The sequence below is a fragment of the Embleya sp. NBC_00888 genome (genome assembly GCF_045207655.1).
Taxonomy (GTDB): Bacteria; Actinomycetota; Actinomycetes; order Streptomycetales; family Streptomycetaceae; genus Embleya.
The window spans coordinates 2,014,766-2,072,436 of record NZ_CP108784.1; the positions used below are offsets into that span (position 1 = coordinate 2,014,766).

At 71.5% G+C, this 57,671-nt stretch carries 45 protein-coding genes (2 of these 45 running past the window's edge); 28 read left to right on the forward strand and 17 right to left on the reverse strand.

What is annotated here, in order from left to right:
- The 3 genes from OG948_RS07895 to OG948_RS07905 form a co-directional block, all read left to right on the forward strand.
- On the forward strand, window positions 1-719 hold the 3' portion of the coding sequence (locus OG948_RS07895) for an IclR family transcriptional regulator (RefSeq protein ID WP_406294959.1). 97 nt of this gene lie to the left of the window's left edge; 719 of the gene's 816 nt are visible here — the last part of the coding sequence; its start codon lies off the left edge, out of view; its stop codon occupies window positions 717-719.
- Window positions 720-896: 177 nt separating this feature from the next.
- Window positions 897-1,910: a GTP 3',8-cyclase MoaA gene (gene moaA, locus OG948_RS07900; protein ID WP_406294961.1), complete on the forward strand. Its 1,014-nt coding sequence runs from the start codon at window positions 897-899 to the stop codon at window positions 1,908-1,910.
- Between the two features lie 4 nt (window positions 1,911-1,914).
- On the forward strand, window positions 1,915-2,388 hold the full coding sequence (locus tag OG948_RS07905; RefSeq protein WP_406294963.1) for a molybdenum cofactor biosynthesis protein MoaE: 474 nt from the start codon (window positions 1,915-1,917) through the stop codon (window positions 2,386-2,388).
- Between the two features lie 13 nt (window positions 2,389-2,401).
- Here OG948_RS07905 and OG948_RS07910 read toward each other — a convergent pair whose 3' ends face one another.
- Complete coding sequence (locus tag OG948_RS07910) at window positions 2,402-3,610, reverse strand: TetR/AcrR family transcriptional regulator (RefSeq protein WP_406294964.1); 1,209 nt, start codon at window positions 3,608-3,610, stop codon at window positions 2,402-2,404.
- Window positions 3,611-3,829: 219 nt separating this feature from the next.
- Here OG948_RS07910 and OG948_RS07915 point away from each other — a divergent pair, with 219 nt between their 5' ends.
- Window positions 3,830-4,609 (forward strand): SDR family NAD(P)-dependent oxidoreductase, encoded by a 780-nt coding sequence (locus OG948_RS07915; protein ID WP_406294966.1) that lies wholly within the window; start codon window positions 3,830-3,832, stop codon window positions 4,607-4,609.
- A 197-nt stretch (window positions 4,610-4,806) separates the two neighbouring features.
- On the opposite strand, the gene OG948_RS07920 is transcribed toward OG948_RS07915, so the two are convergent.
- Window positions 4,807-4,980: a hypothetical protein gene (locus tag OG948_RS07920; RefSeq protein ID WP_406294968.1), complete on the reverse strand. Its 174-nt coding sequence runs from the start codon at window positions 4,978-4,980 to the stop codon at window positions 4,807-4,809.
- Between the two features lie 161 nt (window positions 4,981-5,141).
- Between OG948_RS07920 and OG948_RS07925 the strand changes: the two genes are divergently transcribed.
- From OG948_RS07925 to OG948_RS07955, 7 genes are all read left to right on the forward strand, one after another.
- Complete coding sequence (locus tag OG948_RS07925) at window positions 5,142-6,176, forward strand: glycerophosphodiester phosphodiesterase (protein ID WP_406294970.1); 1,035 nt, start codon at window positions 5,142-5,144, stop codon at window positions 6,174-6,176.
- A gap of 286 nt (window positions 6,177-6,462) precedes the next feature.
- On the forward strand, window positions 6,463-7,620 hold the full coding sequence (locus OG948_RS07930; protein ID WP_406294972.1) for an NAD(P)/FAD-dependent oxidoreductase: 1,158 nt from the start codon (window positions 6,463-6,465) through the stop codon (window positions 7,618-7,620).
- Complete coding sequence (locus OG948_RS07935) at window positions 7,617-7,904, forward strand: (2Fe-2S)-binding protein (protein ID WP_406294974.1); 288 nt, start codon at window positions 7,617-7,619, stop codon at window positions 7,902-7,904. Before OG948_RS07930 ends, OG948_RS07935 begins: the two co-directional genes overlap by 4 nt.
- Window positions 7,901-9,202, forward strand: a complete 1,302-nt coding sequence (locus OG948_RS07940; protein ID WP_406294976.1) for an FAD-dependent oxidoreductase — start codon at window positions 7,901-7,903, stop codon at window positions 9,200-9,202. The genes OG948_RS07935 and OG948_RS07940 overlap by 4 nt, the downstream gene beginning before the upstream one ends.
- Before the next feature lie 8 nt (window positions 9,203-9,210).
- Window positions 9,211-10,143 (forward strand): dihydrodipicolinate synthase family protein, encoded by a 933-nt coding sequence (locus OG948_RS07945; RefSeq protein WP_406294978.1) that lies wholly within the window; start codon window positions 9,211-9,213, stop codon window positions 10,141-10,143.
- On the forward strand, window positions 10,143-11,144 hold the full coding sequence (locus OG948_RS07950; RefSeq protein WP_406294980.1) for a proline racemase family protein: 1,002 nt from the start codon (window positions 10,143-10,145) through the stop codon (window positions 11,142-11,144). Before OG948_RS07945 ends, OG948_RS07950 begins: the two co-directional genes overlap by 1 nt.
- 158 nt (window positions 11,145-11,302) lie before the next feature.
- Entirely contained in the window at window positions 11,303-11,986 is a 684-nt protein-coding gene (locus tag OG948_RS07955) for a GntR family transcriptional regulator (protein WP_395863533.1), read from the forward strand.
- Window positions 11,987-12,131: 145 nt separating this feature from the next.
- On the opposite strand, the gene OG948_RS07960 is transcribed toward OG948_RS07955, so the two are convergent.
- A complete protein-coding gene (locus OG948_RS07960; protein ID WP_406294981.1) occupies window positions 12,132-13,403 on the reverse strand; it encodes an alpha/beta fold hydrolase in 1,272 nt (423 codons plus the stop codon).
- Window positions 13,404-13,791: 388 nt separating this feature from the next.
- Between OG948_RS07960 and OG948_RS07965 the strand changes: the two genes are divergently transcribed.
- Together OG948_RS07965 and OG948_RS07970 are read left to right on the forward strand one after the other, a co-directional pair.
- Window positions 13,792-14,976 (forward strand): lactate 2-monooxygenase, encoded by a 1,185-nt coding sequence (locus OG948_RS07965; protein ID WP_406294982.1) that lies wholly within the window; start codon window positions 13,792-13,794, stop codon window positions 14,974-14,976.
- Between the two features lie 210 nt (window positions 14,977-15,186).
- Window positions 15,187-16,362, forward strand: coding sequence for a low temperature requirement protein A (locus OG948_RS07970; protein WP_406300199.1), 1,176 nt, complete (start codon window positions 15,187-15,189; stop codon window positions 16,360-16,362).
- A gap of 30 nt (window positions 16,363-16,392) precedes the next feature.
- Here OG948_RS07970 and OG948_RS07975 read toward each other — a convergent pair whose 3' ends face one another.
- Window positions 16,393-16,899 carry an Lrp/AsnC family transcriptional regulator gene (locus tag OG948_RS07975; RefSeq protein ID WP_395863527.1) on the reverse strand — a complete coding sequence of 169 codons (507 nt, stop codon included), beginning with the start codon at window positions 16,897-16,899 and terminating at the stop codon, window positions 16,393-16,395.
- Between the two features lie 135 nt (window positions 16,900-17,034).
- On the opposite strand from OG948_RS07975, the gene OG948_RS07980 reads away from it, so the two are divergent.
- Window positions 17,035-18,318 carry a trans-sulfuration enzyme family protein gene (locus OG948_RS07980; protein ID WP_406300200.1) on the forward strand — a complete coding sequence of 428 codons (1,284 nt, stop codon included), beginning with the start codon at window positions 17,035-17,037 and terminating at the stop codon, window positions 18,316-18,318.
- 95 nt (window positions 18,319-18,413) lie between these two features.
- Here the strand turns inward: OG948_RS07980 and OG948_RS07985 are convergent, their stop codons facing one another.
- Entirely contained in the window at window positions 18,414-19,643 is a 1,230-nt protein-coding gene (locus OG948_RS07985) for an FAD-dependent oxidoreductase (protein ID WP_406294984.1), read from the reverse strand.
- Window positions 19,644-19,843: 200 nt separating this feature from the next.
- Between OG948_RS07985 and OG948_RS07990 the strand changes: the two genes are divergently transcribed.
- Together OG948_RS07990 and OG948_RS07995 are read left to right on the forward strand one after the other, a co-directional pair.
- Window positions 19,844-20,452, forward strand: coding sequence for a TetR family transcriptional regulator (locus OG948_RS07990; RefSeq protein WP_406294986.1), 609 nt, complete (start codon window positions 19,844-19,846; stop codon window positions 20,450-20,452).
- A 305-nt stretch (window positions 20,453-20,757) separates the two neighbouring features.
- Window positions 20,758-21,747, forward strand: a complete 990-nt coding sequence (locus OG948_RS07995; protein WP_406294987.1) for a transporter substrate-binding domain-containing protein — start codon at window positions 20,758-20,760, stop codon at window positions 21,745-21,747.
- 90 nt (window positions 21,748-21,837) lie between these two features.
- Here the strand turns inward: OG948_RS07995 and OG948_RS08000 are convergent, their stop codons facing one another.
- The 5 genes from OG948_RS08000 to OG948_RS08020 all read right to left on the reverse strand — a co-directional run bounded on the left by OG948_RS08000 (window position 21,838) and on the right by OG948_RS08020 (window position 28,550).
- Window positions 21,838-22,536: a response regulator gene (locus tag OG948_RS08000; protein WP_406294989.1), complete on the reverse strand. Its 699-nt coding sequence runs from the start codon at window positions 22,534-22,536 to the stop codon at window positions 21,838-21,840.
- 387 nt (window positions 22,537-22,923) lie between these two features.
- On the reverse strand, window positions 22,924-24,156 hold the full coding sequence (locus OG948_RS08005; protein WP_406294991.1) for a sensor histidine kinase: 1,233 nt from the start codon (window positions 24,154-24,156) through the stop codon (window positions 22,924-22,926).
- Window positions 24,153-26,267 carry an MMPL family transporter gene (locus OG948_RS08010; RefSeq protein WP_406294993.1) on the reverse strand — a complete coding sequence of 705 codons (2,115 nt, stop codon included), beginning with the start codon at window positions 26,265-26,267 and terminating at the stop codon, window positions 24,153-24,155. The genes OG948_RS08005 and OG948_RS08010 overlap by 4 nt, the downstream gene beginning before the upstream one ends.
- Before the next feature lie 532 nt (window positions 26,268-26,799).
- Entirely contained in the window at window positions 26,800-27,483 is a 684-nt protein-coding gene (locus tag OG948_RS08015; protein WP_406294996.1) for a hypothetical protein, read from the reverse strand.
- A gap of 641 nt (window positions 27,484-28,124) precedes the next feature.
- A complete protein-coding gene (locus tag OG948_RS08020) occupies window positions 28,125-28,550 on the reverse strand; it encodes a MarR family winged helix-turn-helix transcriptional regulator (RefSeq protein WP_406300201.1) in 426 nt (141 codons plus the stop codon).
- 273 nt (window positions 28,551-28,823) lie between these two features.
- Here OG948_RS08020 and OG948_RS08025 point away from each other — a divergent pair, with 273 nt between their 5' ends.
- Window positions 28,824-29,240 (forward strand): cupin domain-containing protein, encoded by a 417-nt coding sequence (locus OG948_RS08025; protein WP_406294998.1) that lies wholly within the window; start codon window positions 28,824-28,826, stop codon window positions 29,238-29,240.
- A gap of 825 nt (window positions 29,241-30,065) precedes the next feature.
- Here the strand turns inward: OG948_RS08025 and OG948_RS08030 are convergent.
- Window positions 30,066-30,908, reverse strand: coding sequence for an ADP-ribosylglycohydrolase family protein (locus tag OG948_RS08030; protein ID WP_406300202.1), 843 nt, complete (start codon window positions 30,906-30,908; stop codon window positions 30,066-30,068).
- Window positions 30,909-30,971: 63 nt separating this feature from the next.
- On the opposite strand from OG948_RS08030, the gene OG948_RS08035 reads away from it, so the two are divergent.
- The 4 genes from OG948_RS08035 to OG948_RS08050 all read left to right on the forward strand — a co-directional run bounded on the left by OG948_RS08035 (window position 30,972) and on the right by OG948_RS08050 (window position 37,463).
- Window positions 30,972-32,114, forward strand: a complete 1,143-nt coding sequence (locus tag OG948_RS08035) for a hypothetical protein (protein WP_406295000.1) — start codon at window positions 30,972-30,974, stop codon at window positions 32,112-32,114.
- 1,021 nt (window positions 32,115-33,135) lie between these two features.
- Entirely contained in the window at window positions 33,136-33,672 is a 537-nt protein-coding gene (locus OG948_RS08040) for a DUF6643 family protein (protein ID WP_406295001.1), read from the forward strand.
- Window positions 33,673-33,885: 213 nt separating this feature from the next.
- Entirely contained in the window at window positions 33,886-34,698 is an 813-nt protein-coding gene (locus tag OG948_RS08045) for an MOSC domain-containing protein (RefSeq protein WP_406295002.1), read from the forward strand.
- Window positions 34,699-36,365: 1,667 nt separating this feature from the next.
- A complete protein-coding gene (locus tag OG948_RS08050; protein WP_406295004.1) occupies window positions 36,366-37,463 on the forward strand; it encodes an ABC transporter ATP-binding protein in 1,098 nt (365 codons plus the stop codon).
- A gap of 157 nt (window positions 37,464-37,620) precedes the next feature.
- On the opposite strand, the gene OG948_RS08055 is transcribed toward OG948_RS08050, so the two are convergent.
- Window positions 37,621-41,883 carry a helix-hairpin-helix domain-containing protein gene (locus OG948_RS08055; RefSeq protein WP_406295006.1) on the reverse strand — a complete coding sequence of 1,421 codons (4,263 nt, stop codon included), beginning with the start codon at window positions 41,881-41,883 and terminating at the stop codon, window positions 37,621-37,623.
- Window positions 41,884-42,815: 932 nt separating this feature from the next.
- Here OG948_RS08055 and OG948_RS08060 point away from each other — a divergent pair.
- Window positions 42,816-44,345: an ISL3 family transposase gene (locus OG948_RS08060; protein WP_406295008.1), complete on the forward strand. Its 1,530-nt coding sequence runs from the start codon at window positions 42,816-42,818 to the stop codon at window positions 44,343-44,345.
- A 185-nt stretch (window positions 44,346-44,530) separates the two neighbouring features.
- On the opposite strand, the gene OG948_RS08065 is transcribed toward OG948_RS08060, so the two are convergent.
- Window positions 44,531-45,511 carry an aldo/keto reductase gene (locus OG948_RS08065; protein WP_395863504.1) on the reverse strand — a complete coding sequence of 327 codons (981 nt, stop codon included), beginning with the start codon at window positions 45,509-45,511 and terminating at the stop codon, window positions 44,531-44,533.
- Window positions 45,512-45,975: 464 nt separating this feature from the next.
- On the opposite strand from OG948_RS08065, the gene OG948_RS08070 reads away from it, so the two are divergent.
- The gene (locus OG948_RS08070) at window positions 45,976-47,025 is read left to right on the forward strand and encodes an LLM class F420-dependent oxidoreductase (RefSeq protein ID WP_406295010.1); all 1,050 of its coding nucleotides are present in this window, start codon (window positions 45,976-45,978) and stop codon (window positions 47,023-47,025) included.
- 279 nt (window positions 47,026-47,304) lie between these two features.
- On the opposite strand, the gene OG948_RS08075 is transcribed toward OG948_RS08070, so the two are convergent.
- Window positions 47,305-47,928 carry a hypothetical protein gene (locus OG948_RS08075; RefSeq protein ID WP_406295012.1) on the reverse strand — a complete coding sequence of 208 codons (624 nt, stop codon included), beginning with the start codon at window positions 47,926-47,928 and terminating at the stop codon, window positions 47,305-47,307.
- Between the two features lie 380 nt (window positions 47,929-48,308).
- Complete coding sequence (corA, locus tag OG948_RS08080) at window positions 48,309-49,283, reverse strand: magnesium/cobalt transporter CorA (protein ID WP_406295013.1); 975 nt, start codon at window positions 49,281-49,283, stop codon at window positions 48,309-48,311.
- Window positions 49,284-49,995: 712 nt separating this feature from the next.
- Here corA and OG948_RS08085 point away from each other — a divergent pair.
- The 4 genes from OG948_RS08085 (at window position 49,996) to mshC (ending at window position 53,901) form a co-directional block, all read left to right on the forward strand.
- The gene (locus OG948_RS08085) at window positions 49,996-50,721 is read left to right on the forward strand and encodes a histidine phosphatase family protein (protein WP_406295015.1); all 726 of its coding nucleotides are present in this window, start codon (window positions 49,996-49,998) and stop codon (window positions 50,719-50,721) included.
- Window positions 50,722-51,030: 309 nt separating this feature from the next.
- Window positions 51,031-51,600 (forward strand): DUF3090 domain-containing protein, encoded by a 570-nt coding sequence (locus tag OG948_RS08090; protein ID WP_395863494.1) that lies wholly within the window; start codon window positions 51,031-51,033, stop codon window positions 51,598-51,600.
- Entirely contained in the window at window positions 51,597-52,418 is an 822-nt protein-coding gene (locus OG948_RS08095; protein WP_406295017.1) for an SCO1664 family protein, read from the forward strand. Before OG948_RS08090 ends, OG948_RS08095 begins: the two co-directional genes overlap by 4 nt.
- 256 nt (window positions 52,419-52,674) lie before the next feature.
- The gene (gene mshC, locus OG948_RS08100; protein ID WP_406295018.1) at window positions 52,675-53,901 is read left to right on the forward strand and encodes a cysteine--1-D-myo-inosityl 2-amino-2-deoxy-alpha-D-glucopyranoside ligase; all 1,227 of its coding nucleotides are present in this window, start codon (window positions 52,675-52,677) and stop codon (window positions 53,899-53,901) included.
- Between the two features lie 506 nt (window positions 53,902-54,407).
- Here mshC and OG948_RS08105 read toward each other — a convergent pair.
- Together OG948_RS08105 and OG948_RS08110 are read right to left on the reverse strand one after the other, a co-directional pair.
- Window positions 54,408-55,664 (reverse strand): class I SAM-dependent methyltransferase, encoded by a 1,257-nt coding sequence (locus OG948_RS08105; protein WP_406295019.1) that lies wholly within the window; start codon window positions 55,662-55,664, stop codon window positions 54,408-54,410.
- Between the two features lie 517 nt (window positions 55,665-56,181).
- The gene (locus OG948_RS08110; RefSeq protein ID WP_406295020.1) at window positions 56,182-57,060 is read right to left on the reverse strand and encodes a TIGR04222 domain-containing membrane protein; all 879 of its coding nucleotides are present in this window, start codon (window positions 57,058-57,060) and stop codon (window positions 56,182-56,184) included.
- Window positions 57,061-57,400: 340 nt separating this feature from the next.
- On the opposite strand from OG948_RS08110, the gene OG948_RS08115 reads away from it, so the two are divergent.
- A protein-coding gene (locus tag OG948_RS08115) for a M20/M25/M40 family metallo-hydrolase (RefSeq protein WP_406295022.1) crosses the window boundary here: on the forward strand, window positions 57,401-57,671 show its 5' end (the start). Its footprint extends 1,058 nt past the window's final position; the window shows 271 of its 1,329 coding nt (coding positions 1-271); its start codon is at window positions 57,401-57,403; the stop codon falls past the right edge of the window.

Sequence of the window (57,671 nt, forward strand, 5' to 3'; positions counted from 1 at the left end):
CCGACGCGGGCGGGGTGCTGACGCTCAGCGAGCTCGCCGCGCGTTCAGGATTGCCCATGCCCACGATCCACCGCCTCGTACGCACGCTCGTGTCGCTGGGTTATCTGCGCCAGGACGCGTCGCGGCGATACACGCTCGGCCCGCGGCTGATCCGACTGGGCGAGACCGCGGGCCGACTGCTCGGCAGTTGGGCCCGGCCGTACCTGGCCGAACTGATGGAGACCACCGGCGAGACCGCCAACCTCGCGGTGCTGGAGGCGGGCGAGGTGGTCTACGTCGGCCAGGTGCCCAGCCGGCACTCGATGCGGATGTTCACCGAGGTCGGCCGCCGGGTCCAACCGCACTGCACCGCGGTCGGCAAGGTCCTGCTCGCCCACCTGCCCGAGGCGGACGCCGCACGTGTCCTCGGCGGTCGGCCGCTGGCCTCGCACACCGAGCACACGGTCACCGATCCGGCCGCGCTGCTCGCCCAGTTCCCGCTGATCCGGGCGCAGGGCTACGCGGTCGACGACCAGGAGCAGGAACTGGGCGTGCGCTGCGTCGCGGTGGTGGTGCCGGGCGCGCCGACCGCGACCGCGCTGTCCGTGTCCGGACCCGAGGGCCGGATCCGGGCGATGGAGGAGCACTGGATGACCACCCGGATGCAGGAGATCGCGTCCCGCCTGGGTCAACGCCTGGGCGGGACCGAGCCGGACCCCGAGGCGATGCCCGCCCACTGAGCCGTCCTCGACGCCGAACCGGGCCGCACCCGCCCGCGCCCGACCGTACCCGGCACGCCGGACCGCCACGGACCGCGCCTTCGGACGAATCCACCAGGCCGCGCGCGGCGTCGCCGGCCGCCTCTCGTACGTTCCACCCGTGGACCGTGGGCGGCACGGACGGCTCTACTGACGGGCATGTCCCACCCCATCGCGCCGCCCGCCCCGCTGCTCGACCGGTTCGGTCGGGCGCACACCGACCTGCGTGTGTCCCTGACCGACCGGTGCAACCTGCGCTGTACCTACTGCATGCCCGCCGAGGGTCTGCCCTGGCTGCCCGCCGGCGAATTGCTCACCCGGGCGGAGACCACCCGCCTGGTCCGGATCGCGGTGGACCGCCTCGGTATCCGCACCGTCCGGCTCACCGGCGGCGAGCCGCTGCTGCGGCCGGACCTGCCCGCGCTGATCGCCGACCTGGCCGGCCTGGACCGAGCCCCCGAGTTGTCGCTGACCACCAACGGCATCCGGCTGGCCGCACTGGCGCCCGCGCTGCGTGCGGCGGGACTGCGCCGGGTCAACGTCAGCCTGGACACCCTGCGACCCGAACGGTTCGCGCTGCTCACCCGCCGGGACCGAATCGAGGACGTGTTCGCCGGACTGCGCGCGGCGCGCGCGGCCGGCCTCGCGCCGGTCAAGGTCAACACGGTGCCGGTGCGCGGGATCAACGACGACGAGATCGTGCCGATGCTCGAGTGGGCGATCGAGCACGGCTACCGGCTGCGCTTCATCGAGCAGATGCCGCTGGACCCGCAGGGCGCGTGGGATCGCGACCTGATGGTCACCGCGGCCGAGGTACTGGAGCGGCTGGCCGCGCGCTTCACGCTCACCGCCGTCCCGCGCGACGACGCGTCCGCGCCCGCCGAGGAGTGGCACGTCGACGGCGGCGCCGCCACCGTCGGGGTGATCGCGAGCGTGACCCGGCCGTTCTGCGGCGCGTGCGACCGGGTCCGGCTCACCTCCGACGGGCAGTTGCGCACGTGCCTGTTCGCCCGTGACGAGTCCGATCTGCGCACCCTGCTGCGCTCGGGCGCGGACGACGCCGAGATCGCCTCGGCGTGGCGGATCGCGCTGTTCGGCAAGGGCCCGGGGCACGGCATCGACACGCCCGGCTTCCTCGCCCCGGACCGCCCGATGTCCGCGATCGGCGGCTGACCCGATGACCGCCGAAGCCGTACGCCGGCCGTCCTCGACCGCACCCGCCGCGCCGGTTGTGCGCCTGTGCGCGATCCGCGACTCCGCGCCGAGCGTCGACGAGGTGCTCGCCGCGGTCGCCCACCCGGCGGCCGGCGGCACCTCGGTGTTCGTCGGCACGGTGCGCGACCACGACGCGGGCCGCGCCGTGCGCGCACTGTCCTACTCCGCCCATCCGTCGGCCGTCGACCGGCTCCGCGAGGTGGCCGAGCGCCTCGCCGCCGAGGACCCGGACATCCTGGCCGTCGCCGCGCTGCACCGGGTCGGCGACCTCGTGGTCGGGGACACCGCGATCGCGGTGGCGGTGGCCACGGCGCACCGCGCGCAGGCCTTCGCCGCGTGCCGTGAACTGGTCGAGCGGATCAAGCACGAGGTACCGATCTGGAAGCAACAGACCTACACCGACGGCACTCGGGGCTGGGTCGAGTGCGAGCACTGACCGACGGGTTCGACTACCCGACCGGATCCAGTCCGAGCACCGCGCCGGCCACCGCCGCGAGGGTGGGCGCCACCCCGGCGGTGTCCCGCAGATGACGCGTGCGGGCCACGTCGTTGATCGCGGTCAACGCCGCGTGCACCCGGATCCGGGCCTGCGCCGCGCCGTACTCCGGTCGTACCGCGCACAGCAGGTGCGCCCACTCCATGAGGTGGTCCACCTGCGCCTGCCGGGCCCGATGCCGAGCCTGCGTCGGCAGGTGCGACACCTCCGCGAGGAGCAGTGTGACCAGGTCGCTGTACTCGGCCGCGAACCGGATGTACGACCACAGCAGTACCCGCAGCGCGCCCTCGTCGTCCTCGGCGCCGGCCAGCGCGCGGGTCATGTCCATCGACAACCACTCGACGCCCCGGGTCACCGCCGCCGAGAGCAGGTCCGCCTTGCTCTCGAAGTGGTTGTACACGCTGGGGCCGGCGATCCCCGCCGCCGCGCCGATGTCCTCGATGGCCACCCCGGCATACCCCTGCTCCGCGAACATCCGTACGGCCGCGCCCAGCAGCGCCTCGCGCCGGGAGCGCAGCACGATCCCGGTCGGCCGCGCCGGCGAGCGCGCGATCGGCACCAGTTCGGCGGGCCGCGCGGTGACCGCGGCCCGGCCCAACTCCACGAGCAGCCGCACGTACTCCGGACGGGGTAGCTCGATCCGGTGAAAGGAGGGGCTGAGCAGTACCCCCAGGCCGCACCACGCGAGCAGTTCGGCCTGCCCGGGGGACAACTCCGGGCGGGCGTCTTGGATCAGCTCGGCGACCACCGCGGTGACCGCGCGGATCTCGCGCCGCACCTCGGCCCGCTCGGCCGCGGGCAGCAGCCGACCCTCACGCTGCCACAACACGCCGACCTCACGGTGGTCGAGGGTGGCCGCGACCACCGCGCGCAGCACCGTGTCCGGGTCCTCGACCGCGCTGCGGGCCAGCGCGTCGCGCACCGGCGCGACCCCGTCGAGCACGACCTGCATGAGCAGGTGCTGCTTGCTGCGGAAGTGCCGGTACAGCGCGGAGGGCCCCATGCCCACGGCGTCGGCGATGTCGCTCATGCCCACGTCCGCATAGCCCCGGCGGTAGAACAGGTCGGCCGCGGCGGCCAGGATCAGCGCGCGACGATTGCGCGGTCGCGTCCCCCGGGCGGGCGGCACGTGTCCACCGATCTTGCGCACCGCAGCCGCCATCGCGTACTTCCTTCCGGGATCCGCCCCCGCGTCATTGTTCCAGCCGGCCGGGTCCGGGGGGCGTGCCTTCGACACGCCCGCGCATGTCCCCGTGTGGCCCCGCATACCCGGTACGTCCCCGAGCCGGCTCCGCATCGGCCCCCGCGTCGGCCCCGCGCCGAGCCGGCCGGTGCACCGGGGGCGCCGGCCGGCATCGGTCCGGTTACTACGCTGGGTGGCATGACGACCTCACTGATCACCGGCGCCACCTCGGGCCTCGGCGCCGCGTTCGCCCGACGGCTCGCCCACGAAGGGCACGCCCTCGTCCTGGTCGCGCGGGACGAGGAGCGATTGGCGCAGTGCGCCCGCGATCTGCGCGAGGAACACGGCGTCACGGTGGAGGTGTTGGCCGCGGATCTGTCCCTGGACGAGGGGATCGCGGCCGTCGAGGCGCGGCTGGCCGATCGGTTCGCGCCGGTGGACGTGTTGGTCAACAACGCCGGCTTCGGCAACCGGGGCGGCTTCCTGGACGCCTCCACGGCGGACGAGGTGCGCATGCTCAAGGTGCACTGCGAGGCGGTGTTGCGGCTAACCACCGCGGCGAGTGCGGCGATGCGTGAGCGCGGTCGCGGCTGGGTGGTCAACGTGGCGTCCGTCGCGGCCTTCCTGCCCCGCGGCACCTACGGCGCGAGCAAGGCGTGGGTGGTCAGCTTCACCGAGGGCGCCGCCCGCGAACTGGCGGGCAGCGGTGTGCGGTTGATGGCCCTGTGTCCGGGCTTCGTACGCACCGAGTTCCACCTGCGGGCCGGGATGGGCACATCCAACATCCCCAACTGGATGTGGTTGGACGCCGATCGGGTGGTGGCCGCCGCGATCCGCGACCTCGCGGTGGGCAAGACCGTCAGCGTGCCGGATCTGCGCTACAAGGCGGTGGTCGGGCTGGCCAAGCTCACCCCGCGCGGCCTGTTCGGCAGCGTGTCCACCAGGACCGGTCGGGTATACGGGCCGACCCGCCCGTAGCCGGCAGGCCACGCCGACCCGCCCGCGCCCGGCGCCGACCCGATCGGTGCCCGGCGGCGCCCGGTCACGCCGACGGCCCCGTCGACATGGGGTCGACGGGGCCTACGGGCGCGCACCGGGCGGGGCGGTGTCACCGTCACGCCCCTCCCCCGGGCTTCCGCGAGGTCCGCTGCTCGACGTCCGGGGACGCCGAGCCGTCAGCGCCTCGGGCGGCCCTTGGGCCGGTCGCTCTTGCCGCGCCGGGCGGCCTTGGGGGACTCGAGGGTGTCCGTCGCCTCCGCTGCCGGCGCCGCTGCGGAGTCCGCACGCTCGGCTTCGACGAACAGCGAGTTCTTGTTCTGCAGGTGGGGTTTCGACTTCTGCTTGGCCATGGCCGTTTCCTCCTACGGAGAACCGATGGTCGGTCTCGTCCACTCTCACACCGTTCGTCACGGTCCGCATGTCGAGCATCACATGTCGTGATGGCCGGGCGTTCACACGCCGTCGTGATCGAATTCGAATGGCAGCTCGAGATTGCTTCTACGATGCCGGAATGCTCCTTGACCAACCCGAGCGCCCACCTCGGTCCCGGCCCCACCGTGCCAAACGGCGGATCGCCGGCCTGCTGGCCGGCCTGGGCATCGTGTTCGGCTGCGCACAGTGCCTGGCCCCGGCGGACGTCCACGACGCCACCGCGAAGTCCTCGCTGTCCAGCAGTGCGCTCAGGGCCCCCGAGCCGCCCCAGGCCGCCGCCGCGCACCCGCCGTCGGAGACGCTGGACACCCGGCGGGGCACGTCGCCGATCGACGGGCGCAGCTATATCCGCGCCCCAGGCACCCGGATCACCGTCTTCGCGCATCGGGGCGCGCCGACGGTGGCGCCGGAGAACACGATGCCCTCGCAAGAGGCGGCCCGGAACGCGGGGGCGGACTGGATCGAGAACGACGTGCAGCCCAGCACGGACGGCGTGCCGCACATCATGCACGACGCCACCGTGGATCGAACCACCAACGGCAAGGGCGCGATCCGCGATCTGACGTCCTCTCACCTGGCCACGCTGGACGCCGGGGCCTGGTTCAAGCCGAAGTTCGCCGGCACCCGCGTGATGACGCTGCGCGAACAGCTCACGGACCTGCGCACGCGCGGCGGACGGCTGCTCCTGGAGATCAAGAATCCGCACTCCCGCGACGAGGTCGCCCGGATCGTCCAGGAGGTACGCACCGCCGGGATGGCCGGTCGGGTCTTCGTGCAGAGCTTCGACCAGGAGTCGTTGCGGCTGACCCGCGAGCTCGCCCCCGAGCTGCCGCTGGGCCTGCTCAGCGATCAGCTCGACGCCGATCCGGTCGCACTGGCCAAGGAGTTGCGGCTGACCTCGTACAACCCGTCGTACCACGGCCTGGCCCAACGCCCGAACGTGGTCCACGAGTTGCACGCGGCCGGGATCGCGGTGCTGGCCTGGACCCCGGACGACCCGCGGGAGTGGGCCGCGCTGAACGACGCGGGGGTGGACGGGATCATCACGAACCGGACCGCCGACCTGGTCGCGTGGAACGCCGCGCACACCACCAAGGACGGCGCCCGCCCCTGACCCGCCCCGCCGAAAACGGCCCGCGACCGACCCGGGATGCCCTCCCGGTTCGTTCGCGGGCCTCTTCGTAACCGGGCGTCCTTGTCGACGGGCCTGCACCGGGACGGGCCTTCGCGTGGACGGGCCTCTCCGCCGGTGGGCCTCTCCGTCGGCGGCCCCTCGGTCGACGAGCGGAACCGGCGTTCGCGCGGAACCCGGTCGCACGTGTGCCGATCGGCTCCGGCTGTCCACGGAACCGCACCGGCAAACCCTTTACCTCGTGAGGGCAATGTGACATTTTACTGATGTGAGCGAACTCCGTCCCAGTGATGTCGTCGTCATCGGCGCGGGCGTGGTCGGCGCCGCGTGCGCCCACTACGCCGCGCGTGCCGGGCTGTCGGTCACCGTGCTCGACCGCGGTCCGGTCGCGGGCGGGACCACCGGCGCCGGCGAGGGAAACCTGCTGGTCTCGGACAAGCATCCCGGCCCGGAACTGTCCCTGGCCCTGCTCTCGCTCCGCCTGTGGGGCGAGCTGGCGAAGGAGGGACACGACTTCGAGTACCAGGCCAAAGGCGGCCTGATCGTCGCGCGCACGGAGGCCGAGGCGGTCGCGATGACCGCCGCGGCCGAGGCACAACGCGCCTGCGAGGTCACCGCCCACACCGTCGACGCCACGGAACTGCACTCCTACGAACCGCACTTGGCCCCCGGCCTGGCCGGCGGCACGCACTACCCGCAGGACGCTCAGGTGCAACCGGCCCTGGCCGCCGCCGCGTTGCTGCGCTCGGGCGTACGCCTGCACACCGGCGTCACGGTGACCGGCTTCCGGCGCGGGCGCGGCGATCGGGTGCTCGGCGTACGCACGTCGCACGGCGACATCGCGGCCGGTGCCGTGGTCAACGCGGCCGGCACCTGGTCCGGTGCGATCGCCGAGCTCGCCGGGGTGTCCCTGCCGATCCTGCCGCGCCGGGGATTCGTGCTGGTCACCGAGCCGCTCCCGCCGATCGTGCGACACAAGGTGTACGCGGCGGCCTACACCGGGGACGTGGCCAGCGACGACGCGGACCTGGCCTCCTCGGCCGTGGTCGAGGGCACCCCGTCCGGCACCGTGTTGATCGGCGCGAGCCGCGAACGGGTGGGCTTCGACCCCTCGTTCCCGGTACCGGTGCTGCGCCGGCTGGCCGCCCAGGCGATCGAGCTGTTCCCGATCCTGGCCGGCGTCTCGGTGTTGCGCGCCTATCGCGGCTTCCGGCCGTACTGCCCCGACCATCTGCCGGTCGTCGGCCCGGACCCGCGCGCGCCCGGCCTGCTGCACGCGTGCGGCCACGAGGGCGCGGGCGTGGGCCTGGCGCCCGCGACCGGCCTGCTCATCGCCCGGGCCCTGACCGGCGACGCCTCCGGGCCCGATCCCGGAGTCGACCCCACCCCATTCGCCCCGACCCGCTTCGCGGAGGTGTCCTCGTGACCGGCGTATCCCGACCCACCCCGGTCCACCCGCCCGACGAGGAGCGCTTCCGGCTGAGGGTGGACGGCCGGAGCATCCCGGTCGAGGCCGGTCAGACCGTCGGCGCCGCGATGCTCGCCGCCGGGATCCGGTCCTGGCGCACCACCCGGTTCGCGGGCAAGCCGCGTGGGCTGTTCTGCGGCATCGGCGTGTGCTTCGACTGCCTGGTCACGGTCAACGGCACACCGTCCCTGCGGGCCTGCCTGGTCACCGCCCGGCCCGACGACGAGGTGACCACGACATGATTCACGACCTGGTCGTCGTCGGCGCCGGCCCGGCCGGCCTCACCGCCGCCGTCACCGCCGCCCGGTTCGGCCTGCGCGTCGCCGTTCTCGACGCCAACTCCCGGGCGGGCGGCCAATATCACCGACACCGCGCGGGCCGGCCACCGGCCTGGCCGCCGCTCGCGCGCCTGCACACCGTCGAGCACCTGGCCGAACATCGCGTCTGGGCGGTGGAACGCTCGGCCGAGGGTTTCGCGGTGCACGCCGTGGCCGGCGAGCGGGACACCACCCCGGTGACCGTCCTCGGCCGCCGACTGCTGCTGGCCACCGGGGCGTACGACCGGCAACTGCCCTTCCCCGGCTGGGACCTGCCCGGGGTGTTCACCGCCGGCGGCACCCAGGCACTGATCAAGGGCAACGGCGTGGCGCCCGGTCGTCGTGCGGTGGTCGCGGGCACCGGACCGTTCCTGCTGCCGGTCGCGGTCGCGCTGGCCGACGCGGGCGTCCAGGTGCGGGCCGTCCTGGAGGCGTCCCGGCCCACGCCGCGCGCCGCCGCCCTCGCGCCGCACAGCCCGGCCCGCGTGGTCGAGGCCGCCCGCTACGCCGCCGCGCTGGCCCGGCGGCGGATCCCCTATCGCACCGGCCGGGCCGTGATCGCCGCAACCGGCGACCACACCGGACTGACCTCGGTCACCGTGGCCCGGCTCGACGCGGACTGGCGCGCGCGGCCCGGCACCTCGACCGAACTGGCCTGCGACACGCTCGCGGTCGGCTACGGCTTCACCCCGCAGCTCGAATTGGCCGGCCAACTCGGCTGTGCGAGCACCCCGGACGGTTTCGTCGCGGTGGACGCGCGGCAGAGCACCGACGTACCGGGCCTGTTCGCCGCCGGTGAGAGCACCGGCATCGGCGGAGTGCATCTCGCGGCGGTCGAGGGCGAGTTGGCGGCCCACGCGATGGTCGGCCGGACGCCGCCGCGCGCGCTGCTGCGCCGCCGGGCCGCGCTCACACGGTTCGCCGCCGGGCTGCGCGCGCTCTATCCGGTCCGACCGGGATGGTTGTCCTGGTCGGACGCGCACACCCCGATCTGCCGCTGCGAGGAGGTGCCCCGAGGCCGGATCGAGGACGCGGCCCGCCGAGGAGCCGACGACGTGCGCTCGGTCAAGTTGCTCACCCGCGCGGGAATGGGCTGGTGCCAGGGCCGGATGTGCGCCGAGGCCACCGCGTGCGTGTTGTCCGACGTGCTGGACCGACCGGTCGCCGCGCCCCCGCCCACCCGTCCGATCGGTGTGCCCATCCGTCTCGGAGACCTAGCCTAAGGAGCCCCATGAGCCCACACCCCGCCACCTCGCCCCACTCCGCCCCGGACCCGGCCGACCGCAAGCCGTGGCACGGCATCGTGGTGGCCACCGCGCTACCGCTGCGCGAGGACCTGTCCGTGGACTTCGACGCGTACGCCGAACACGTGCGGTGGCTCGTGGATTCGGGCTGCGACGGAGTCTGCCCGAACGGCTCGCTCGGCGAGTACCAGTCGCTCACCCCGGACGAGCGGGCCCTGGTGGTGCGGGTCGCGGTCGAGGCGGTGGGCGGCGACCGGGTACTGCCCGGCGTCGCGGCGTACGGCGCGGCCGAGTCGCTGCGCTGGACCGAGCAGGCCGCCGAGGCGGGCGCCCGAGCGGTGATGCTGCTCCCGCCCAACAGCTACCGCGCGGACTCCCGCACGGTGCTCGACCACTACCGCACCGTGGCCGGCGCCGGCCTGCCGATCGTCGCCTACAACAACCCGTTCGACACGAAGGTCGACCTGACCCCGCGACTGCTCGCGGACCTGTACGAGGAAGGCCTCGTGGTCGGCGTCAAGGAGTTCACCGGGGACGTACGGCGGGCCTACGAGGTGGCCGAACTCGCGCCCGGTCTGGACGTGTTGATCGGCAGCGACGACGTCGCACTGGAGTTCGGCCTGGCCGGCGCGGTGGGCTGGATCGCCGGCTACGCGAACGTCTTCCCGCGCGCGAGCGTCGAGTTGTACCGCGCGGCCGTCGGCGGCGACGTGCGCGCCGTGTTGCCGCTGTACCGTCTGCTGCATCCGCTGCTTCGGCTGGACTCGCGCACCGAGTTCGTGCAGTCCATCAAGTTGTCGATGGACCTGGCCGGCCTCCGAGGCGGCCCGTGCCGCCCGCCGCGGCTCCCACTGTTGCCCGAACAGGAGGCCTCGGTGCGCGAGTTCACCGAGAAGGCACTCGCGGAGGGACTGACCTGATGCGCTCACGACACGTCTTCCACGCGGTCGACTCGCACACCGAGGGCATGCCGACCCGGGTGATCACCGGCGGCGTCGGGGTGATCCCCGGCACCACGATGGCCGAGCGACGCGTGCACTTCATGGCCCATCTGGACCACCTGCGCACGCTGTTGATGTACGAGCCGCGCGGGCACGGCGCGATGAGCGGCGCGATCCTGCAACCACCGACGCGACCGGACGCGGACTACGGCGTGTTGTTCATCGAGGTGTCGGGCTGTCTGCCGATGTGCGGGCACGGCACGATCGGGGTGGCCACCGTGCTCGTCGAGACCGGCATGGTCGAGGTGGTCGAACCGGTCACCACCGTGCGGTTGGACACGCCCGCCGGCCTGGTGGTCGCCGAGGTCGAGGTACGCGACGGCGCGGCCCGATCGGTGACCCTGCGCAACGTCCCGTCGTACGCACACACCCTGGACGCGACCGTGGACGTGCCCGGGCTCGGCGCGGTCGGCTACGACATGGCGTACGGCGGCAACTTCTACGCGATCCTGCCCATCGAGAAGGTCGGCCTGCCGTTCGATCGGGCCGAGGCCGGACGCGTTCTGGACACCGGACTGGCCATCATGGCCGCGATCAACGAGCAGGCCCGGCCGGTGCACCCGGAGGATCCCGAGATCGCGGGCTGCCACCACGTGCAGTTCCTCGCCCCCGGCTCGGACGCCACGCTGTCGCGCAACGCGATGGCGATCCACCCTGGTTGGTTCGACCGCTCACCGTGCGGCACCGGAACCAGCGCGCGGATGGCCCAGTTGGCGGCGCGCGGCGAGTTGGCGGTGGGACAGCCGTTCGTCAACGAGTCGTTCATCGGGACCCGCTTCCACGGGCGGATCGTGGACCGGACCGAGGTGGCCGGGTATCCGGCCGTGTTGCCGCTGATCACGGGACGGGCCTGGATCACCGCCACGGCGCAATATCTGCTCGATCCGGAGGACCCGTTCCCGGCCGGGTTCCGCCTGTGAGGAACCCGGCCGGGACCGGGCGGGGACCGCGCCGGGCTCCGGTGGGACCGGGCGGGGACCCGGGCGACGATCCTCACGCAGCGTGGTCGCCCGTACGCACAGTTCCGATCCCACCCCCAGGGTGACTGACCGTCAGTAGCATGGCGGGAGGAGGCACCATGGACACGGGACACGGAGCGCTCGCGCTGCCGTCCTTCGACGATCGGCCGATCCTGCGGGATCGGGTGGCACGAGAGCTGCGCGCGGCGTTGATCGCGGGCGAGATGCGGCCCGGCGTGGTCTATTCCGCGCCCGCGCTGGCCGCGCAGTTCGGCGTGTCACCGACGCCGGTGCGCGAGGCGATGCTCGACCTCGCCAACGAGGGACTGGTCGAGGCCGTACGCAACAAGGGCTTTCGGGTCACCGAACTCTCCGACCGCGAGTTGGACGAGTTCACCGAGGTCCGCGCGTTGATCGAGATTCCGGTGGTGGCCCGACTCGCGGGCGTGGTCACCCCGGCCCAACTGGCCGCGCTGCGCCCGGTCGCCGAGGAGATCGTCGCGGCGGCCGAGGTGAGCGATCTGATCCGGTACGTGGAGGCGGACCGTCGCTTCCACCTGTCGCTGCTCGCGCTCGCGGGCAACGAACACCTGGTTCGGGTGGTCGGCGATCTGCGCAAACGCTCGCGCCTGTACGGTCTGTCCCGACTCGCGGAGAACGGCCGACTCGTCGCGTCCGCCGCGGAACACCTCGAACTCCTGGACGCGCTCGCCACCGGCGACCCGGCCCGGGCCGAGAGTGTGATGGCGCGGCACATCGGCCATGTCCGCAACCTGTGGGCGGACCCGAACCAACCGGGCTGAGGCCGGGGCCGGGTAGGGGCCGGGTAGGGGCCGGGGCGGAGACCGGCTTCCGATCCCGTGCCCGGCTCCGGCGTCGGCGCCCGAGTCCTCGGACTTCGGGCGCCGAGCCGCTGCCGGACGGGGATGGGATGGGGGTGGGAGTAGGTCAGATCTTGCCGGCGACCATGTCCATCAGCCGGTCCAGGACCGCGCCGCCGGAGGCGTACGAGCCGTCGTGCTCCCACTCGTTGGTGACCCACGCGCGTACGTTGGCCACCTCGCGCGCCGTCTCCAGGGACAGGTCCGCGTCCACATACATGTCGTCGAAGTAGACCGCCGCCGCGACCGGGACCGGATTCGTCCGCAGTCGCTCGACGTCGTACAGGACCGGCCAGTCGTCGTGTCGGGCGAGCAGGTCGGCCGCCTCGCGGAACGGGCGCAGCGCGGCGATCTCCTCGAACATCCAGGGGTACATCATCTCGCCGGTGAACAGCAGCCGGTCGGCGCTCTCGGCGAACTCCGGCAACCCCGCCCGCACCTTCTCCGCGGCCCAACCGGTGGCGACCTTGCCCTGGCCGTAGATCGGCTCCTGGAGCACGGCCCACAGGGGGTTGTCGGTGAGCGCGGTGGCGTGCATCACCGCGGCGCGGAAGGTGTCCGAGACCTGGTCGCCGTCCCACGCCTCGTCGAGCATCCAGTGCACGCGCTCGTAGCCGTCGCCCATCCCGAACACGTTGCCGAGGAACTGGAGCCGGCGCGGGGTCAGTCGGTCACCGTCGGGCAGCCGGACGTCGTGCGCGGTGAGATGGTCGGCGAGCCGGCGCACCTGCTCGACGTCGTCCGGGTAGCGGGCGTAGTACTCGGCGTTCTTGACCCGCACCCGGGGATACGTGCGCCGGTAGACGTCATCCGCGGTCACGTCCAGGCCGATCAGCCCGCCGGTGACGTAACAGGACTTCAACCCCTCGGGCGCCGTGGAGAGGTAGGCGAGGGTGATGAAGCCGCCGTAGCTCTGTCCGAGCGTCTCCCAGGGCTCGTCGCCGCACAACCGCCGGCGGATCAGCTCGGCGTCGGCGACGATCGAGTCGGCGCGCATGTGCCGCAGCAGCGTGGCGAGTTCCTCGGGTGCGGTACGGGCGGCCAGGCTCGGCGTGATCGGCGTGCTGCGGCCGGTGCCGCGCTGGTCGAGGAGCAGGACGCGGTGCGTGCGCAGCGCGCGCTGGAGCCAGCCGGCGGGGCGATTGGGCCGGGCCGATTTGCCACCCGGGCCGCCTTGGAGGAAGCACAACCACGGCCGCTTCTTGTCGACGGCGGTGGGATCGACCACCTCGCGGGCGAAGACCTCGATGGTGGGCCCGTCCGGACGGGAGTGGTCGAGCGGGACGGTGAACGTGTGATCGATGAGGGCCATCCCCGGGATCCGGGTGATGCGGGTCATGCGGATTCCTCTCCAGCCTCTTGTCCGTGTCGTATGCGGAGCACTCTAGTGCCGTGTGACATTTCACAGAAGAGATGGGCTTCTTGTCTCGCTTCCCGGCGAAGCAATGTCGGCACGACCCTGGGGTCCGGACGCACACGAGTGGGTCTGCCCCGATGTCGGGAGGTCGACTCGTTCGGTACGTTCGGATGATTCGGCTTGTTCGGATTGTTCGGCTTGTTCGGCCGGCTCGGCAGCTTCGATGGGTTCGGGCCGCCGTTCGGCCCGTTCGGCTCGTTCGTTCCGTTCGGCTCTTCCGCGTGCCCGCTCGGTGCGGGATCGTCGTCGGGTCCGCGCGAGGATTCCCCGTTCGGCGAGGCGAGACGAGGCGAGGCGAAAGGTGGCAGTCGTGGCCGATGGTCCCAGCGTTGCCGGTCCGTTTTCCGCGTTCCAGGACTCGATCTACCTCGATGGCCTGTTGACCGGGGAGACCCCCGCGTACCCGATCGACGCGTCCGACCTCGAGGCCGCCGCCGGGGAGCTGCTCGAACCGGGTCCGCGCGGATACGTCCTGGGCGGTGCCGGCGGTGGGGCGACCATGCGGGCCAACCGGGCGGCGTTCGAGCGGCGTCGGATCGTCCCGCGCATGCTGCGCGACGTTGGTGGGCGTGACCTGTCCCGCTCCGTGCTGGGCACCGACCTGCCCGCTCCGGTACTGCTCGGGCCGGTCGGCGTGCAGTCCATCGTGCACCCGGAGGGCGAGTTGGCGACCGCGCGCGCGGCCGCCGGCCTGGGGGTGCCGATGGTGGCGAGTACGGCGTCCTCGTACACGCTGGAGGAGATCGCCGCCGCCTCCGGCTCGGGTCCGCGCTGGTTCCAGCTCTACTGGCCGCGCGACAACGACGTCACCGTCAGCCTGCTCGCCCGGGCCCGGGCGGCCGGCTACACCACGCTCGTGGTCACCCTGGACACATGGTTCCTGGGCTGGCGGCCGAGCGACCTGGACCGGGCGTACCTGCCCTTCCTGCGGCAGGTCGGGATCGCGAACTACCTGAGCGATCCGGCCTTCCTGGCCGGTCTGAGTAAGCCGATCGCCGAGGATCCGACGGCGGCGATCGCGCACTGGGCGGGGATGTTCTCCGACCCGACCAAGACCTGGGACGACCTGGCGTTCCTGCGCGAGAACTGGATCGGTCCGATCGTGCTCAAGGGCATCCTGCATCCGGACGACGCGTGCCGGGCCCGCGACGCCGGTCTGGACGGGATCGTGGTGAGCAATCACGGGGGACGCCAACTCGACGGCGCCATCGGCGCGTTGGATGCGCTGCCGAGCGTGGTCGAGGCGGTCGGCGCGGACCTGACGGTGCTCTTCGACAGCGGCGTGCGCACCGGCGCCGACGTACTCAAGGCGCTTGCCCTCGGTGCCCGCGCGGTCCTGGTGGGCCGGCCGTACGTGTACGGCCTGGCGCTGGGCGGCGAGGCGGGTGTCCGGCACGTACTGCGCTGCCTGCTGGCCGAGTTCGACCTGTCCATGGCGCTGTCCGGACACGCCGCTCTCGACGAGCTGGACGCGTCGGCGCTGGCCTCGGATTGACCTCGGGGCCCGCTTCGGGCCGGCCCCGACGGACCTCGCACCGACTTCGGACCGGGTCGGTCGTCTTCGCGCTGATGGCCGCTCGATATAGCCGTGATTGCCCGGTGGATTCGGATACTCTCCGCGCATGATCACGCCCGGAACGAGAGGACCCAGCTCGTGAGCGATCCCGCGCGTCCCGCCGCCGGCCCCCACGCCATCCTGCGCCGGATGGCCTCGCGCGACACGGCGGAGCCGCACCGCGCGTCCACCCCGCTCGAGTTGTTCTTCGACCTGACCTTCGTGGTCGCGGTGGCCCAGGCCGGCAGTCGACTCGTGCACTCGCTGGCGGACGGGCACCCGGGACACGGGATCTTCGGGTACCTGCTCGTGTTCTTCGCGATCTGGTGGGCGTGGGTCAACTTCACCTGGTTCGCGTCCGCGTACGACTGCGACGACCCGCTGTACCGGGTCGCGACGCTCGTACAGATCACCGGCGTCCTGGTCCTGGCCGCCGGGGTGCCGCGCGCGTTCGACTACAGCGACTACACCGTCGCCATCGTCGGGTACCTGATCATGCGCGTCGCGCTGACCTTCCAGTGGCTGCGGGCGGCCCACGACGAGACCGACCCGGCGGCCCGGCGCACCGCGCTGCGCTACGCGGCGGGGCTGGTGCTGGTGCAGATCGGCTGGGTGGTCCTGCTGCTGCTCCCGGACGCCGCGTGGAAGTGGGGCTTCGTACCACTGGCGATCGCCGAGATGGCGGTGCCGGCGATCGCCGAACGCGACCACACCACCGCCTGGCATCCGCATCACATCGCCGAGCGGTACGGGCTGTTCACCATCATCATGCTCGGCGAGAGCATCTCCGCCGCGACCATCGCGATCCAGACCGCGCTCGACGACGAGGCCGCGCTGGACGAACTGCTGCCGATCGCCGCCGGCGGGCTGCTGATCGTGTTCGCGGCGTACTGGATCTACTTCGCGGTGCCGATCCACGACTTCCTCGCGTCCAATCGCCAGGCCTTCCTGTGGGGGTACGGCCACTATGTGATCTTCGGCTCGGCGGCGTCGATCGGCGCGGGCCTGGAGGTCGCCGTCGAGCAGGCCGTGGGCGAGGCGCACATCTCCCGGATGGCCGCGTCGGCGAGTGTGACGATCCCGACCGCGCTGTTCCTGCTGACCACGTACGCGCTGCATTCGCGACACCACAAGAACGGCCTCGCGCAACAATCGCTGCTGCCGACGGCCGCCGTGTTGGTCCTGCTCTGCACGTTCCTGGGCGCGGCGGCCGTACCGACGGCCGGCGCGGTGGCGGCCTTGACGGTGGCGATGGGGATCGTGCTGTCGGCGCGGCAGGGCGAGGGGGACGTACGGCCGCGCACCGGGCGGCGGGCCGAGCAGTGAGGCGGCCCCGGGGCGGCGGGTGCGGCCGGGTCAGCCGGCCGTCAGGCGCCGGGCCGGGCCCTGGGGTTCGGGTGGGAGGAGCGGACCGCCCTGCCATTGTTGGAATATCAGCATGGTGTGCACCTGGGTCACCTCGGTGCGTGCGGTGAAGCCGTCCACCACCAGTCGTTGCAGTCCGGTCGCGTCGGCGACCGCGACATGCACGAGGAAGTCGTCGGGTCCGGCCAGGTGGTAGAGCGCGCGGGTCTCCGGCAGCTTCAGCACGTGCCCCACGAACGGGTTGAGCACCACCCGGTGATGCGGCCGCACTCGAACCGCGAGCATCGCCTGCAACGGCCGGCCGAGCGCCGCCGCGTCGACCTCCACCGTCGCCCCCTTCACCACCCCGGCAGAGCGCAGCCGGGCGACCCGGTCCAGGCACGTCGACGGCGCGATCCCGACCTCGGCGGCGAGCGCTTTGTTGCTGATCCGGGCATCGTTCTGGAGGGACCGGAGAATTCCGAGATCGATCGGATCGAGGGCGATGGATTGGCTCATCGGGCGATCATAATTCGGGCCATCGGCTCATTTGCCGGGGGTCGGCGCACGATGGCGGGCATGGATGACCTCCGAGCGGATCTTGACGCGGTGAATGGCACGACGGGCGCGGATGGCGGGCTCGCCGTGGGTGGGGTGGACGGAGCGCGTCCCGCGCACGGCGTGCGCGGCGAAGGGCCGGTGGGCGGCGTGGGGCGGATGTTCGAGACGCGGGCGGTGCACGCGGGTCGCGACGACCTCGCCGCCCTCGGTACGCACGCCGTGCCGATCGATCTGTCCACCACCTACCCACTCCCGGACCTGCCGGCCGCGGCGCTCGCCCTGGACGCGTACGCGGAGGGCGCGCTGCCGGAGGGCTCGCCGATCTACGGCCGGTTGACGAATCCGACGGTGCGCCGCTTCGAGGTCGCGCTGGCCGAGTTGGAGGGATGCGCCGACGCGGTCGCGTTCGCGAGCGGCATGGCGGCGGTCACCGCGTGCCTGCTCGCGGCCGCCGCGCAGGGCCGCCGGCACGTGGTGGCGGTCCGCCCGCTGTACGGCACCACGGACCACCTGCTCACGAGCGGCCTGCTCGGCACCGAGGTCACCTGGGTCGAACCGGACGGCGTGGCCCGGGCGTTGCGACCGGACACCGGTCTGGTGATGGTCGAGACACCGGCCAATCCGACCCTGGCCGAGCTGGACCTGGCCGACCTCGCGGCCCAGGCGGGGGACGTACCGCTGTTGGTGGACAACACCTTCGCGACGCCGGTGTTGCAACAGCCGGCCAGGTCGGGTGCGCGGATGGTGCTGCACAGCGCGACCAAGTTCCTCGGCGGGCACGGCGACGTGATGGGCGGCGTGGTCGCGTGCGATTCGCAATCGGCCGACGTGCTGCGCCAAATCCGGTTCGCCACAGGTGCGTTGCTGCATCCGTTGGCGGGCTATCTGTTGCTGCGCGGCCTCTCGACGCTGCCGATCCGGGTCGCGAAGGCGTCCGCGTCGGCCGCGATCCTGGCCGAACGGCTGGCCGCCCACCCGGCGGTCGAACGGGTGCACTACCCGAGCATCGGCGGCGCGCTGGTGGCCTTCGAACCGGCCGGCGACCCGATGGCGCTGGTGGCCGCGCTCCGGCTGATCACGCCTGCGGTCAGCCTCGGCGGCACGGACACGCTGATCCAGCACCCGGCTTCGCTGACCCACCGGGTGATCGACGACGCGGCGCGGGACGAGGGCGCGATCGGACCGAAGTTGCTGCGTTTGTCGGTTGGTCTCGAGCACGAGGACGATCTGTGGGGGGACTTGGCGGCGGCTTTGGAGCGGAGCTCGGCTACTTCGGCCTCCGCTTCGGCTTCCACCCTGGCTTCCGTGTCCGCTTCCGCTTCGGTTTCGGTCTCGGTCGTGATGCTTCATCAGGAGACGTCTCCGGCGCACGTTTGAGTGGTCGGGTCGGGTCGAGCCGGGCCGGCGCGCTCCGGACGTCGTGACGACCGTCCGCCGGTCCGGAGCCGCGCGCCTTACGCCCGGAACAGCGCTCAGCGGTACGTCAGGCCGGAGAGGCGCAGCGCAAGGTCGCGGCGTACGGCGGGGATTCGGGTGATCGTGCGCAGCACCACGTTGCGCAGCGGGCGCAGTGCCGGGGTGATCGTGGCGACGCGGGTCATCCGGTCGGCGAGTTGCACGATCTGCTCGGCGATCGGACGGCGGGTGGCGCCGTACGCGTCCAGGGCCGAGGTCGCGCCGCCGTCGAGAACCGAGCCGAGCGCGTCGGCCAGCGCCACGGCGTCGAGGATGCCGGCGTTCATGCCTTGGCCACCGGCCGGGCTGTGCACGTGTGCGGCGTCGCCGGCCAGCAGGATCCGCCCGGCCCGGTAGGTGTCGGCAACGCGGTGGTGGACCCGGAACCGCGATCCCCACACGACCTCTTCGACCACCACCCGGCCGGTCGACGGGCCGCGCTCGTCGATGAGTTCCTGTACGAAGGCGAGCGACGGCTCGTGCGGCGCGTCGGCGACCGGGGCGACGACGCGGTGCCGACCACCCGGGAGCGGAGCGACCACCGCGAGACCGGCGGGCGCGAAGTACAGGATCACCTCGTCGGCCGAGACGGCACCACCGAGCCGCACGTCGGCCAGCACGAACGACTCGCCGTACGTACCGCCCTGGAAACCGATGCCGGCCTGCTCGCGCACCGTGCTGTGCATGCCGTCGGCGCCGACCACCCAAGCGGCACGCACTCGTTCGCCGTGCTCGAAGGTCGCGGTCACGCCGTCGGCGTCCTGGTCGAGTGTGGTCACCGAGTACGGCCGCAACACGGTGCCGCCGAGCTCGGTCAACCGAGCCGACAGGGTCGCCTCGGTGGTGGCCTGGGACACCATCAGCGAGTACGGGTAGTCGGTGGGCAGCCCGTCGAAGTCGATGCGGACGACCACCCGGTCCCGGTCGCGAACGGTGAACGTCGGTGACTGGATGCCCAGTTCGACCAGCGGCCCGGCCACACCGAGCGGGGCGAGCACCTCCAGGGTGCGGGCGTGTACGACGGCGGCCCGCGAGGTGTGCTCGGCGGCGGCGTGCGCGTCGACAACGGTGACGTCGCGCCCCTGGGCGGCCAAAGCGAGGGCGAGGGTCAGCCCGGCGGGACCGGCGCCGACGACCAGGACGTCGGTGGTGGTGGGCAGTCGCGGGGGCGAGGCGGGCTGCGGAGACGGCTGAGGGGTGGCGGGCGTACTCGGGGTGGCGGGGGTGGTCGGGGGCTGGGAGGTCATGGCGGGCTCCTTCGGTGCGATGGCGTGCGACGGGCTGCGGTGGGGCGGCTCCGTGCGGTGCGGTGCCTTGCGGGATCGGGCGCGGAGGTCGGGCGTATTGGACCGACGCCCTTGTCAACACTTGTTGGCCAACGACTGTTGACATAACCATGACGCGACCGCCTCCCGATGTCAACAGGCGTTGGCCTACAATCGTTGACATGAGCACTCCGCGAAGGTCATCGACCGAGACCAAGGCCGTGATCCTGGCCGCCGCACGCGAGCGGTTCGGGTCCGACGGCTACGAGCGCGCGACGATCCGGGCGATCGCCGCCGACGCCGCGATCGATCCGGCGATGGTCATGCGCTACTTCGGCAACAAGGAGAAGTTGTTCGCCGCCGCCGCCGATGTGGACCTGCGCCTGCCCGATCTCGAATCGGTGCCCCGCTCTCGACTCGGAGCAGTGCTCTCGGCTCATTTCCTGGATCGCTGGGAGGACGACGAGGCGATGATGATCCTGCTGCGTACGGGCGTCACCAACGAGGAAGCCGCCGAACGCATGCGCACGGTCTTCGCCGGACAACTCGCACCCGTCGTGCGCCGTGCCTGCCCGAACCCCGAAGAGGCCCCCCGCCGCGCCGGCCTGGCCGCCGCCCAGGTTCTCGGCCTAGCCCTGTGCCGTTACGTCCTACGCCTCCCGCCGATCGTGGCCATGACGCACGCCGAGGTCGTCGGCTGGCTCGGCCCCCAGCTCCAGCGCTGCCTGACCGGCGACCTCGGCACTACCGCAGAAGCCGCCGAGGAAGCCGTCGAGAAAGCCCACGGGTAGCCCGCGAGCGCCCGCGGAATCGGGGGGATTCCCCCCAGTGGCCGCCGAGTTCCTTCCGGTAGCGTCCCGATCAGGCCCGAACCGGCCGAGCCGAGCGGTGTCCCGTGCGCCGCCACCGGAGGTGATGCGTCATGTCCACGCACGCAGTTCCACCGCACCGCACGGCCCGGCGCCCGCTCCGGCGTCCGGATCGCCGTTCCAACGGCCGTTCCAATCGCCGTCCGGAGCCCCGCTATACGTTCGGGCGCCCCACCTCGGGTCGGCCGCCGCGCGGCCGGCGCGCCGTCACGCCGGCTCTGGCGCTGTTGGCAGCCCTGATCGTGCTGGTGGCCTGTACCTCCTCGACCTCCACCCGGAGTCCGGCCGCCGTGCCCATCGGCCCCGCGCCGCCCGCGGCCCTCCCGGGCGGAACCGCGCCCGGTGCGACCAACGACCCGTCCGCCGCCTCGTGCGGCAATCCGACCGCGAGCCTGCGCCCCAAGTCGGGGCCGCCGCGTGCCGCCGACTACACGACCGACGGCTCGCTCGCACGCATCCTCAGCCAGGGCTACCTGACCGTCGGGATAGACCAGAGCACCTACCCGTTCAGCTACGCGGACGTGACCGACCACAACAGGCTCAAGGGCTTCGACATCGATCTGGTCCGGGAGATAGCCGCCGACCTGTTCGGCGACTCCGACCCGAACCGACTGCGCTTCCGCGTCGTGCCCAACAACATCCGCGAACAGGCCGTCGCAGGCGGCCAGGTGGACATCGTCGCGAAGTCGGTCACCGTCAACTGCCGGCGCCGGACCATGGTCGACTTCAGCTCGATCTACTACGAGTCGGGACAGCGCGTACTCGTGCTGCGAGACAGCCCCGCCGCGGCCGGCGACCACTCGAAGGGCCTGATCGGCCTACCGAGCGGAACCCGTGTCTGCACGGTCGCCGGCACCACCGCGGCCGACGCGGTACGCGCCACCAAGTCCCTGACTCCCGTCACCGGCGACACCTGGGCGGACTGCCTCATCCACATCCAACAGGGCCAGGCCGACGGAGCGGTCGGCGACGACACCATCATGGTCGGCCTCCAGGCCCAGGACCGCTTCGTGGAACTGGTCGGTCCCAAACTCACCCGCGAGCCATACGGCTTGGAAATCGCCAAGAACAACCCGGACCTGGTGCGATTCGTCAACGCCTCGCTGGAACGCATCCGCCGCGATGGAACGTGGCTGCGTCTGTACAACGACTACGTGTCCCGCTTCATCCCCGGCACCGAGGCGGCGACTGCGCCGGAGGCGGTGTACCAGGACTGATACCCGAGACGGCGTCGGAATCTGAAGGAACATCGGAACCGGTGGAGCAAAGGAGCGTTGGAAAAGGAGCGTTTGAAGCGGCGGCACAGCCTATGACGGCGACGGGTCGTCACCGGGGACGATCAGGCCCGACTCGTAGGCGATCACGACCAGTTGCGGTCGATCGCGCGCGTCGAGCTTGGCCATGATGCGACTGACGTGCGTCTTCGCGGTGAGCGGGCTCAGCCCGAGAAGCGTGCCGATCTCCGCGTTGGTCAAACCCCGCCCGACCAGTGTGAGCACCTCGCGTTCGCGCGCCGACAGGTCCGCGACCCGGACCGAACCCGGTTCGCCCACCGTCGGCGTGGTCGGCATGCGCAGTACGCGCGAGATCAGCCGCGCCGTGGGCCCCGGTGACAGCAGTGCCTCACCCGCCCCGATCGTGCGGATCGCCGCCAGCAACTCGGCCGGGCGGGTGTCCTTGACCAGGAAGCCGCCGGCGCCCGCGCGCAACGCGGCCACCACGTTCTCGTCGTCCTCGTAGGTGGTCAACACCAGCACCCTGACCCGCGACAACTCCGGATCCGCGGCGATCAGCCGAGTGGCCTCGATCCCGTCCAGGATGGGCATCCGGATGTCCATCACCACGACGTCCGGCCCGGTGGTGCGGGCGAGTTCGATCGCGGCCCGCCCGTCGGCGGCCTCACCGACCACCTCCATGTCGGGGGCCGAGCTCACCAACATCGCGAACGCCGACCGCACCAGATGCTGGTCGTCCGCGAGCAACACCCGCAGCTTGCCGCCCGTCACGCGCTCCCCCACTCACCCGACACCGCCACTGGCGGCCATCCCGTCCGAATCCGTCACCCCGAAAGGCATGACATCACGCGCGGCGGTCGGCCGCTCGCACACCCACCGCGCCCACCGCAGCTGCCACACCGATCGCACCGGTCGCACCGATCGCACCGGCTGCGTCCGCATCGCCGCGTCGGCCCGTGTGTCCGCCGCTCGCGTGCCCAGGCGAACCGGCCGCACACACACGCCACCGCGCCGCGCACCCGTCACCGCTCCCGGCCCTCGTCACGTACACGCCGCCGCAGGGTGTCAGGCCCTCACCGCACGTTGATCATCGCGCGACCGCCGCCCGACCGGCGCAGTGCCCCACCCCGACGCTCCGCGCCTCCCGGCGACGGGTCATCACGCCCCCTCCCGCTCGCCCATCGGCAACACGGCCTCCACCTTGAACCCGCCTCCCACCCCGGGCCCCGGCCCCGCGACCAACGTCCCTCCCACGCTACGAGCCCGTTCGGTCATCCCGAGAATGCCGAACCCGCCCTCCTGCCCGGCCTCGACGTCGTTCCCATTCCCGCTCTCGCTCCTACTCGCGATGCCGCTCCCGATTCCGACTCCACGGCCGTCATCGCACACGGTGACCCGCAGTTCGGCATCCACGACGGCGAGTTCGACCCGTGCGGAACGTGCTTGCGAATGCTTCACCACATTCGTCAGCGCCTCCTGCACGATCCGGTACACGGCAACGCCCACCTCGGGCACCGGCGGTGGTCCGTCGTGGCCGACGAGCGTGACCTCGATGCCGGCGGAGCGTGCCGCGCTCACGAGCGGCACCAGGCCGTCCAGCCCGGCCAGACCGGGCACCGCCTCGTACGACGAGACCTCCTCGGCGTCCCGCAGCACGGAGAGCGTGGCCCGGAGTTCGTGCCTGGTGTCCCGGCACGTCTCGGCGATGGTGTCCAACGCGCCGACCAGCACAGTGCGTTCCACCGGCGGATCCTGGGCCGCGAGGTGCGCGGCCACGCCCGCCTGGACACCGATCAAGGTGATGCTGTGCGCGAGCAGGTCGTGCAGGTCGCGTGCGATCCGCAGCCGTTCCTCGGCCACCCGCCGCCGGGCCACCTCGTCCCGCGTACGCTCGGCCCGCTCGGCCCGATCGATGATCGCGCTCATGTGCGCGTGATGGATGCGCCACGCCTGCCCCGCGACCAGCGCCGCGAACACCCAGCCGGCCATGCCGCAACGATCCCGCCACGACGGCGCGTCCTGGCCGCCGAAGGTCATCACCACGACGACCACGGTCAACGCCACGAAGGCGAGCACGATCGCCTCCTCGCGCCGGATGTACGCCGCGTACGTCCCCAGCGCGAGCAGCGCCAACGCGGCCGCGCTCTCGTGCAGGTACTCCCGGTTGTGGTACGGCACCGTCAGGATGAACGTCACCAACAGCGCGGTTCCCGGCCGCGTCCGACGCCAGGCCAGCGGGATCGCCGCACCGACCAGCAGCGCCACGCCGATCGGGTCCATCGACCGTTGTCCGGGCCACATCCACGCCGAGCCGATCGCGCATGCCGCCAGCAGGGACGCGAGCAGGGCGTCCCAGAGGGACGCCCCGCCCCCAAACGATCGCTTCGTCACACCGCCATCTTCCGGGACGACGCGGGCGGTTCCACCGGCCGGGTCCCCGCCGACTCGGGCGCGGGCCGCCCAGACAGCGGACCCGGCCACCAGATCCGCCGATCCAGCGCCACGCTCGCGGCGGTGACCAGGAACGTACGCACCAGGAACGTGTCGATCAACACGCCCATCGCGACCACGAATCCGATCTCCACCAGGGAGACCAGCGGCAGCAACATGAGCACCGAGAACGTCGCCGCCAGCACGAACCCGGCGGACGCGATCACCCCGCCGGTGGTCTCCAGCGCGGCCGGCGCGGCAATCCTCACCGAGTCCCCACGCAGCGACATCTCCCGCACCCGATGCATCAGGAAGATGCCGTAGTCCACCCCGAGCGCGACCAAAAACACGAAGGTCAGCAGCGGAGTTTGCGCGTCCACTCCCGCGTATCCGAAGCCGTGCTCGAAGATCAGCCCACCGATACCCAGCGAGGCGGCCCACACCAACGCGACGGCTGCGACCAGGATCAGCGGTGCGACCAGACTCCGCAACAACACGATCAGCACCAGCAACACCGCGAGCAGCACGAGTGGGACGACGACCCGGCGATCCCGCGCCGTGGTGTGCGAGGTGTCCATCTGCTGCGCGGTGGACCCGCCGACGCGCGCGTCCGGCACGGTGCGCAACCGTTCGATCGTGGCGTGTTCCCCGGCCGACTCCGGCCGATCCTTCGCGAAGGCCAGGATTTCCGTCCAGCCACCCGCGGTTCGCGCCTGCCGAGCCTGACCGACACCCTCAGTCCTGGAGACCGCCGCGAGCACGGCCGAGGCCCGTTCGGTACGCGCCATCACCGCGATCGGCGCACCCGACTGCTCCGGGAAGGCCACACTCAACGTCGCCTGCGCCGCGATCGACTCGGGCTTCGACGTGAAGCCGTCACCCTGCCGCAGCGGATCCGGCAGCGCGAACGCGGTCAGCGCACCCGCCCCCAGCAGTACGACCCCCGCCACCAACACCGCGATCGGCCGTCGGGATACCCCTGTCCCGATCCGCGCGTACGCCCCGCGGCCACGCTTGGGCTCGCTACCGAACGCGGGCACGAACGGCCAGAACACCCGGCGCCCGAGCAGCACCAGTACCGCCGGCAACAACGTCGTCATCACCGCGAGCGCACACGCCACGCCCACGGCGCCGACCGGCCCCATACCCCGACTGCTGTTCAGATCCGCGGCGGTCAGGCACAACAGCCCCACCACGACCGTCCCCGACGAGGCCACAACGGCCGGCCCACATCCGCGCAGCGCAGCAAGCATCGCGTCCAACGGCCGTGCGTGGACCCGTAGTTCCTCGCGATACCGGGCTACCAGAAGCAGCGCGTAGTCGGTACCCGCACCGAACACGAGCACCGTCAACACACCCGAACTCTGTCCGGTGACGGTGATCCCGAACGCCCGCACCAACCCGTACACCGCCGCCGTCGCGACCGCCACCGCGACACCGGCGCACGCGAGCGGCACGAACCACAGGTACGGGCTGCGATAGGTCAGCATCAGCAGCACGGCCACCACGAGCACGCTGGCCAACAACAACGTCCCGTCGATCGAGTCGAACACCTCCCCCATGTCCGCCTCGATCCCGCCGGGTCCACCGAGCCGCACGCTGAGCCCGTCCGGATGCCGATCGAGCACCTTGCGAATGTCCGGGACGATCTCATCCGGCTCGGCACCACGCCGATCGACGGACAACGCGTAGCGCAACGTCGCGTGGTCGACCGACTCCTCCGCGACCGGCCCCGGCCCGGCCACCAGCGGATGCCGAGTCACCACCTCGGCGACCTGACCTGCCGCCAACTCCCCGTCGGCGAGCGTCAATCCGCCGTCCCGGTGATACACGAGCTGCACGTCCATCGCGTCACCGCCGGGCAACCCGGCCTGAACCTTGGCCACTTGGGTCGACTCGGCGTTTGCCGGCAGATAATCCACGGCCTCGTTGCGCTGCACATCGGCGAGCTTGGACGCGAACATCCCGGCCACCAGGACGACAAGAATCCAGCCGCCCACGACGGCCCACGGCACCGCCCACAACCGCCTCCGGCGGACCGGCGCGGTCTCTTCCTTCGACTGTGTCTCCATGCCGTCAAGGCTCTCGGCCGCCCGGGCCGGGGGCGTCCGGCGGACGGCCGATGTCCGGGTTACTCCGGGCGATGTCCGGGGGTGGTGACTAATCCCGTGGGAGTAATGGCGGGGAGTAGCGCGGGGGTTGGGGCGGGGGTTTGGGGTGGGGCGGGTTACGAGGGGGAGAGTGGGGTGGTAGCCGGGTGGGGGCGGCGTTTGCGAGGGGAGGGTGGGGTGGCTGCCGGGGGGTCGAGGGGCGCGGCCCGGGGGTCGAGGGGCGCGGCCCGCCGGCTGCACCGCGCCGAGGTTCCCGTCGCGCGCACACCGTGCGTCCCGCCGCCCCCGTGAGCGCCGGTCGCCGACGGCCACCTCAGTGGCGAGGGAGAGACCATGGACTCTCTCGACCCCGGATCGAGACGCCCGCTCCCCTGGTTCGAGAACCTAGGCGTGGCGCGGAGGAACGGAATCAGTCACGGATAGGTAGTCGCGCGGAGCTGCGAGAAGGCTCGTGGATGCGCCATGAGACGCGAGGAGGTGCGAGGAGGCGTGCCTATGGGTGCTTGAAGCGGTGGTACGGCCTGCGCGCCTTGAACGTGATGTCCAATTCCGGTGGCCGCAAAGAATCGTCGGGCGGCAACTCGTGGGTGAGCGAGCCGACCAGCGCCAAGTAGCCCTTGAGCGCGTCGGGTTCGCGGAGCCCACGGCCGGCGGCGTACGCGAACTCGGATGAGGCGGCGGCGAAGACGCCCCGGCTCCCGATCAGGAAAGCGGTCCGCGCGTACGTCACGGGCCGCAGCCACTCCCTCGTGTCGCGATGCCCACTCTGCCGCAGCCACGCGGCGGCATCCCGTTCCGTGCGCTCCTCGCGAGTCTCCACCGTGAGCGGCGTGCCGGCCGTCAACCGCCGCCTGACCCGCGGCCACGCGCTCGGGCGCAGTCCCAGTGAATGATGCATCAGCACCAGGTCCACCCGACCGCCGCTCGCGTCGATGAACGTCTCGTCGTCCAACGGCACACCACTCCGCAACGGAACATGCACGACGGTACGCCGCGAATAGGCCGCGAACGAGAACAGGGCCGCCAACCGGGCCAACCCGTCATGGTCGCCGACCACCACGCCGTACTCCCCCAGCGGATCGGCCAACGCGGTATGCCGCAGCGGCGACCGAGGCTGCACGACGCGATACTCCACCAAGCCGACGCGCGGCCGGAACTGACGCAGCCTCAACCGCACGAAGACCTACCCGCGAACCCACCCATCCCGACACCTTCCCGACCCGACAACACCACCGACGCAACGAAGTTCCGGAGGCGAGCGCAGGAGGCAGAACCACGCCCTCGGCCTCGGTGCCGCCGGCCCGGCCTGCGGGGGACCCATCCGACTTCGGCGCCCCGACACCCGGACCACCCACGAACTCGACCACGAACTCGACCACGAACTCGACCACGTCGACCGATCCGCCGGCCCCGTACGGCCAGGGCAACCCCGGCCCCCGGCGTCGCTCCCATACGGCAACCCCTCGGCCGAGCAGCCGCCCACCGGCCCGCCGAGCGCGCCCGACCGAGTGCCCTCCCCGGAGTCGCGACGCCGGGGAGGGCGGGCAAGCGCGTCGGGGGTTGCGAGGCAGCGGGGCGCGCCAACCACCGAGGCATCACGGCCGGCCGGTTCGGGGGGCGGCGTCGGCTCGCCCGATGCCCACAGCAGCCCGAGTCGGTCCACTCCGGCCTGGTCCGGCCCGCCCGGTCCGGCCCGCCCGGTTCGGGTCCGCTCCGGTCCGCGCCGTTCCGGTCCGGTCCGTTCCGGGTCCGGTCCGAATACGCTCCGAGGCCGCTCCGGAACCGCTCCGGCCTGGTCCTGCCCGACCCGTCCGGCGATCACCCGCCGCCGAACCAAGCCGGCATGTCGAAGTGGAACGAGTCCCCCGGTGTCATCGTCCGAAGATCCTCCTCCAATGCACGCAATCGATCCATGCCGAGCGTCTCACCCCACTTGGCACGCAGTTCCTCGAAGACCGCCGCCGACTTCGCGAGCGAATCGACGCCGCGCGCGGTGAGCCGAACCACCTTGCGCCGCGCGTCACTCGGATCCACTCCGCGTTCGACGTAGCCCAGGCGCTCCAGGCCATCGATCGTCTTGCCCGCCGCCTGCTTCGAAACGCCCAGCAGGCGGCCGAGTTCCACAGCCGTGGTGCCGTTCGGACCAATGGCCTGGAACACGAAGCCATGCATCGGACGCAGGTCGGGATGGCCCTGCCGGGCGAGTTCCGCGTGAACCTCGTCGATGAGCATGCGAAACGCCATCAACAGGCGCAACGGCAGCTCGAAGCCGGGCGGATCCGATACGGGCTTGCCGACGCCCCCCGCACTCGCCGGAACGCGCTCGCTCCCGCCATCGCCCACGCCACCTGTACCGCCCGCGCCGTCCGCACCGCCCACTTCGCCCGGGCCGCCCACGCCGCGCCGACCGCCCGTACCGCCCGCAGGCGAATCTGTTGACATGAATAGACAACCTGGTTCACTATTTAGACAACGACATTGTCGAGTTGCTCACGAGTTTACCGAGGAGATCAACGTATGCCCGTCATTCGCAGTGCCGACGCCCGCGTCACCACCACCCCGAACGCCGTCATGACCACGTACGCCTCCCCCACCCAGGGCGGCACCGAAGCGGCCCTGTGGCGCGTGGACATGGCCGCAGCAACCTCCGGCCCGTACCACGCCATCGACGCCGACCAGATCTGGACCGTACTCACCGGCAGCCTCACCGCCGACGTCGACGGCGAAAAGCTCACCGCGGCCACCGGCGACACGCTCGTCCTCCCTGCCGACGTCCCGCGCCAACTCCACTCGGACACCGAATCCGGCTTCTCCGCCATCGTCACCTGCCCCGCGGGAGCCCTCGCCTACAACCCGAACGACATAACCCCGCCCGGCGCCTGCGGAATGGCCCCCAAGGAGGCCGAACGCATCCTCCCGCCATGGATCGCATAACCCACACCCCCGCAACCCCAACCAGCCCCCGACCCACCCACCGAAACCAACAGCGCCCCCGCCGACCACCCTCGGCGCCGCCGGGCTCACGTCGTCCGAACGATCACTCCGCACCCCGTGCCGCTCCCCTTCGCCACCCGCCCCACCAACGCATCCAGGTCCAGCACCAGACCAATCCCCCAAAGATCGCCACCAAACAGCAACAACAACGCCGGAACCCCGGGGGGCGGGCGGCCGGCGGGCGGCGGGCAGTCGGCAGTGGGGTCGGTGACGACCGAAGGTGGCGACGGCCAGCGGTCGGTGACAACCGAAGGACGGCGACGGGTGGGCGGTGGGCAGTGGTGGCGGGTGGGCGGTGGCGGGTGAACGGTGGCCGGGTGGGCGGTGCCGGGTGAGCGGTGGCCGGTGAGCGGCCGGAAGCGGGTCGTGGCGGGCGGCGAAGTCCGGCAGCGAACGGGGTTGACCCAGTGGCCGCCGGGCCCGCAGATACCGAAACTCCACAACCATCCGCCGCTGTTGGCCCCTGGGCACACCAGGGATCGCCACGAAATCACCTCCGCAGCACGCACCCATCACCTCAGCGCCGCCCACCCCGACCCGACCCAACACAAGACCGGCCCAACACGCGGCAAATGAACCAGAACCACGGGGCCGAGCGGCGAAGCCAAGCACGATGACAATGACGCGGATACGGATACGGATACGGAAGCGCCACAGCGCGACCCCGCAGCCCCGCAACCCACCCAACCCGTCAACGTCACCGCGCTTGCGTGACCCTCACCCAACTCTCACCAAGCCCCCATCAAACGCGCCTCCACCCATCCCTCACCACAAAGGCGCCTCCGCGCGGGTCACCGCAAGGGTGCGTCGCGCCAACTCCTCCAGTACGCAAGCCTCTTGCCCCGGCAGCCCGGTCCTGACCCGACTCGGCGCCATCGACGGCCATCCCGCCTCCGCGCCGTACAGGGCCCCGGCGATCGAACCCGCCACCGGCGCGGTGGTCTGGATGTCCAAGCCCCCACGTACCGTCAGGCCGATCTGCCGACACGGATCCCCATCACCCCAAAGCAACCCCGCCGCAACCAGGCAGGCGTTCCCAAGCGCGTCCCACCGCGTGGCGGTTCCGTAGCGCTGATGCACTTCGGCCGCGGCCTGCTCCCAGGTCCGCCCACGCGTATAGGCGACCAGAACACCCTGAATCGCGCCCGACAACCGCGATTCGAGGGGCACATGCCGCAACGACACACCGACCGCCTGCGCCGCATCCCGCGCCGTGAACGCAGCCGCCGCAAGCGCCGCACTCCACATCGCCGCATACAGCCCCTCACCCTCATGCGACACAAGCGCGTCCTTACACGCCAGCCGCGCCGCCCGCCTGGGATCGCCGGGGGCCACGTACCCGTACAGATCCGCTCGCGCCATCGCCTCATCGGTACTACCGCGAGCACTCCCCGCGGACACCGTCGCCGGCGGCAACGCACCACCCAGCAAAGCCAGATACGCGGCCTGCTCCGCCGGACGTGGACGCAGGAACGGCAGCGTCAGCAACCACAACGCCCCGACCTGCGCACTCGTGAAACCCGGCCCGTGCAACTCCAACACCCGCAGACTCAGCACCGCCCGATCCATCGCGTCGCTACGGTCCTCCGCGCGAGCGGCATCCGGCACACCCGACCCGCCCGGGATACGCGCCGCCTCGTGGGCACCAAGGCAACGTCCGATCCAGCCTCCATGGATGCGATCCAGCAAGGCGACACCGGGTGGCGGCGGGTCGATGGCCCCGGCCGGGGGAAGCGCGTCGTCCAGGAATCGATCGGCGTCATCCAAGCCGCCGTTGCGACTCCGATCGGCCCGGGTCGGGGGAGCTTGCGACGATCGCCGCCGCTTCGGTTCGCCTCGGGCAAGCTCGTCCCGATTCAGCTCGCCTCGATTCGGTTTGCTCACATTTGCTTCGACGCGACTGGCTTCGTCTCGCCCAAGACGCTGCCGTTCCAGACGGTCTCGACCAAGACGACTTCGATCCACCCGATCTTGCACAAAACGATCTTGCCCAAGACGATCTTGAGCAAGACCGCCTTGGGCAGCACCTTCCGGGGCAGCACCGTCTTGAGCAAGAGGGTCCACGGAAACGCCATCCCGGGCAACACCGTCTTGAGCCAGACGATCTTTAGCCAGACGATCTTGAGCAAGACGACCTCCCGCAGGACGCTCTTGATCAAGGCGGTCTTGCCCAAGAAGCTCTCGCCCCGGACGACCTTGATTCAGACAATCTTGATGAAGATCATCTCGGCCGAGGCGATCCCCTTCCAGACGGTCTCGGTCGCGACCATCCTGTGCCCGCCCACCCTGAACTCGGTCGCCCAAAGTCCCACTCCCGCCGGTTCGACCATCATCGATTCGTCGATCTCGAGCCGTACCATCGCCGTTCCGATCATCTGCCGTCAGACAATCTCGCTCGCGATCATCTCGCGCCCCGCCACCCTGGTCTCGGCCGGCGCACACCGCCCCACCAGCTCGAACTCGACCACCGTCGGAGCGTTCGCCTCGCTCCGCAGGATCTCCCTCGCGAATATCTCGTCGCCCATCATCCGAAGCCCGACCATCATCGGACTGATCGTCTTGCGACAGACGATCTTGCGCCCGACGATCGTCAGTCCGATCGTCGGGCAGGCGCGAGCCACGACCCGTGTCGTCGTTGTCGAACCGATCATCGCCGAGCCGATCGTCTTGCGGCAGACGATCTTGTCGCGGAGGAACTCGAGTTCCGTCGCCGAAAGCGGGACCGTCACGATCAACGCCGGCCCGCAAGCGATCGCCCGCGGCTCCGGCGTCGCCTCGAACCACGACTCGGCGACCCCGACCATCGCGGGCTAAGTCATCCGCGCCTAGTTCGGAGCCGACCGCCGGAGCGTCGCCGAGGCCGCCGCCGGCGCCAGGTCCGCCCCGCCAACCCCGGCCATCGCCACGAAGACCGCCCCCGGATCGAGCGTCGCCGCCCCAGCCCTTGTCCGCACGGCCGGCCCCAATCCCGGCCCCACCTCCGGCTGCGGCCCCGACGCCGGCCACTCCCGCCCGGCCTTCGACCAACCAGCCTTCGGCGGCCCGACCCGAAGTCGTCCGAATCTCGACCCCCTTCGGCCCGCGGCACCAACCGCGGCACCAGCAGCTCCCGCACCGGTTCCGCTACCCCCCGATCACCGGAACCGTCCGCCATCCCACCCACGCCACCACCGGCACGCAACCCACCACCCGCGTCACCCAACACATCCGACGGATCAGCCACATCCGGCACGCCCGAGACCTCCGACGAAGCGCCCCCCTCCGGCCGCACTGCCCGCGCCGCCGCTGCCGCCCCCCTCGCCGCCTCCGCAACACCCTCCGCGTCCCGCGCCGCCGACCCTCCCCAACGACCCCGCCGGATGCGAGCCCGCTCCCGTTCGCCATCCCGATCGCGCGCCCGACCCAGTGCCTGCACCTGCCCCTGTACCTGTCCTCGCGCCCGCTCCGGCGCCTGCTGCCCTTCGCCGCGTCCGTCCTGCGCCTCTTGCGAGTCGTGCCGCACGTAGTCCTCCCCGGCCGGGTGGGCAGGCCGGCACCAACCGGCGGGCGGCACTGCCCGGGACGTTCATGGCCTTGCCACCCGGCAGCCAATCGCGACTGCGGGTGACGAAGCCCGCTCGTACCGCATCATGCGCCGGCCGATCGGCGAAAGGCCAGACGCCCGACACGGTGGATTCGACCCAAATGTGACGCCCTATCACATGCCCTGCGCAGGCTACGGAACCGCCCCGGTCGAGGCCATTGGCAAGGCTTGACGAAGTTCAGACGCGACCCGCTGAAATTCGTCACGACCCAGGGGGTTCGCAAGCGCCGCGAATCGCGTACCTTATCGGCCATGACCTCGGCTCGCGCCTATGACGGCGGCATCTACTCGCCGTATTCGGAGACCCCGATCTACGACCGGCTGGTGGCCGAACGGGGCCGGCCGGAGATCGGCCCCTTCAACCTCCCCATGCCGGACTTCGCCATGCACCCGCTCTTCGGCGAACGACCGGCGCTCCCCGCCCTCCCGGCCCTCCCGTCCTCGCACTCGTCGCCCGCTCCGGCGTACGGGTCCGCGTACGGCGCGTCGGCCCCGGGCTACGGCTACAACACGCCGGCCCCGATGCCCTCGCTGCCCGCCCCGCTGCCGGTACCTGCGCAATACGGCGGCGGTTCCCCGCAGTACGGCGGCGGCCAGTACAACAACGCGCACATGTCGGGCTACGCGTCGATGGCCCCGGCCGCGCCGCAGGCACCCCAACAGGCCGTGCACCAGGCGCCGCAGCCCGGCGCCGGGCAGTACGCCGCGCAGTACGTACAGCCGCCGCAGGTCCCGACGCCGCGCGTGCCGAACATGGGTGAGCCGGGCCAGTTCCCGCCTCGCTACTGATTCACGCGCCGGCCGTAGGACACCGCCGGTCGAGTACACAGGCCGTACGTACTCGACGACTCGTGCGGATCCGACCCGTCGCCACGTGCACGAGTCGGGGATCGCGTCGCGCATCGAGTCGCTCCACCGCACGTCGTGTGGCACCTCCCGAGCAGGGCGGCGTCGCACCGATCCCCCGCCGGCCTCCCCGGACCGGCGTGAAAAAGTGAACGCATGCACCACCTCGCCTCCTTGCACGTGTATCCGATCAAGTCCGCACGCGGTATCGACCTCTCCGAGGCCGTGGTCGAACCCTGGGGTCTTGCCGACGACCGGCGTTGGATGCTCGTGGACGAGACCGGACGGTTCGTCAGCCAGCGCAAGCAGCCACTGCTCGCGACCGTGACGGTACGTCAGGAGGCGGACGGGCGACTCGCCGTAAGCGCGCCCTCGATGGACGAATTGTGGATCGAGCCGACTGCCGAGGTCCGGCTCGTTCCGGTGACCGTCTGGAACGACGAACTCGAGGCCGCCATCGGCCCGGACGACGCGCATACGTGGTTCGGAAAGCTGCTGGGCATCGACGTCCGACTGGTCCATCTCGACGATCCGACCCGACGAACGCCCGATCAGCGCTTCGCGGATGCATCCGATCGGGTGAGTTTCGCGGACGGATTTCCGCTGCTGCTGACCACCACGGGTTCACTCGAAGCACTGAACGCCGTCATGGACTCGCCGCTGCCGATGAACCGCTTCCGCCCCAACGTCGTCATCGACGGACCCGAAGGCTGGGCCGAGGACAACTGGCGCCGAGTCCGGATCGGCGACGTCATCTTCCGTGTGGTCAAGCCGTGTTCGCGTTGCGTGATCACCACGACCGACCAACACACCGGCGCCCGTGGCCCCGAGCCGCTCAAGTCCCTCGGCAAGCACCGTCGATTCGACAACAAGCTCATCTTCGGCCAGAACCTGATCCCCGAACTCTCCCCGAATACCAAGGCCATCCTCCACGTCGGCGCCCTCGTCGAGGTCCTCGAAACCAACTGACCGACCCACGAGCGCTCGACGCCCGGCACGAGACCCGACACCGGAAACGCGCACGACAGGGACCACCATCGCGCGCCAGCCCGGCCCGGCTCGGCTCGGCTCGGCTCGGCTCGGCTCGGCTCGGCTCGGCTCGGCTTCCGAGCGTCCGTTCGAGGTCGGGCAAGACGTTGCTCGGCGAAGTGACCGCGTGCGGAGGGGCATTTCGCCGGTGGGGCCGGTCCGTGCGCGCGCCGGTGGGTGAAGGCGACAGTGGGGCGGCGGCGTTCGGGCCGCTCCGACGACAGCCCGCCCACGGCACACCGCCACGCCACGCGCGACCATCCCCTCCGAGCCGACGCCGGCCAGGAACGACCGGATGGTCCGGAGGCTCGAGTTCGGGTGTCATCAGCCTCACGGCTTGGCCGACGGAGGGCAGCGGCCCACGGCTGGTGACCCCGTGGTCGCCCGGCCGGACGCCCGGCGGCGACGCAGCGTTTCGCGCCGGGTGGCGCAACGCCCGCGGCTCAAGCGGATGACGGCTCCTCAGCCCGGCAAGGCTCGCCGTACGACTCGGACATCTATCGGCATGCCGGCGCGCGAAGGTGGCTATTCGGCGCGCGCCGGTCGTAAGTCGCCCCCACCGTACGGTCGTCCGTCCGGCTCGATCGTCAGGCCAGGCCCGGCCAGGCCCGGCGCCGATGGGCGCTCTTATCGCCCGGGAGGTCCACGACGGGAGGGCAGCCGACGAGCCCGACTCGGCGAACGTCCACGGCGAGTGGACGCCACGCTTCGCCGCCGGCGGTGGTGGTGGATCGGCACGTGAGGGGCGCCGGCCTCGCAGACGGACAGCGGTCAACGGGGGGCCACGAGACGGCACGCAGCGTTGCTCCCGCAACGACGCAAGCGAACCGTCATTCGGTGCCCGGCATATCGCCACCGTGGATGACACCCCCTCACTCGATGGAGCACCGACGCGCCCCCTTCACCACACCGGATCCGCCCGCCCGACCCCCGGCACCGGCAGCAGCGCCCGTCCGCCCGCCCGCGCAGGAGAGTTCAGCCCAAACAAGGCACATCCGCCCCGGCCAAGCGGCGGCCGGCTGCCCATGCGCGGGCGGCCGTACGCCCGCCCGTCGAGCCGTCACACACGCCACCAATCGACGCAGGGCTGACGTCCACGCGGTATCAGGTAGCCATCCATCGACACGCGAAGGCGACTGTGAGACAGAGATGTTCGACGCGCGGGCGACCGTCCGTCCCCGGCCCTCCGTCCGTGGCCCTCCGTCGCACGGCCCCCGCCCGCACGCTCGGCCGCCACATCCGGCAGCGGGAAGCCGAGCCGTCGTCGGACAAGGCCGTCAGCCGGCCTGGGCTCATGGCGGGCCCGCCAACCGACGCATCGACCCACCCATCGCGCCACCCACGCCGGTTCGACGTCAGGGGCATCGGCGCGCACGGCCGGGTGACACCTCCCTCGTCCGGCCCTGTGCCCACAGGGCCTTGCCATACCGCCGTGCCACACCGCCGTGCCGTACCGCCACTTGGCGCACGGCCGTCACCCGCGCGGGTGGCTCCCCCAGCGCGCCTTGAGCCGGCGCCGTACCGGGCCGCCCGGCGCCGGGCACGCTGAATCCCCCACTACCTCGGACCGTCCGGCACGTTCCTGCCGGGTGAGGGGACACGACCACATGGCCACCGTCACGTTCGACCGCGCCACCCGCCGGTACACCAAGGGCGACAGGCCCGCCGTCGACAACCTCTCGCTCGACATCGGCGACGGGGAATTCCTGGTCCTGGTCGGCCCGTCCGGCTCCGGCAAGAGCACCGCTCTCCGCATGCTCGCGGGCCTGGAGGACGTGAACTCCGGCACAATCCGGATCGGCGACCGCGACGTCACGAACCTCGAACCCAAAGAGCGCGACATCGCGATGGTGTTCCAGAACTACGCGCTCTACCCGCACATGACAGTGGCCGAGAACATGGCCTTCGCGCTCAAGATCGCACACCAGTCCAAGGACGAGATCGCCCGGCGGGTCACCGAAGCCGCGAAGATCCTCGATCTCACCGAGTACCTCGATCGCAAGCCGAAGGCCCTGTCCGGCGGCCAGCGCCAACGCGTCGCGATGGGCCGCGCGATCGTACGCGAGCCCCGCGTATTCCTGATGGATGAACCCCTGTCCAACCTCGACGCCAAGCTCCGCGTCCAGACCCGCATCCAAATCGCTGGTCTACAAAGGCGGTTGGGTACGACGACGGTCTACGTGACGCACGATCAGGTCGAGGCGATGACCATGGGCGACCGCGTCGCCGTACTCAAGGACGGCATCCTCCAGCAGGTCGCGACACCGCGCCAGATGTACGGGCGCCCGATCAACGTATTCGTCGCCGGCTTCATCGGCTCACCGTCGATGAACCTGATCGACGCCGAACTGACCGAGGGCGGCATCCGTTTCGGCGACGTCCTGGTCCCACTCACCCATGAGGCGCAGGCCACCGCCCGGGCCGAGAACGCCGACCGAATCACGATCGGCGTCCGTCCCGAACACCTTGAGGTCACCTCTGGCACGGACGCGCGCGGCCTGGCCATCACGGTCGACGTCGTCGAGGAACTCGGCTCCGACGCCTACGTATACGGCACCGCCCAGGTCGGCGGCACGCCCACCACACTGGTCGTCCGCGTCGCCGGGGCCAATGTTCCCCAAAAGGGCGAGACCCTGCACCTCACCCCTCGCGCCGACGAGATCCACAAGTTCTCGAAGTCCACAGGCGAACGCCTGGCCGACTGACCCGACTCACTCCCCCACCCGGCCCCTCCCCGCATCCTTTCCGACCCCTTCACGCATCCGCCCCGGCGCCTTCTCACACCGGCCCGCCCCGTCAACGCGAACCCGCGTCCGAACCGCCATCCCGCACGGCCCGGACGCGGGGTTCACGGATGCCGGCTCAGCCCGCCGCCTCGCGCAATGCCTGCTGGAGGTGGGTGGTTCGCAGACGGGTCGGGTCGGCGGCGACTGCGGCAGCGAGTGCGGGGCCGGCCGCGTGGACGATCGAGACGTGGCGTTCGCCTCGGGTGACAAGCGTGTACATGAGGGCCCGGGTGTAGGCGTCGGCACCTTCGGTGGGAAGTACGACGACCGCCGCCGGGCGGCGGACGCCAAGGGATTGACGGGCCGTCAAGGCCCAGCCGTGACGCAGCTCGGCTCGCCGAAAGGCCTCCGGGGCCGCCCTGCCGAAGGCCACCACCACCCGGCCGTCGGGAAGCGCCTCGTGGACAATTCCCTGAACCACACCGCCACTTGCGTCGGGCATGGCCCGAATCACGCAGTCCCCGACGTCGATCGCGCCGGTCCCACTGTCGCCGGACACAGCGGAACTCCCCACCCCAGGGCCGGTTTCCCGACCGGGGTTGAGCCTGGCCTTGAGCGCGGCGTTCAGCGCGGTCGCGCCGGCAGGACCGGTCGCGAGGGGAGCGACCACGAGTACGTCCCCGGCCGCGATCCCGATCGCCCGAGGAATCGAGTCGGCGACCAACTGCGCGCACCGATGGGCGGCCTCCTCGCCGCTGTGGGCGGGGATCAGAACGACGCGACGTTCGGGATCCTGGATCGGAGGCAGCCGGCCGTCCCGAATGCCGTCGGCGAGCGCCGCCGGCGGATCGTCGGGCACCGTCGGAGCAACCAGGGCGCGGATCGCACCGGTGGCCGCAAGGTCGGTGAACACCCGTCCCGGACCCGTCGATTCGAGGCCGGCCGGGTCACCGGCCAACAGGAGCCTGGCGCCGTCGGGTACGGCCTCGAAGATCCCGGCGGCGGCGGTGACGTCGAGCAGCGTCGCGTCGGTGACGACGAGGAGGTCGAGTTCGAGGGTGCCGTCCGGGCCGCGCTCCATCCCGGCCAATTCCCGGAGTCCGACCACACCCGCGCCGAGTCGGTCCCGGCCGTCGATGGTCGGTGCGACGACGGCTACCCGCAATCCGGCGTTCCGAGCGTTCGCGGCGACGGTCAGGATCGCGGCCGGCGGTTCCTCGCCGGGGCCCGCGGCGTACAGAAGGACGCCGTTCGTACCCAGCGCGCGGTCGAGCTTGGTGTCGCCGGTCTCCGGCCACGGTTCGACGGTGGACATCAGCCGGACGACCGCTTCGGCAATAGCCTCCTCGGCAAGGGCGTAATCGTCCAGGGCGAGCAAGACGCCGCCCACGGCGGCGAGTTCATCGGGTTCTTCGAATCCTTCGTCGAAATCCGCATCGAAGTCGTCGGCGGATTCGCCGATTTCGTCGAAGTCGCCGTCATCCTCCGCAAGCCCTGCCGGTGCTGCGGCGAAAGCCATCACGCGGCCCTCGGCGAGTATGGCCCGCAGCGCGGTATCGGGATCACCGACCTCGAAGTGCGCGAGCGCCGCGCGGGCGGCATCGGCCTCGATCGCGGTATCGCCCTGTCGAGCGGCCCGCCGCAGCAGCCACAACACGATCGCGCGCACCCGCCGAGGATCGTCGGCGATCCATCCGGCGCCGAGCGCCCCGCGGGCAAAAAGGTCGGCCTGCTGAGGGGCGATCCCGGGCACCGCGAGCAGTGCCCACGGATCGGCCGCCAACGTCTCCGCGGCCTCGCTGCCCAGCGCGGTGGCCACCTGCGGCGCCATCCGCTCGGGCGCCCCGGATGCCACCAGGAGCCGGGCGACGTCGGCAACGACTGCGGCGAAGGGCCGCCGAGCCGGGTCGGGCAGCGGCGGTGTCGGCGCTGTTGTCGGCGCACCCGCCGCGGTTACCGCAGACGCAACTACATCCGCGCCGCCTCCGATTCCGGGCCCTACCCAATCACCACCACCGCCGACATTGTTGTCGCCACGCGAACTCGGCCGACCAGCTCCGCCCCCCGAAGCCGGGCCGGCGTGCGCCTCCGCCCCACCCCCTGGTTGCCACCGCTCTCCACTCGGAGCACCGCTCTCCCGCCCCGGCCATCCTCTGCTCTCGCTGGTCCCCGAACCACCGAGAGCACCGCTCTCCCGCCCCGGCCCTCCTCTGCTCTCGTTCGTCCCCGAACCACCGAGAGCACCGCTCTCGCTATCCGGCATCGGCACCGCGCCGCCGGCACCCGACTTCTCGAGAGCACCGCTCTCCGTTTTCGGATCGAGCATTGCGTCTGGGTGTGAGTGGGCGCGGGGATCGGGGCCGGAACCAAGACCGGTGCTGCGACCGCCGGTGCCACCTGGGGCAGGGCCGTTAGCAGCGTTGGAACGGAAGGCGGAGCCGGAGCCCGTGTCAGGACCGTGGCCAGCGTCGGAACGAAGGTCCGGGCCGGGGGCGGAGCCCGAATCGGAGCCGAGGTCAGGACCCGGGCCGGAGCCGGGGCCGGGGCCGGGGAGGGGGCGGGGGCCGGGACCCGAGCCGAGGTCAGGGCCGGGGCGGGGGCCCGGGCCGGAGACGGGGTCAGGGCGGGGGCCCGGACCGGAGCCGAGATCAGGGCCAGGGCCGGGGCGCGGACCGAAGTTGGGACCCAAGCCGGGGCCCGAGCCGAAGTCAGAATCGGAGACAGGGCCGGAGCCCGAGTCAGGGTCGAGGCTGGAGTTGGGGTTGGGCTTCCCGCCGGGATCGACCCCCGGTCCGGGGTTGCGGTCGCGACCGGAATCGGAATCGGGACCGAGGTCTGCCGAATGAAGAGCACTGCTCTCGGCTGGCGATTCCGGCGCGTCGCTCACACCGCCGCGACCGTCGAGAGCGCTGCTCTCGATCCTCGGCTCGGATTCGTCACGCTCGCCGCCCGAGCCGTCGAGAGCAGTGCTCTCTGCTTCTCGATTCGGGATCGAGCCGACTTCGATCGAATCAGCGTGAGCACTGCTCTCGTTTTCCGAGATTGCCTCAGAAGCGGTTGAAGCTTCGAGAGCAGTGCTCTCGGGATCCGGGCTCGATGTCGCTACCGGGCGGTTTCGGCAGGCGAGAGCGCTGCTCTCGGCATCCGACTTCGGCTCACCGCGATCAGCCGCCGAATTATCGAGAGCAGTGCTCTCAAGGTGGCGGTCTTGCACTTCGGCGGATTCGCCACCAGCAACCGAGGCCGATGTTGCACCAGCGATCTCCGACAAGGCGAGAGCAGTGCTCTCGGCGAGGGGACCCTGTCCCTCAACCGGCCCGTCATCGGCGGCGGGGGGCGAAGGTGGGCCCACAGCATCCGCAGCGGCGAGAGCAGTGCTCTCGGTTGTTCCGGTTTGCGTCCCACTGGACTCATCGCCGACAGGCGCGGCCAGGGCTGCGTTCGCGACATCAGAAGAGGCGAGAGCAGTGCTCTCGGCGAGGCGGCCCTGCGCCCCACCCGTCCCGTCCCCGGCGGCCGGGGACGGAGGTGGGCTCGCAGCGTCCGAACCAGCGAGAGCAGTGCTCTCCGCGAGGCGGCCCTGCGCCCCGCCCGTCCCGTCCCCGGCGGCCGGGGACGGAGGTGGGCTCGCAGCGTCCGAACCAGCGAGAGCAGTGCTCTCGGTGGATCCGTTTCGCGCCGCGTTCGGGTCGTTGTCGGCCGGTGGGGCCGCGGGTGGGTTGGTGACGGTCTCAGAGGCGAGAGCGGTGTTCTCGGCGGCGTGATTTGGCGCTGCGGTGGGGGTGTTGTCCGTGGTCGAGGCCGTGCGTGAAGGGTTGTGAGCGGTGCTCTCGGTGTGTGCGGTTGGTGGCAGTTCGACGTCGCGCACCGGGCGGGAGTGGAGAGCAGTGCTCTCATCGTTGGTCGATGATGCGTCGGTGGCGTTCTCCTCGCGCGCGGCGGTTTCGGCGGCGGCAAGGGCTGCCGCTTCGGCCGCTTCGGCGGCCAACGCGCTACGTCTGCGGGCGCGCTCGGCGCCGTCCCCGTGTGGGGTATCGATGTGGTCGACGCCGCCGACGACTGTTGGGGCTTCGCCGCGCGCCAGTCTTGCGAGTTGATCGCGTAGGAGGGCTACCGGGTCAGGCTTCGGACGGGCATCAGGGGCATCGGTCGAGGCGGCCTCCGGGTTCGAGAGCGCGGAGTCGACGGTCCGGGACGTTCCCTTGCCGCCGGATCGGCCTTCTGCATCGCCTCGTTCGTCGGCCTTGGGCTCGACGGCGTCCTGCGGGCCGCTCTCCATGTCGCCGTCGTTCATGCCGACACCACCTGCACCACCAACGCCACCCGTACTCACGTCAACCACACCCGACCCAAACTCGTTCGCTCGAACGCCCCGAAACACCACCGGCCACGCCGGCATCACCGACCCGCACCGGGATCGATGGTCCCAAACTGCCTCACCCCACCCTCCCGACGCCTCCCGCCGCACCGAAGGCCCGGCCCAACACGTACGAATCCGCCGGACGCTCGGCCGCCACCTCGACTGGCCGAGACCGCCGACGCCTCAGCAACGTACCTACGGCCTACCTCACGCGCGGGACGCACCCGGCCTCCGATCCAGGCGAGGCAGGCCCTCGGCGTGCCCCCCGGTTCCGCCGACGCCCAACCCTGCGGCCCTGGCGATGGGCCCTCGCCGGGCGACGAACCGGGCCGACCCCCGCCCCGACGCCCCGCCCCGGCGTCGGCGCCGGCGCCGATGCCGATGCCGATGCCGATGCCGATGCCGATGCCGATGAAAGAAGCCAAGCCTGATGCCATCAGCGCTTCAAGTGGCCCGCCACCCCGCGCGTCAACACGCCCGCGCCACCTCGCTTCAGCGAAGCCGAAACGCACTGCAACCCCGCTCCTCCAGCCACCCCGACCACCGCCGCCACCCCGAGCCCGGCTCTCGCTGGCGTACCTCGTCCGACCCGGCCCAGCCACCCGGACCACCCGGCCACCCCGCGCCGGCGCGCGCCGACCGACACAGCCCAGCCCGGCCCGGCCCCGTACCGGCCGCCGCGCACCGGTAGGGCGTCGATCCAGCCCGGCTCTCGCCCGCGTGCCTCATCCGACCCGGCCCAGCCACCCGGACCACCCCGCGCCGGCGTGCGCCGACCGACACAGCCCAGCGCGGGCCGGCCCCGTAGCAGCCACCCCGCGCCGGCGTACCTCGTCCGACCCGGCCCACCCCCGGACCCGGCCACCCCGCGCGGATGTGTCTGAAAGTTGGCTCTTACAAGATTTTCGTAGCCGGTGATCGCCAGTGCCCGCAGGGCGTGACACCGGGGCCGCGCGGCGAGATGCTACGGGGTGTCTGACGAGGTTTTGGACGTGTTGCTGCCGCAACTCAAGACGGTGGTGGCCGAGTTGGTCGAGGCGGTCGACGGTGTGGTGGTCGTGACCGCGCGAACGCGTGGCGGTCCGGCCCCCTGTACGGGCTGCGGGCGGTCCTCCGACTGGGTGCACAGCCGCTATCAGCGGCACGTCGCCGACGAGGCGGTCGGCGGTCGGCCGCTGCGGATCGACCTGACGGTGCGCCGGTTGTACTGCGAGAACCCGGACTGCCCGAAGGCCACCTTCGCCGAGCAGGTCGACGGGCTGACGCGGCGCTACCAGCGGCGCACCCCGGCCCTGCAGCGGATCGTCGACGCGGTGGCCGTGGCGCTGGTGGGCTCGGCCGGGGCCCGCCTGCTGGGCGTGCTGCACCATGTGCTGTCCTGGGCGAGCGTGCTGAACTGCCTGATGCGGATCACCGTGCCGGACCGGCCGACCCCGCGGGTGCTGGGCATCGACGAGTTCGCACTGCGGCGCGGCCACCGCTACGCCACGATCCTGACCTGCGCCGAGACCGGAGAGCGGATCGACGTGCTGCCCGACCGGAAGAAGGAGACGGTCGTGGCGTGGCTGGCCGGGCATCCCGGGGTCGAAGTGGTGTGCCGGGACGGGGCGGGCGGCTTCGCGCAGGCCGTCACCGACGCCGACCCCACGATCGTGCAGGTCGCGGACCGCTGGCACCTGTGGCACGGGCTGGCCGAAGCGGCCCTGAAGGACGTCGGCGCCCACAGCGCCTGCCGGGCCAAGTACGGTCCGCCGCTGCGGGAGGGCAAGCGCGCGGAGACCACCCGGGAGCGCTGGCGGCAGGTCCACGCGCTCCTCGACGCCGGCGTCGGACTGCCGGAGTGCTCCCGCCGCCTCAACCTCGCGCTCAACACCGTCAAGCGCTACGCGCGCCACACCGAGCCCGACCACCCGGTCAAGGCCCCGCAGTACCGGCCCACCCTGATCGACCCCTTCCGCGACCACCTGCGTCGACGCCGGGACCAGGACCCGGCCGTCCCCACCACCCACCTCCTGGCGGAGATCCGGGAACTCGGCTACAGCGGCAGCGCCAACCTTCTGGTCCGCCACATCACCCAGGGCCGCGTCGAGGCCGACCACGCCCGCCTGTCCCCGCGCCGCGCCACCGGCCTCCTGCTCACCCACCCCGACCACCTGGACGAGGACCGGCGCACCCTGCGCGACCAACTCGCCGGAGCGTGCCCGGAGATGACCACCCTGGCCGACCTGATCGGCGGCTTCGCACACCTGCTGGATCCGGCCCCCGGCAACGCCACCGCACTGACCGGCTGGATCACCCGCGTCCGCGCCGCCGACCTGCCCTTCCTGCACTCCTACGCCACCGGCCTGGAACGCGACCGCACCGCCGCCGACGCCGCCCTGACCCTGCCCCATCACAACGGGCGCACCGAGGGCGTCAACAACAAGATCAAACTGCTCAAGCGGCAGATGTACGGCCGCGCCAAACACCCGCTCCTACGCCAGCGCATACTGCTCAGCTGACATCCGACCGAGACGATCACCGGCTACGAAAATCTTGTAAGAGCCAAGACGCTGACATGCCCACCCCGCGCCGGTGCGTGCCGACCGACGCAGCCCAGCGCGGGCCGGCCCCGTACCGGCCGCCGCGCGCGGGGCGGCGTCGATGTCGATGTCGGCTGGGCTTGATGGGTGTGGTTCGGGTGGGGTTAGGCCTGGCTCCAGGTGTGGTCGGGGTAGCCGGTCATGGGTTGGGAAACGTCTTCGAGGGCGGAGCGGATCTCGGTGGGGAGGACGACTGCTTCGGCGGCCAGGGAGGCGCGGAGTTGGGTGGCGTTGCGGGCGCCGACGATCGGGGCGACGACGCCGGGGCGGTCGCGGACCCAGGAGAGGGCTACCTCGATGGGGGCGGCGCCCAGGCCGTCGGCGGCGGTCGCGAGGGCGTCGACGATGCGGCGGGAGTGGTCGTCGAGGTAGGGGGCGACGAAGGGGCCCATGTGGGCGGAGGCGCCTCGGGAGTCGGCGGGCATGGCGTGGCGGTATTTGCCGGTCAGGACGCCTCGGCCGAGGGGCGACCACGGGAGCAGGCCGACGCCCAGGTCGAGGGCGGCCGGCAGGACCTCGCGTTCGATGCCGCGTTGGAGCAGGGAGTACTCCATCTGGGTGCTGGCCACGACCACCCGGCCCGGGGCGGCGGACTGCCAGGTGGCCGCCTTCGCGAGTTGCCAGCCGCAGAAGTTGGAGACGCCGACGTATCGGGCCCGGCCGCTGGTGACCGCGAGGTCGAGTGCGTGCAGGGTTTCCTCGAGCGGCGTCGACGGGTCGTACGCGTGCAGTTGCCACAGGTCGACGTGGTCGGTGCCGAGGCGGGCCAGCGAGTGGTCGAGGGCTTGGAGCAGGTGTCCGCGCGATCCGTCGAAGCGGCGTTCGCTGTACGGCACGCTCGCGGCCTTGGTGGCGATGACCAGCTCCGAGCGCGGGATGTACCCGTCCAGGAGTCGGCCGATCATGTACTCGGCCTCGCCGTCCGCGTACACGTCGGCGGTGTCCACGAGGTTGCCGCCGGCGTCCAGATATGCCTTCATCTGGTCGGCCGCGTCGTGCTCGTCCGTGTCTCGTCCCCACGTCATGGTGCCCAGGCCCATGCGGGAGACCCGCAGGCCGGTGCGGCCGAGATGTCGCTGCTCCATGGCACCGGAGACTAGCCGTTCCCTCCCCTGCGCCGCCGTTGGCGGGGCCGTTCGGCGGTATGCCGGCCAAGCAGGTTACCGGCTGGTAGCTCACACGATATGGTCGGCCGAGGCGACCTGCTCGGCTTGCCCGGATCGTCCGGTGATTCGGCCGTGATTCGGGCGGTGATCGTCCGGTGATCCGGATGGTGAATCGGGCGGTGATCGCCGGGTGATTCGCTCGGTGATCCGGATGGTGAATCGGGCGGTGATTCGGCCGGTGTCGCGAGGACGGGATGCACCGACGGGCCCGCTCGATGCCGGACGGTACGCCGTCCGGGTATCCGTCGGGAAACGGTCGACAACGAGCACTAACAAGCGAAACCGAGCGGCAACGAACACCGCGACGTCAATACGAAAGCAACCGAACGCCGTCCAGGCGTGAGAGAGACGTCGGACAGACGTCGAACAGGGGGTCCGCGAATATGCGACTCGGTATCAACCTCGGCTACTTCGGCGCGGGCAACGACGCCGACAACCTGGCGGTGGCCCAGGAGGCCGACCGTCTCGACTACGCGGTCTGCTGGGCCGCGGAGGCCTACGGATCGGACGCGGCCACGGTGTTGTCCTGGGTCGCCGCGCAGACCACCCGGATCGATGTCGGCTCGGCGATCTTCCAGATCCCGGCCCGGACGCCCACCATGACCGCGATGACCGCCGCGACCCTGGACGTGCTCTCCAACGGCCGGTTCCGGCTCGGGCTGGGCGTATCCGGGCCGCAGGTGTCCGAGGGGTGGTACGGGGTCAAGTTCGACAAGCCGCTCGCGCGCACCCGCGAGTACGTCGAGGTGATCCGGAAGGCGATGCGCCGCGAGCGGGTCGACCACCAGGGCGCCAACTGGACGCTGCCGCTGCCCGGCGGCCCGGGCAAGCCGCTCAAGCTCACCGTGCACCCGGTACGCGAGCACATCCCGCTGTACATCGCGGCCGTGGGCCCGAAGAACCTCGAACTCAGCGGCGAGATCGCCGACGGCTGGCTCGGTGTCTTCTACGCGCCCGAGCACGCCGAGGAGTCGCTCAAGCACATCCGCGCGGGCCGGGAGAAGGCCGGCGCCTCGATGGCCGACTTCGACGTCGTGCCCACCGTCCCGCTCGTGGTCGGCGACGACCCGCGGCAGGCCGCCGACCAGGTACGCGGTTATGCCGCGTTGTACGTGGGCGGGATGGGCAGCCGGGACCAGAACTTCTACAACCGGCTCGCGGTCCGGATGGGCTACGAGGCCGAGGCCAAGGAGATCCAGGACAAGTTCCTGGCCAAGGACTACGCGGGCGCCGGCGCGGCCGTCCCGTACGACTTCATCGACAAGACCTGCCTGCTCGGCGGCAAGGAGCGGATCGCGGAGCGGATGCAGGCGTACGCCGACACGGGTGTCACGACGCTGACGATCGCGCCGAACGGCAACACCCTCGACGAGCGGATCGCGGCGCTGCGGCTCGCGGCGGAGGCGTTGGAGTTGTCGGGCACGGGGTCCTGAGGCGAGCGATCTACCGGACTTGGGGGTTTCGGGCGTCTTGCGAGTCTTGGGGGCCTGGGCGTCTTATGCGTCTTGCGTGACTGCGGTGGCTTGCGTGACTGCGGTGGCTTGCATGACTGCGGTGGCTTGGGTTGCTGCGATGTCCTGGACGTCCTCGGCGGGGACGGTCGACCCGGTCGATGATGCGGGCCGGGTCGAGTACGCCGGTCGGGTCGAGTACGCCGGCGGCGGGTTCCGCGATGTGGGGCCCGCCGCCTACCGGTGCGTCGTGCGCACTCGTCAGCGTGGGCCGGGTACGCGCGCCGCGATCACTTCGGCGAATTCCAGGAGGCGGCGGATCTGGCCCGGGCCGCCGTCCTCCAGCGACTTGCTGAACCGGTATGCCTCCTGCCGGAAGCGGCCGGTGGACGCGCCGTCCTCGCCGCGCACGGTGGCGATCTCCTGGAGGGTCGGCGTGGCCAGGAACACGAACGCGCCGCGCAGTTGCCGCCGTCCGTCGTTGTCGGTGCCCACCAGGGTCCGTATCCCGACGTGCGATACCGAGCCGAGCGGAATCACCTGCACGGAGGAGTCCAGCACCGTGCCGCCGGGGGCGGACGGGTCGGTCATGTCCTCGCTGTGCCAGAGGACGAGCCGCCGGTCGTCGCAGACCGCGGCCTCCTGCCATACCGAGGTGCCGTTCGCGTTGATGTCCACGACCCGCTCGAGGGTGAACCCGCGCACCGGGCGCCGGCCGAGCACCGAGCCCAGTGCCTCCATCGCCACGTCCGGGTGCAGCAGGTAGGACCGCACCGCGTCCTCGAGGTGGGTATGCGAGGACCAGTCGGCCCCGGCGGCTCCGGCCCCCGGAACCTGGGCCGGGCGCGTCCCCGATGTGCGCTGCCTGCCCGACTTGCCGAACATCCCCACCTGCTTCCGCCGCGTCTGTACAAGCAGAAGCCTACGAGAGTCCGGCGTGGGCGGCGCCAGGGTCCACCGCTTGATCGATCACAGAACGAAATCAGGCCGCGGCGGGGGAGTCCAGTGCGTCCCCGCCACGGCCGGTACAGAGGTCAACGACCGTACGCGGCAAAGGACACGAGCGACGGCCGCGGGGCGGAAGTGCGGGGCAGGAGAGCGGGGCGGAAGTGCGGGGCGGGAGAGCGGGGTGACGCGGCGGGCCGGGTCCGACGGTGCGGCGGGTGCGTTGATGGTGGCAGGTGCGCCGGCTGTGGCGGGCGTGGCTGTGGTGTGTTCGTTGGCTGTGGTGTGCATTGGTTGCGGCGGGTGCGCCGGCCGTGGCGCTACAGCCATCCGCTCTTGCGGAACATCCGACGCAGTACGAAGCACGAGGCCACCATCAGGGTGACCGCGCCCGGGTAGCCCCACACCGATCCGAGTTCCGGCATGTGGTCGAAGTTCATGCCGTACACGCCGGCGATCATCGTCGGTACGGCGAAGATCGCCGCCCACGCGGAGATCTTGCGCATGTCCTCGTTCTGCCGGACGCCCACCTGCGCGAGGTGCGCGCCGAGCACGTCGGACAACAAGCGGTCGAAGGACTCGATCTGTTCGGTGACCCTGGTCACATGGTCGGCCACGTCCCGGAAGAACGGGCGGGTCTCGGGGGGTACGAAGGCGACCTCCACCGTGGCCAGTTTCCGTATCGGCTCGATCAACGGCAGCGCGGCGCGCCGGCACTCCAGGACCTCGCGCTTGAGCAGATAGATGCGTTCGGCGTCGTTCTCGCGGCTGGGCGAGAAGACCCGCGCCTCCAACTCCTCGAGGTCGGTCTCGAGCTCGCCGGCGATGGCCAGGTACGCGTCCACCACGGCGTCGGCGACCGCGTACATCACCGCGCCCGGGCCGTGCTTGAGCAGTTCGGGCTGCTTCTCGACTCGGCGACGGACGGACTTCAGCTCCGCACCCGGCCCATGACGCACCGTCACCACGAACGAGTCGCCGACGAACATCATCAGCTCCCCGGTCTCCACGGAGGAGGTCTCGTCGTAGTAGTGCAAGGTCTTGAGCACGAGAAAGATCGAATCGTCGTACGTCTCCAGCTTGGGCCGCTGATGCGCGTGCAGCGCGTCCTCGACGGCGAGCGGGTGCAGCCCGAACTCGCTCGTCACCAGATCGAACTCACTCGGCGTCGGCTCGTGCAACCCGATCCACAAGAACGAGTCACCGACCCGCCGGGCCTCGTCCAAGGCATCCGAGAAGTCGGCGGGGCCTTCGGTCCGGCGGCCGTTGGTGTAAATGGCGCAGTCGACGATCACTGGGGCATTTTAGTTGTGACGGCTGCGGTGTCGGCTCGCGAGGCCGGATTTTGTGTGGGGGCCGAGTCGGGGGCGGGGCGGGGTGGGGCGGGGCAGGGCTTGGAGAGGCGAGTCGTGGGGTGGCGGGCCGGGAGGCCTGGGTCGCGAGAGTGGCGGACCGGGAGGCCCGAGTCGCGAGAGTGGCGCACCGAGACACCCGAGTCGCAAGAGTGGCGCACCCGGAGGCCCGAGTCGCGGAGTCAGCGGGCCGACGCGCCGGAGTCGTGTCCCGCGGCGTTGCTGCTTGTTGGGCGACTTCGTCGCCGGCTCGCGAGGCGCCGCTTTTTCTTTCCCCCGCAAGCTCCTCCAAGAAAAAGCGGCGCCTCGCTCGGGACGGTGTGTCCCTCCGCTTCGCTCCGGGTCACACCGTCCATACCTGCGGCTCCGCCGCTCTCCGCGCTTCGCGCGTCGATCACCGGGGGCGTGCTGGGTCGGGGGCGCTGACGCGCCAAACCGGAGCCGAAACCGGCGGCCCGGGGGCAGCCCGAGTCGTGTCGGCGGCCGATGTGCCGGCCGTGGTCGGGCTTGTCGGGGCTGCTGTGTGGGCCGGGCCGATCCACCTCCCTCGCCTCGGGCGCCCCGCCCCGCGCCCCCCTCCGGGGCCTCGCGCCGCATCCGCGACGCGCCCGGCCGGCGGAAGGGTGGGATTCCGGGGGCGCATAGGGTTGGGGGTATGACGACGGTGCTCTTTGTTCGGCACGGGCGGACCACGGCGAACTCCTCTGGGGTGTTGGCCGGTTGGACGCCGGGGGTGTTCCTGGACGATCGGGGCGAGGAACAGGCCGCGGCGCTGGGGCAACGGATTGCCGAGGTGCCGCTCGCGGCGGTGGTGACCAGTCCGTTGGAGCGGTGTCGGCAGACGTCCGAGGCGGTGTTGTCGGCCCGGGCCGGCACCAAGTTCGCGTTGGACGCCGGTGCGCAGGTGGACGAGCGGGTCGGCGAGTGTCGGTACGGCGACTGGACCGGGCGGGAGCTGAAGAAGCTCGCCGAGGAACCGCTGTGGAAGACCGTGCAGATGCATCCGAGCGCGGTCACCTTCCCCGGCCCGGGCGGCGAGGCCCTGCGCACCACGCAGGCCCGGGCCGTGGACGCGGTCCGGGAGTGGAACGAGCGGATCGCCGCCGAGCACGGGGCGGACGCGATGTACCTGGTCTGCTCGCACGGCGACGTGATCAAGGCCCTGGTCGCGGACGCGCTCGGGATGCACCTGGACCTGTTCCAGCGCATCCAGGTCGACCCGTGCTCGCTCACGGTGATCACGTACGGCGCACATCGACCGAGCGTCGGCCGGCTCAACGACACCGGCGGCTCGGTGGCCGGGCTGCTGTCGGCGCCCGACGGTCGGCACGCGCCCGCGTCGGGTGACGCGGTGGTGGGCGGCGGAGCCGGCGCGCCGTAGGGTGCTTGGGAGGGCGCACTCCCCCCGCGCGCCCTCGCCGACCCGGAGCGATTCCGCCGGGGCGGGATCACCCGGGCAAGATCGAACCCGTGGAAACGGGCAGGATCATCCGGGAATACCACTTCGGATCCGGCGGATATTACCGTGCGGGACCCGGATAGGCCCGATAAACGGATACGACCGTGTAGGACACCAGCCCGCACCACACCAGTTCACCGCTCGTCCCATCGACAGCCGACTTCCGAGACAGACCAGCCCCGAGACCGCCACCCACCCCGTCCCGCTCTCGACAGAAACACGGAGCAGCTCGTGCCCCGCCAGGTCTTCCTGTACGACCCCCCGGAGCGGTTCGTCGCCGGCACCGTAGGTGAGCCCGGCCAGCGAACCTTCTTCCTTCAGGCCTCCGCCGCCGGCCGCGTGACCAGCGTCGCCCTGGAGAAGACCCAGGTGTCCGTACTGGCCGAACGCGTCGACGAATTGCTCGACGAGCTGGTTCGCCGCACCGGCGGCGAGACCGCCGTACCGGCCGTGACGCCGACCGAACTCGAGGACTCCGGACCGCTGTTGCCGCCGATCCTGGAGGAATTCCGGGTCGGCACGATGGCGCTCGCGTGGGATGCCGACGACGAGCGTCTCGTGGTCGAGGCGCAGGCCCAGGTCCCCGACGACGACGCCCCCGAGGACACCCTGCTCGGCGATGACGACGACGAGGACGGCCCGCCGTTGCTGCGGGTCCGGCTCACCGGCGGTCAGGCCCGGGCGTTCGCCAAGCGCGCGCTGCTCGTGGTCGCGGCGGGCCGCCCGTCGTGCCCGTTCTGCGGGCTGCCGATGGATCCCGAGGGCCACATCTGCCCGCGCGCCAACGGGTACCGGCGTTGACCACGGTCCTCGACGCCGCCGCCGTCCCGGAGCTGTTGCGCCGGGGCGAGTTGACGGTGCAGGCGCGCCTGGAGGACGCCTCCAACGCGACGCTGTACTGCGTGGCCACGCTCGACGGGGTGTCGCTGCCCTGCGTGTGGAAGCCGGTCGCGGGCGAGCGGCCACTGTGGGACTTCCCCGACGGCACGTTGGCGGGGCGCGAGATGGCCGCGTACGAGGTGTCCGAGGCGCTCGGCTGGAACATCGTGCCGACCACCGTGTTGCGCGAGGGTCCGTACGGCACGGGCATGTGTCAGATGTGGATCGACCACAAGCCGGCCGACGACGAGCCGGAACCGGTGGCGATCCTGCCCGCGGCGGACCCGGGCCCGGCCTGGAAGCCGATCGCGCACGTGGTCGTCCCGGACGAACACGGCAAGGAGCAGCCCGCGCTGCTCGTGCACGCCGCCGCCGACGCACTGCGCCGGATCGCCGTCTTCGACGCGGTGATCAACAACGCCGACCGCAAGGGCGGCCACCTGCTGCCCGGCCCCGACGGGCACGTGTACGGGATCGACCACGGCATCTGCTTCCACGTCGAGGACAAGCTGCGCACGCTGCTGTGGGGCTGGGCCGGCGAACCACTGGCGGCCGACGCGCACGCCGCGCTGACGTCGCTGTCGGCTGAGTTGGCGGGTCCGCTCGGTGCCCGCCTGGGTGAGTTGATTACGCCGGACGAGGTGACCGCGACCCGCGAACGGGTGAGAGTTCTGCTCGCCGACGACCGGCTTCCGAAGCCGGATGGTCGCCGGCATGTGATCCCGTGGCCGCCGATCTAGCGTGATCGCCGATCCGACCGCGGCCGGCCTCGGGCTCGGCCCCCGGCTCGGGCGCGGCTCGGATGCCGGTTCGGATGCCGGTTCGGCGAAGACGTCCGAGGGGACGACGAAGTCGGAGGGGACGACGAGACGGCGTCCTCGACCCGAGCGTCGGACGACGACGCGGACCCCGACCGGGGCGTTGGGCGAAGACGCGGAAAATTGGTCCGCCAACCCTGGAAGATCTTCCACCCCTGCGGACGTTAGTCTCATACGTATGTATGCCTGGCCTGCACCCGAGCTCCCCGTTCTCCCTGGTCAGGGTGCGTCCCTGCGCGTGTACGACAGCTCCGTGCGCGATCATGTGACGATCACCCCGGGACCGGTCGCGCGGCTGTACGTGTGCGGCATCACCCCGTACGACGCGACCCACATGGGGCATGCCGCGACCTATGTCGCGTTCGACCTGCTCCAGCGCGTCTGGCGGGACGCCGGCCTCGATGTCGACTACGTGCAGAACGTCACCGACGTCGACGACCCGCTCCTGGAGCGGGCCGAGCGGGACGGGATCGACTGGGTCGAGCTGGCGCAGCGCGAGACCGCGCTGTTCCGTGAGGACATGACGTCGCTGCGGGTGCTCCCGCCCGCCAACTACATCGGCGTGGTCGAGGCGATCCCGCTGATCGTGCCGCTGATCGAGGATCTGATCGCGAAGGACGCGGCCTACTCGGTGGACGGCGACATCTACTTCTCGATCGTGTCCGACCAACGCTTCGGCGGAGTTTCCGGCTACACCGCCGCCCGGATGCTGGAGATCTTCGGCGAGCGCGGCGGCGACCCGGAGCGGACCGGCAAGAAGGACCCGCTCGACCCGCTGCTGTGGCGCGCGGCCCGGCCCGGCGAGCCGTCCTGGGACGCGTCGTTCGGCGCGGGCCGGCCCGGTTGGCACATCGAGTGTGTGGCGATCGCGCTCAAGTACCTCGGCATGGGCTTCGACGTGCAGGGGGGTGGCAGCGACCTGGTCTTCCCGCATCACGAGATGGGCGCGTCGCACGCTCACGTGGTCACCGGCGAGGTGCCGTACGCGAAGGCCTACGTACACGCCGGCATGGTCGCGCTCGACGGCGAGAAGATGTCCAAGTCGCGCGGCAACCTGGTGTTCGTCTCCAAGCTGCGCCGCGAGGGTGTGGACCCGATGGCGATCCGCCTGGTCCTGCTGGCCCACCACTACCGCAGCGACTGGGAGTGGACCGACGAGGTCCTGGCGGACGCCACCACCCGGCTCGCCATGTGGCGCGCGGCGGTCGGCCGGCCGGACGGGCCGGACACCACCGAACTGCTCGCCGGCATCCGCGAACGCATGGCCGACGACCTGGACGCTCCCGGCGCGCTGGCCGCGATGGACGCGTGGGCGGCCCGGCAACTCGCCGAGGGCGGCGACGACATGTCCGCTCCGGGCGTGGCCGCTCGCGCCCTGGACGCGATCCTCGGCGTGGCCCTCTGACCCTCGGGCCACCCGCCCGAGGGCGCCGCGAGCGCCGGACCCCGACGCTCGACCCGACGCCACACCCCGGCCGAACACCGCCACGGTCGCCCATCGCCGTCCCGGGCCGGTCACGCCCGGCCCGACCACCACACGACCGAAGCCCCGAGCACCACGAAGGCCCCGACCGGCAGTGCCCGGTCGGGGCCTTCGGGTGCGGCGAGTCGGGTGACCCCGGCTCCTCGCGGCGGACGTCGAACAGGTACCGCTCCGGCCGGCCACACCCCCGCGACGGCCGACCGGAACGGCTCCTCGTCCACGACCCCAGCAGATCACGCGGGCCGGTCCCGGCACTTCAGGGGAAGCCCTCACATTCCGAGGAGTGGGTGAGGGGTACCCGAGGGAGTCCGGGGCGGCCGGGCGTGAGCCGGGGTCGGACCGGCGCCCGATCGGGCCCGGTCACGCCGTCGACGACGGACGACGCACGCGGATGACCGATGTGACGGACTGTGGCGGACGACAGGCGTTCACGCCTCCATCAGCAGGTATTGCCGCACGTCCAGGTACCCGGACCGGAAACCGGCCTCGGACCAGGACAGATACAGGTTCCACATGCGCCGGAACACGCGGTCGAAGCCCAACGCGTCGACCTCGTCCGCGCGCCGGTTGAAGCGCTCGCGCCACAGCCGCAACGTCTCGGCGTAGTGCGGGCCGTACGACCTGCTGTCGGCGACCCGCAGCCGGGTGGCCGAAGTCGCCCTGCGGACCGCGTCGTCGGAGGGGATCAGACCGCCGGGGAAGATGTACTTGTGGATCCAGGTGTACGTGTCACGGCTCGCCACCATCCGGTCGTGCGGCATCGTGATCGACTGGAGCGCGACCCGTCCGCCCGGGGCGAGCCGTCGCTCCAGCACGCCGAAGTAGGTCGGCCAGTACTCCTCCCCCACCGCCTCGATCATCTCCACGCTGACGATCGCGTCGTAACTGCCGTCCACCCGGCGGTAGTCGCACAGTTCCACCTCGACCCGGTCCGCGAGGCCGGCCCGGGCGATCCGCTCGGTCACCAGGTCGCGCTGCTCGGCCGAGATCGTGACGGTGTGCACGTACGCGCCGCGTTCGGCCGCGCGCAGGGCCAACCCGCCCCAGCCGGTGCCGATTTCCAGGACCCGGGTGCCCCGGCCCACGTTCGCCAGGTCGAGCAGGAGGTCGATCTTGCGGTGCTGGGCCGCGGTCAGCGCGTCCTCCCCGGCCCTGGGCCCGCCGTCCGCGCCCTGCTCGAACACCGCCGACGAATAGGCCATCGTCTCGTCCAGGAAGGTCGCGAACAGCTCGTTCGACAGGTCGTAGTGCCGATGGATGTTGCGCTTCGCGCCCGAGACGGTGTTGCGCTGCGAGCGGGGCTGCCGGGGGACCACCACCGGGCGAAGTCGCTGGAGCGCGGGCGGGATCAGCGTGCCCACCCGGGACGCGAACACGGTCAACACCGCGGTCAGGTCGTCCGCCTCCCAGTCGCCCGCCTGATACGCCTCGCCGAAGCCGATCAGCGCGCCCGCGCCGACCCGATGGAAGAACGCGTCCGGTCGCACGATCCGCATCCGGGGCGCCGCCGCTCCCCCGTTCCCGAACACCGCGCCGTCGATCCACACCCGCAGCGGCAACCGCGCCACCGCCCGCTCGAACAGGAACCGGGCGGCCGCCGCACGCACCGGCCGCCTCGGCACCTGGGCCACATCGGGCCAACGCACCGGGTCGATCCGAGTCGGGGCAACCTCGATCACACTCAACGCAGACTCCCTCCAGTCCTGTATCGCACCACGGGCGCGCCGCGCGGCCACGGCCCGGGCAACCGGCGGTTCCGAGCCGCGCCGAGGTGCGGCGCCACCGGGTGACGCGGGGTTGGACCGAGCAGGGGTCGCACCGTGTATGGGCGCCGCTCCCCTCGCACCCGAGCCACAAACGGCCGCGCACCCGGATGGTGCAGCGTGACCGTCGGCGCCTGATTCCGCCCGACTCGGGCAGCACGGTGGGTGGTTGCCCGCACCGGGGAGGAACGGCGAAACGTAGAACTCCTTTTCGGGCGCGGCTCTTCCCGATCGTCGGTGGGAACCACGTATGCGCCTGCCGTCCGTGTGTGACGGGACAACACGAAGGCGGGACGAGACAACAAGACGAAGCGGGACGACGCGAAGCGCGAACAAAACTGGGTAAGACGACGCGAAACGGCATAACGCGAAAGCGGATCGGCCCGAAGGCCGATCCGCTCGCCACGCCCCACACCCGGTCCCACTCCCCGCGGGGAGGTCAGCCCCCGCAGCCCCCGCCGCCGCCACAACCCCCGCCACCACCGCAACTGCTGCCGCCGCCACAGCTACTACCGCCGCCGCCGTCGCCGCCACCGCCGCCACCGCTGCTGCCGCCGTAGGCCACCAGCGCGGTCCGGGCCTCCGGGTCCGGGTGCGCGGCCATGCCCAGGCAGGCGACCGCGAACAGACCCACCAACGCGCCGGAGCCGAGCAGGGCACCGGAGCGCCGGTCCGCCCGCAACTGCGTGGTCAACTCGCGCAGTGCCCTGCGGCCCGCCCCGGTGGCTCGCAAGGGAGCGCTCGTCAGGCCCGCGAGGACGAAGGTGAGCACCAACAGCGGGACCAGGAATACGACCGGCCTGCTGTGCGCCAGGCCGTTGACGAAGCGGGCGATGCCGACCAGCGCGAGCACCAGCATCAGCCGAGCCGGCATCTTGCCGATCCGACGGGCCAGCGGGGAGTGCACGAGCCCGCGCTCGACCAGGCTGCCCTCGATCTGCGCCATCATGCTGCTGCGCGACCAAGCCCGCAGCAGCGCGAATCGGGTGCCCCGGGTGGTGCGCAGGCAGTCCATCACGGCCGCCGCGACCGGCTCGGCCGGCCGTGATCCGGTGGCGACGGTGACCTTGCCGGCGCGCTGTACGTGTGCGTATCCCTCGGTGATCAGCGACGCCAGCGCGGTGTCGGCGACCCGCATCGACCCGCCCGCGAGGTAGGCGGCGTCGTACGCGCCCAGCGGCGCCCGGCTCGCCTGGCCGCGGGCCGCCCACGCCATCACGATCCGCAGCACGATCGCCAGGACGAACAGGCCGGCCAGGATCCCGCCGTAGAGCTTGAGGAATTCGGGACCGGTCAGGCCCCACGCGGTGCCGTTCATGTGACGTCCCTCCCGATGGTCCGACTCGCCGTTTTGGTCTGCTTGTTCATCCTGATCCGGAAGGTAGCAGCGGCTCGATCCACCCGGTCAGAGGCATCTCCCTACGTTCCGCGGAGGTCCTCGCCGCCGCCCCTACCGCGGCTCCTTCGCCGCCTGGTCGACGGCCCGTCGCGGCTCCTTCGCCGCCCTGTCGCCGCCCCGTGCGCGACCCGCTCGGCCGTCCCGTTCAACTGACTGGTCGTCAGAACACCGCCCGGGTCCATGCCGACCCCGCGTACGGGTGCAGGATGGTGGTACACCCGTACACACGTGCCGTTCCGCCTTTCCCGAGGAGCCCGTCATGACGGAGGCTGTCCGTCCCCAGCCCACCACCACCGCGGAGAACGAGGTCGTCGACCTGTGCCGCGATCTGATTCGGATCGACACGAGCAACTACGGTGACGGCTCGGGTCCGGGAGAACGCGCCGCCGCGGAGTACGTCGCCGAGAAGCTCGCCGAGGTCGGCCTCGAACCGAAGATCTACGAATCCGAGCGCGGCCGGGCCAGCACCGTCGTGCGGATCGAGGGCACCGACCGGTCCCGGCCGGGGCTGCTGATCCACGGTCACCTCG

What these genes read in the sequence shown, in the direction of transcription:
- OG948_RS08020 (WP_406300201.1), bottom strand. Translation starts at nt 28,550, where the DNA reads ATGGCGTTTCGCATGCTCATCGACGAGGTTCACGCGGAACTCGCCCGG.
- OG948_RS07945 (WP_406294978.1), top strand. Translation starts at nt 9,211, where the DNA reads ATGAGCCCACACCCCGCCACCTCGCCCCACTCCGCCCCGGACCCGGCC.
- OG948_RS07955 (WP_395863533.1), top strand. Translation starts at nt 11,303, where the DNA reads ATGGACACGGGACACGGAGCGCTCGCGCTGCCGTCCTTCGACGATCGG.
- OG948_RS08040 (WP_406295001.1), top strand. Translation starts at nt 33,136, where the DNA reads ATGACCTCGGCTCGCGCCTATGACGGCGGCATCTACTCGCCGTATTCG.
- OG948_RS08070 (WP_406295010.1), top strand. Translation starts at nt 45,976, where the DNA reads ATGCGACTCGGTATCAACCTCGGCTACTTCGGCGCGGGCAACGACGCC.
- OG948_RS08045 (WP_406295002.1), top strand. Translation starts at nt 33,886, where the DNA reads ATGCACCACCTCGCCTCCTTGCACGTGTATCCGATCAAGTCCGCACGC.
- mshC (WP_406295018.1), top strand. Translation starts at nt 52,675, where the DNA reads ATGTATGCCTGGCCTGCACCCGAGCTCCCCGTTCTCCCTGGTCAGGGT.
- OG948_RS08035 (WP_406295000.1), top strand. Translation starts at nt 30,972, where the DNA reads ATGGATGCGATCCAGCAAGGCGACACCGGGTGGCGGCGGGTCGATGGC.
- OG948_RS07960 (WP_406294981.1), bottom strand. Translation starts at nt 13,403, where the DNA reads ATGACCCGCATCACCCGGATCCCGGGGATGGCCCTCATCGATCACACG.
- OG948_RS07950 (WP_406294980.1), top strand. Translation starts at nt 10,143, where the DNA reads ATGCGCTCACGACACGTCTTCCACGCGGTCGACTCGCACACCGAGGGC.
- OG948_RS07905 (WP_406294963.1), top strand. Translation starts at nt 1,915, where the DNA reads ATGACCGCCGAAGCCGTACGCCGGCCGTCCTCGACCGCACCCGCCGCG.
- OG948_RS07910 (WP_406294964.1), bottom strand. Translation starts at nt 3,610, where the DNA reads ATGGCGGCTGCGGTGCGCAAGATCGGTGGACACGTGCCGCCCGCCCGG.
- OG948_RS08085 (WP_406295015.1), top strand. Translation starts at nt 49,996, where the DNA reads ATGACGACGGTGCTCTTTGTTCGGCACGGGCGGACCACGGCGAACTCC.
- OG948_RS08010 (WP_406294993.1), bottom strand. Translation starts at nt 26,267, where the DNA reads ATGGAGACACAGTCGAAGGAAGAGACCGCGCCGGTCCGCCGGAGGCGG.
- OG948_RS07915 (WP_406294966.1), top strand. Translation starts at nt 3,830, where the DNA reads ATGACGACCTCACTGATCACCGGCGCCACCTCGGGCCTCGGCGCCGCG.
- OG948_RS07940 (WP_406294976.1), top strand. Translation starts at nt 7,901, where the DNA reads ATGATTCACGACCTGGTCGTCGTCGGCGCCGGCCCGGCCGGCCTCACC.
- OG948_RS08075 (WP_406295012.1), bottom strand. Translation starts at nt 47,928, where the DNA reads ATGTTCGGCAAGTCGGGCAGGCAGCGCACATCGGGGACGCGCCCGGCC.
- OG948_RS07990 (WP_406294986.1), top strand. Translation starts at nt 19,844, where the DNA reads ATGAGCACTCCGCGAAGGTCATCGACCGAGACCAAGGCCGTGATCCTG.
- OG948_RS07975 (WP_395863527.1), bottom strand. Translation starts at nt 16,899, where the DNA reads ATGAGCCAATCCATCGCCCTCGATCCGATCGATCTCGGAATTCTCCGG.
- OG948_RS07920 (WP_406294968.1), bottom strand. Translation starts at nt 4,980, where the DNA reads ATGGCCAAGCAGAAGTCGAAACCCCACCTGCAGAACAAGAACTCGCTG.
- OG948_RS08065 (WP_395863504.1), bottom strand. Translation starts at nt 45,511, where the DNA reads ATGGAGCAGCGACATCTCGGCCGCACCGGCCTGCGGGTCTCCCGCATG.
- OG948_RS07925 (WP_406294970.1), top strand. Translation starts at nt 5,142, where the DNA reads ATGCTCCTTGACCAACCCGAGCGCCCACCTCGGTCCCGGCCCCACCGT.
- OG948_RS07970 (WP_406300199.1), top strand. Translation starts at nt 15,187, where the DNA reads ATGGCCTCGCGCGACACGGCGGAGCCGCACCGCGCGTCCACCCCGCTC.
- OG948_RS08110 (WP_406295020.1), bottom strand. Translation starts at nt 57,060, where the DNA reads ATGAACGGCACCGCGTGGGGCCTGACCGGTCCCGAATTCCTCAAGCTC.
- OG948_RS07985 (WP_406294984.1), bottom strand. Translation starts at nt 19,643, where the DNA reads ATGACCTCCCAGCCCCCGACCACCCCCGCCACCCCGAGTACGCCCGCC.
- OG948_RS08050 (WP_406295004.1), top strand. Translation starts at nt 36,366, where the DNA reads ATGGCCACCGTCACGTTCGACCGCGCCACCCGCCGGTACACCAAGGGC.
- OG948_RS08055 (WP_406295006.1), bottom strand. Translation starts at nt 41,883, where the DNA reads ATGCCGGCGTGGCCGGTGGTGTTTCGGGGCGTTCGAGCGAACGAGTTT.
- moaA (WP_406294961.1), top strand. Translation starts at nt 897, where the DNA reads ATGTCCCACCCCATCGCGCCGCCCGCCCCGCTGCTCGACCGGTTCGGT.
- OG948_RS08025 (WP_406294998.1), top strand. Translation starts at nt 28,824, where the DNA reads ATGCCCGTCATTCGCAGTGCCGACGCCCGCGTCACCACCACCCCGAAC.